41 protein-coding genes, 3 tRNA genes and 1 pseudogene (1 of these 45 running past the window's edge) are annotated in these 57,671 nt (G+C 71.9%); 26 read left to right on the top strand and 19 right to left on the bottom strand.

From position 1 onward, the window contains the following. A protein-coding gene (locus BCD49_RS21750; RefSeq protein WP_007517018.1) for an NtaA/DmoA family FMN-dependent monooxygenase crosses the window boundary here: on the bottom strand, positions 1-1,104 show its 5' portion. Its footprint begins 282 nt before the window's first position; the window shows 1,104 of its 1,386 coding nt (coding positions 1-1,104); its start codon is at positions 1,102-1,104; its stop codon lies beyond the left edge, outside the window. 14 nt (positions 1,105-1,118) lie between these two features. Between BCD49_RS21750 and BCD49_RS46460 the strand changes: the two genes are divergently transcribed. From BCD49_RS46460 to BCD49_RS21725, 6 genes are all read left to right on the top strand, one after another. Next, positions 1,119-1,187, top strand: a complete 69-nt coding sequence (locus BCD49_RS46460) for a hypothetical protein (RefSeq protein ID WP_425343334.1) — start codon at positions 1,119-1,121, stop codon at positions 1,185-1,187. A 706-nt stretch (positions 1,188-1,893) separates the two neighbouring features. After that, entirely contained in the window at positions 1,894-2,892 is a 999-nt protein-coding gene (locus tag BCD49_RS21745) for an ABC transporter permease (RefSeq protein ID WP_007517020.1), read from the top strand. After that, entirely contained in the window at positions 2,865-3,752 is an 888-nt protein-coding gene (locus BCD49_RS21740; RefSeq protein WP_007517021.1) for an ABC transporter ATP-binding protein, read from the top strand. Before BCD49_RS21745 ends, BCD49_RS21740 begins: the two co-directional genes overlap by 28 nt. A gap of 70 nt (positions 3,753-3,822) precedes the next feature. Continuing rightward, positions 3,823-4,863 carry an ABC transporter substrate-binding protein gene (locus BCD49_RS21735; RefSeq protein ID WP_071041836.1) on the top strand — a complete coding sequence of 347 codons (1,041 nt, stop codon included), beginning with the start codon at positions 3,823-3,825 and terminating at the stop codon, positions 4,861-4,863. Positions 4,864-4,951: 88 nt separating this feature from the next. Continuing rightward, positions 4,952-6,151: an LLM class flavin-dependent oxidoreductase gene (locus tag BCD49_RS21730; RefSeq protein WP_027140288.1), complete on the top strand. Its 1,200-nt coding sequence runs from the start codon at positions 4,952-4,954 to the stop codon at positions 6,149-6,151. A 101-nt stretch (positions 6,152-6,252) separates the two neighbouring features. Next, positions 6,253-7,209 carry a TauD/TfdA dioxygenase family protein gene (locus BCD49_RS21725; RefSeq protein ID WP_007515509.1) on the top strand — a complete coding sequence of 319 codons (957 nt, stop codon included), beginning with the start codon at positions 6,253-6,255 and terminating at the stop codon, positions 7,207-7,209. A 10-nt stretch (positions 7,210-7,219) separates the two neighbouring features. On the opposite strand, the gene BCD49_RS21720 is transcribed toward BCD49_RS21725, so the two are convergent. Then, on the bottom strand, positions 7,220-10,975 hold the full coding sequence (locus BCD49_RS21720; protein WP_071041835.1) for a sacsin N-terminal ATP-binding-like domain-containing protein: 3,756 nt from the start codon (positions 10,973-10,975) through the stop codon (positions 7,220-7,222). Positions 10,976-11,114: 139 nt separating this feature from the next. Between BCD49_RS21720 and BCD49_RS21715 the strand changes: the two genes are divergently transcribed. The 3 genes from BCD49_RS21715 to purM all read left to right on the top strand — a co-directional run bounded on the left by BCD49_RS21715 (position 11,115) and on the right by purM (position 15,364). Further along, positions 11,115-11,984 carry a sterol carrier family protein gene (locus BCD49_RS21715; RefSeq protein ID WP_007515511.1) on the top strand — a complete coding sequence of 290 codons (870 nt, stop codon included), beginning with the start codon at positions 11,115-11,117 and terminating at the stop codon, positions 11,982-11,984. 336 nt (positions 11,985-12,320) lie between these two features. Next, a complete protein-coding gene (gene purF / locus BCD49_RS21710) occupies positions 12,321-14,186 on the top strand; it encodes an amidophosphoribosyltransferase (protein ID WP_007515512.1) in 1,866 nt (621 codons plus the stop codon). Next, positions 14,183-15,364, top strand: coding sequence for a phosphoribosylformylglycinamidine cyclo-ligase (gene purM, locus BCD49_RS21705; RefSeq protein ID WP_007515513.1), 1,182 nt, complete (start codon positions 14,183-14,185; stop codon positions 15,362-15,364). Before purF ends, purM begins: the two co-directional genes overlap by 4 nt. A gap of 399 nt (positions 15,365-15,763) precedes the next feature. Here purM and BCD49_RS21700 read toward each other — a convergent pair whose 3' ends face one another. Both BCD49_RS21700 and BCD49_RS21695 read right to left on the bottom strand, forming a co-directional pair. Beyond that, a complete protein-coding gene (locus BCD49_RS21700; RefSeq protein WP_007515514.1) occupies positions 15,764-15,961 on the bottom strand; it encodes a DUF3073 domain-containing protein in 198 nt (65 codons plus the stop codon). Between the two features lie 226 nt (positions 15,962-16,187). Continuing rightward, a complete protein-coding gene (locus BCD49_RS21695; RefSeq protein WP_007515515.1) occupies positions 16,188-17,309 on the bottom strand; it encodes a Glu/Leu/Phe/Val family dehydrogenase in 1,122 nt (373 codons plus the stop codon). A 274-nt stretch (positions 17,310-17,583) separates the two neighbouring features. Here BCD49_RS21695 and BCD49_RS21690 point away from each other — a divergent pair, with 274 nt between their 5' ends. The 3 genes from BCD49_RS21690 to BCD49_RS21680 all read left to right on the top strand — a co-directional run bounded on the left by BCD49_RS21690 (position 17,584) and on the right by BCD49_RS21680 (position 21,000). Next, positions 17,584-18,414: a hypothetical protein gene (locus BCD49_RS21690; RefSeq protein ID WP_007515516.1), complete on the top strand. Its 831-nt coding sequence runs from the start codon at positions 17,584-17,586 to the stop codon at positions 18,412-18,414. A gap of 151 nt (positions 18,415-18,565) precedes the next feature. Continuing rightward, entirely contained in the window at positions 18,566-18,772 is a 207-nt protein-coding gene (bldC, locus tag BCD49_RS21685; protein ID WP_007515517.1) for a developmental transcriptional regulator BldC, read from the top strand. 686 nt (positions 18,773-19,458) lie between these two features. Then, a complete protein-coding gene (locus tag BCD49_RS21680) occupies positions 19,459-21,000 on the top strand; it encodes a sensor domain-containing phosphodiesterase (protein ID WP_007515518.1) in 1,542 nt (513 codons plus the stop codon). Here the strand turns inward: BCD49_RS21680 and BCD49_RS40875 are convergent. Both BCD49_RS40875 and BCD49_RS21670 read right to left on the bottom strand, forming a co-directional pair. After that, positions 20,891-21,289, bottom strand: coding sequence for a hypothetical protein (locus BCD49_RS40875; protein ID WP_027140286.1), 399 nt, complete (start codon positions 21,287-21,289; stop codon positions 20,891-20,893). The genes BCD49_RS21680 and BCD49_RS40875 overlap by 110 nt on opposite strands. Before the next feature lie 406 nt (positions 21,290-21,695). Then, the gene (locus BCD49_RS21670; RefSeq protein ID WP_131803543.1) at positions 21,696-25,688 is read right to left on the bottom strand and encodes a serine/threonine-protein kinase; all 3,993 of its coding nucleotides are present in this window, start codon (positions 25,686-25,688) and stop codon (positions 21,696-21,698) included. A 681-nt stretch (positions 25,689-26,369) separates the two neighbouring features. Here BCD49_RS21670 and BCD49_RS21665 point away from each other — a divergent pair. Next, positions 26,370-26,540 (top strand): CsbD family protein, encoded by a 171-nt coding sequence (locus tag BCD49_RS21665; RefSeq protein WP_007515522.1) that lies wholly within the window; start codon positions 26,370-26,372, stop codon positions 26,538-26,540. Between the two features lie 135 nt (positions 26,541-26,675). On the opposite strand, the gene BCD49_RS21660 is transcribed toward BCD49_RS21665, so the two are convergent. After that, entirely contained in the window at positions 26,676-27,224 is a 549-nt protein-coding gene (locus BCD49_RS21660; protein WP_007515523.1) for a hypothetical protein, read from the bottom strand. 1,182 nt (positions 27,225-28,406) lie between these two features. On the opposite strand from BCD49_RS21660, the gene BCD49_RS21655 reads away from it, so the two are divergent. Beyond that, positions 28,407-28,481, top strand: a tRNA-Asp gene (locus BCD49_RS21655). A gap of 51 nt (positions 28,482-28,532) precedes the next feature. Next, positions 28,533-28,606, top strand: a tRNA-Phe gene (locus tag BCD49_RS21650). 241 nt (positions 28,607-28,847) lie between these two features. Here the strand turns inward: BCD49_RS21650 and BCD49_RS21645 are convergent. Further along, the gene (locus BCD49_RS21645) at positions 28,848-29,483 is read right to left on the bottom strand and encodes a DinB family protein (protein ID WP_035926413.1); all 636 of its coding nucleotides are present in this window, start codon (positions 29,481-29,483) and stop codon (positions 28,848-28,850) included. A 541-nt stretch (positions 29,484-30,024) separates the two neighbouring features. Here BCD49_RS21645 and BCD49_RS21640 point away from each other — a divergent pair. After that, positions 30,025-30,849, top strand: coding sequence for an LLM class F420-dependent oxidoreductase (locus BCD49_RS21640; RefSeq protein ID WP_007515526.1), 825 nt, complete (start codon positions 30,025-30,027; stop codon positions 30,847-30,849). Positions 30,850-30,950: 101 nt separating this feature from the next. Here BCD49_RS21640 and xylA read toward each other — a convergent pair whose 3' ends face one another. Further along, a complete protein-coding gene (gene xylA / locus BCD49_RS21635) occupies positions 30,951-32,126 on the bottom strand; it encodes a xylose isomerase (protein ID WP_007515527.1) in 1,176 nt (391 codons plus the stop codon). 271 nt (positions 32,127-32,397) lie between these two features. On the opposite strand from xylA, the gene BCD49_RS21630 reads away from it, so the two are divergent. Further along, positions 32,398-33,867 carry a xylulokinase gene (locus tag BCD49_RS21630; RefSeq protein WP_007515528.1) on the top strand — a complete coding sequence of 490 codons (1,470 nt, stop codon included), beginning with the start codon at positions 32,398-32,400 and terminating at the stop codon, positions 33,865-33,867. A gap of 38 nt (positions 33,868-33,905) precedes the next feature. Here the strand turns inward: BCD49_RS21630 and BCD49_RS45910 are convergent, their stop codons facing one another. Further along, positions 33,906-35,162 carry an ROK family protein gene (locus BCD49_RS45910; protein ID WP_027140285.1) on the bottom strand — a complete coding sequence of 419 codons (1,257 nt, stop codon included), beginning with the start codon at positions 35,160-35,162 and terminating at the stop codon, positions 33,906-33,908. A 180-nt stretch (positions 35,163-35,342) separates the two neighbouring features. On the opposite strand from BCD49_RS45910, the gene BCD49_RS21620 reads away from it, so the two are divergent. The 3 genes from BCD49_RS21620 to BCD49_RS21610 all read left to right on the top strand — a co-directional run bounded on the left by BCD49_RS21620 (position 35,343) and on the right by BCD49_RS21610 (position 39,065). Beyond that, on the top strand, positions 35,343-36,455 hold the full coding sequence (locus tag BCD49_RS21620) for a sugar ABC transporter substrate-binding protein (protein ID WP_071041833.1): 1,113 nt from the start codon (positions 35,343-35,345) through the stop codon (positions 36,453-36,455). 454 nt (positions 36,456-36,909) lie between these two features. Beyond that, positions 36,910-37,764: an ATP-binding cassette domain-containing protein gene (locus BCD49_RS21615; protein WP_007515531.1), complete on the top strand. Its 855-nt coding sequence runs from the start codon at positions 36,910-36,912 to the stop codon at positions 37,762-37,764. After that, positions 37,761-39,065, top strand: coding sequence for a sugar ABC transporter permease (locus tag BCD49_RS21610; protein WP_007515533.1), 1,305 nt, complete (start codon positions 37,761-37,763; stop codon positions 39,063-39,065). The genes BCD49_RS21615 and BCD49_RS21610 overlap by 4 nt, the downstream gene beginning before the upstream one ends. Before the next feature lie 82 nt (positions 39,066-39,147). Here the strand turns inward: BCD49_RS21610 and BCD49_RS21605 are convergent, their stop codons facing one another. The 5 genes from BCD49_RS21605 to BCD49_RS21585 form a co-directional block, all read right to left on the bottom strand. Further along, on the bottom strand, positions 39,148-40,263 hold the full coding sequence (locus tag BCD49_RS21605) for an ABC transporter ATP-binding protein (protein WP_007515534.1): 1,116 nt from the start codon (positions 40,261-40,263) through the stop codon (positions 39,148-39,150). A 75-nt stretch (positions 40,264-40,338) separates the two neighbouring features. Then, entirely contained in the window at positions 40,339-42,249 is a 1,911-nt protein-coding gene (locus BCD49_RS21600; RefSeq protein WP_198939454.1) for a beta-L-arabinofuranosidase domain-containing protein, read from the bottom strand. After that, the gene (locus tag BCD49_RS21595) at positions 42,246-43,196 is read right to left on the bottom strand and encodes a carbohydrate ABC transporter permease (RefSeq protein ID WP_007515536.1); all 951 of its coding nucleotides are present in this window, start codon (positions 43,194-43,196) and stop codon (positions 42,246-42,248) included. Before BCD49_RS21595 ends, BCD49_RS21600 begins: the two co-directional genes overlap by 4 nt. Continuing rightward, a complete protein-coding gene (locus BCD49_RS21590; protein WP_007515537.1) occupies positions 43,196-44,116 on the bottom strand; it encodes a carbohydrate ABC transporter permease in 921 nt (306 codons plus the stop codon). The genes BCD49_RS21595 and BCD49_RS21590 overlap by 1 nt, the downstream gene beginning before the upstream one ends. 72 nt (positions 44,117-44,188) lie before the next feature. Further along, on the bottom strand, positions 44,189-45,481 hold the full coding sequence (locus tag BCD49_RS21585; RefSeq protein WP_071041831.1) for an ABC transporter substrate-binding protein: 1,293 nt from the start codon (positions 45,479-45,481) through the stop codon (positions 44,189-44,191). Positions 45,482-45,682: 201 nt separating this feature from the next. Here BCD49_RS21585 and BCD49_RS21580 point away from each other — a divergent pair, with 201 nt between their 5' ends. From BCD49_RS21580 to BCD49_RS21570, 3 genes are all read left to right on the top strand, one after another. Then, positions 45,683-46,708, top strand: a complete 1,026-nt coding sequence (locus BCD49_RS21580) for a LacI family DNA-binding transcriptional regulator (protein ID WP_071041830.1) — start codon at positions 45,683-45,685, stop codon at positions 46,706-46,708. 488 nt (positions 46,709-47,196) lie between these two features. Further along, positions 47,197-47,269 (top strand) — tRNA-Glu (locus tag BCD49_RS21575). A 531-nt stretch (positions 47,270-47,800) separates the two neighbouring features. After that, positions 47,801-49,126: a septum formation family protein gene (locus BCD49_RS21570; protein WP_071041829.1), complete on the top strand. Its 1,326-nt coding sequence runs from the start codon at positions 47,801-47,803 to the stop codon at positions 49,124-49,126. Positions 49,127-49,172: 46 nt separating this feature from the next. Here the strand turns inward: BCD49_RS21570 and BCD49_RS21565 are convergent, their stop codons facing one another. Both BCD49_RS21565 and BCD49_RS21560 read right to left on the bottom strand, forming a co-directional pair. Continuing rightward, a complete protein-coding gene (locus tag BCD49_RS21565) occupies positions 49,173-49,904 on the bottom strand; it encodes a hypothetical protein (RefSeq protein WP_007515541.1) in 732 nt (243 codons plus the stop codon). 147 nt (positions 49,905-50,051) lie between these two features. Next, on the bottom strand, positions 50,052-51,860 hold the full coding sequence (locus BCD49_RS21560; RefSeq protein WP_051466147.1) for a carboxylesterase/lipase family protein: 1,809 nt from the start codon (positions 51,858-51,860) through the stop codon (positions 50,052-50,054). Between the two features lie 592 nt (positions 51,861-52,452). Between BCD49_RS21560 and BCD49_RS21555 the strand changes: the two genes are divergently transcribed. Beyond that, entirely contained in the window at positions 52,453-52,638 is a 186-nt protein-coding gene (locus tag BCD49_RS21555; RefSeq protein ID WP_007515544.1) for a hypothetical protein, read from the top strand. 2 nt (positions 52,639-52,640) lie between these two features. Here BCD49_RS21555 and BCD49_RS21550 read toward each other — a convergent pair whose 3' ends face one another. Together BCD49_RS21550 and BCD49_RS21545 are read right to left on the bottom strand one after the other, a co-directional pair. Next, positions 52,641-53,963 carry a PP2C family protein-serine/threonine phosphatase gene (locus tag BCD49_RS21550; RefSeq protein ID WP_007515545.1) on the bottom strand — a complete coding sequence of 441 codons (1,323 nt, stop codon included), beginning with the start codon at positions 53,961-53,963 and terminating at the stop codon, positions 52,641-52,643. Positions 53,964-54,202: 239 nt separating this feature from the next. Further along, positions 54,203-55,009, bottom strand: a complete 807-nt coding sequence (locus tag BCD49_RS21545; RefSeq protein WP_007515546.1) for a hypothetical protein — start codon at positions 55,007-55,009, stop codon at positions 54,203-54,205. Positions 55,010-55,375: 366 nt separating this feature from the next. Here BCD49_RS21545 and BCD49_RS21540 point away from each other — a divergent pair, with 366 nt between their 5' ends. Both BCD49_RS21540 and BCD49_RS44595 read left to right on the top strand, forming a co-directional pair. After that, the gene (locus BCD49_RS21540) at positions 55,376-56,827 is read left to right on the top strand and encodes an amidase (RefSeq protein WP_035924355.1); all 1,452 of its coding nucleotides are present in this window, start codon (positions 55,376-55,378) and stop codon (positions 56,825-56,827) included. Between the two features lie 504 nt (positions 56,828-57,331). After that, positions 57,332-57,671: pseudogene (locus BCD49_RS44595) on the top strand (hypothetical protein); the annotation flags it as partial.

Here is a 57,671-nt window from a genome sequence, read left to right as displayed (position 1 = left end):
CAGCTCTCGGCTGGTGAGGTTCTTGGCCTCCGCGAGCGCCCGCCACTGGGCGGCGATGGCGATCGGGTCGCGGAACATCCGCACGCTCGCCCGGCCACGCGCGACGGTGTTCTCCCCGACGACGGGATCGAACGCGGGCAGGGGGCCGTCGGGGTCGTGGTCGGACAGGTCGCGGTTCCACAACTGCTCGAGGAACTTGATGGCCGTCTGGCCGCTGACCTGCCTGCGCCGGACCTCGTGGGCCAGCTCGGCCGCCTCGGCGTCGGTGTCGCCGAGCACGAACGTCGCCGCGGGCAGCACCAGCAGCGACTCGGGCGCACGCCCGTAGCGGGCCAGGCGTCCCTTCACGTCGGCGTAGAACGCCTGCCCGGCCTCGAGGGTCGCGTGGCCGGTGAAGATCGCGTCCGCGCTGGCCGCGGCGAACTCGCGGCCCTCCTCGGAGTCGCCGGCCTGGAAGATGACCGGGCGTCCCTGCGGGCCGCGCGGCACGTTGAAGTGGCCGGAGATGTCGAAGTACGGGTCGTGGTGGTCGAACGTGCCCGGCAGCGGTCGGCTCAGGAACTGGCCCGTGTCCCGGTCGGCGACGATCTCGTCACCCGTCCAGGAGTCGACCAGCTCGAGCGCCGTCGTCAGGAACGCCCTGGCCCGGGCGTAGCGCTCCTCCTGCGGGAGGTAGCCGCCCCGGCGGAAGTTCTCGCCGGTGAACGCGTCCCAGGAGGTGACGACGTTCCAGGCCGTGCGGCCGCCGGAGAGGTGATCCAGGCTGGCGAACTGCCGGGCGACCTCGTAGGGCTCGTTGAAGGTCGAGTTGATCGTGCCCGTCAGGCCGATGCGATCGGTGACGGCGGCGAGCGCGGCGAGCACGGTGAACGTGTCCGGGCGGCCGACGACGTCCAGGTCGTAGATCAGCCCGTTCTGCTCGCGCAGCCGCAGCCCCTCGGCCAGGAAGAAGAAGTCGAACTTGCCCCGCTCGGCGGTCTGCGCGAGGTGGCGGAACGAGGCGAACTCGATGTGGCTGCCAGCGTCCGGGTCACTCCATACAGTGGTGTTGTTCACGCCGGGAAAGTGCGCCGCCAGGTGGACCTGCTTGATCGGCTTGCTCATCTCGGGCCTCTCTCATGGCTTACTTTCTCGACTTCAACGATCGGAATGGGGTGTATTTAGTCCACGGATCGCCGCGCTCCTGACAACCAGGATCGCCCCAGCCGGCCCGGTCCGTCGCGGCTTCCGCCGGAACACCCCACGGCCCAGGCGATATGTGGCCAGTTCGGACCATCGGCCGCGGCCGTTCGATGACCGTCGGCGGCATCCATGCCACTCGCCGTGTCGACCGGGGCGCGCAATCGACGATCGATCGCCTGCCGCCCGTCGCGCTGGTCGGTAACTCAATATTCTCAACGGAAATTGTGGACATAGTGCCACCCGCGGCCTATGTTCGACCCATGTCTGCTGGAGGCCCGCGTCGGCGCGGCGCGCGCCCGGCCGCGCCCGTCGCGGCCCGGCGCCACCAGGCCCTGCTCGTCGGCCGCCCACACGTGGACTTCAAGCGGGTGGCGAGCTCGCTGTGTCGGAGCTGTCGCTAGGCCGGCGGCACCGCTGAGACGGGCATCTCCGATGCCCCATCGTGATCGTGCCCGACGCCCGTTCGTGCGCCGGCACGTGCTTTCCGCCCTCCGTCTTCGCCGGCCGATGGCGTCGGCCCGGCCGGCACTCTCCGCCTGCCCCGGCTGAGGCTCGCGGGATCGTCCCGGCCCGGGCGGCGTCGGCCGAGCACCCCTTCCTCCCGTAACCACGAATCCAATCCCCAGAGAGCTCCGCGCCGGGTAGCCGAGGCGGGCCGCGGTCCTGCGTGAACCGCGGCGACCTCGCGCGCCCCAGACTCGAAAGGTCGCCATGTCCGCGTCCGAGAGCACCGTGCTGGCGGTGACGGAGCCGCCCGGTCCGCCCGGAGTCCCCGTTGGCCTCGCCACGCGGGTACCGACCGTGGCCGAGGGCGTGTCCACCGACGCCGCGCTCGCCGACCCCCAGCTCGCCGACGCTCAGCTGGCCGACCCCCAGCTCGCCGGCTCGGCGGGGCGCCTGCCGGAGATCGAGACGTTGCGCGGCGTGGGTGGCGCGCGCCGCCGCCGGCCGGTGCCGCGCTGGCTGCGCCGGGCGAGCGGCCCCGCGCTGCTGCTCGCGCTGTGGCAGCTCGGCTGCAGCACGGGGGTCATCGGCCCGCACACGCTGACCTCGCCGAGCACCGTGGTGACCACCGCCTGGGACATGATCAAGGACGGGTCGCTCGTCGACGGGCTGCTGGTCTCGCTGCGGCGGGTCTCCTACGGGCTGCTGTTCGGCGGGATCGCGGGCCTCGTGCTCGCGATCGTCTCCGGTCTGCTCCGCGTGGGCGAGGACCTGATCGACGCGCCCATGCAGATGCTGCGCACGCTTCCGTTCCTCGGCCTGATCCCGCTTCTGATCATCTGGTTCGGCATCGGGGAGACCAGCAAGGTCGTCCTGGTGTCGCTCGGCGTCGCGTTCCCGATCTACCTGAACACCTACGCCGCGATCCGTGACGTGGACGGCCGGCTGGTCGAGGCCGCGGGCACCCTCGGGCTGCGCCGCCTGGAGCTGGTCTGGCACGTGATCCTGCCCGGCGCGCTGCCCGGGATGCTGGTCGGCCTGCGCTACTCCCTTGGCGTCGCCTGGCTCGCGCTGGTGATCGCCGAGCAGGTCAACGCCGACAAGGGCCTCGGCTACCTGATGATGAACGCCCGCGAGTTCCTGCAGACCGACGTGATCACGGTCTGTCTGATCGTCTACAGCCTGCTCGGGCTGACCACCGACCTGCTCGTCCGCATGCTCGAGAAGGGAGCTCTGTCATGGCGACGCGGCTTCAGCGGTCAGTGACCGAACCTTCCGCCGCCGGGCTCGGGCCGGCCGGTGCGACCGGTGGGACCAGCGGGGCGGATGAGGCCGGCGGTCTCGCGGTCGACGTCCTCGACAAGCCGGGTCCCCGGGCACGCGCGGCGGTCGAGGTGCGCGGCCTTCGCCGGGAGTTCGGCGGGCGCGCGGTGATCGACGGGCTCGACCTGACGGTGGCGCCGGGCGAGTTCGTGGCCCTGCTGGGCCGCAGCGGCTGTGGCAAGAGCACCCTGCTGCGCGTCCTCGCCGGCCTCGACCTCGACGTCGCCGGCACCGTCGCGGTGCCGCGCCGGCGCTCGGTGGCCTTCCAGGAGCCGCGGCTGCTGCCCTGGAAGCGGGTGTGGCGCAACGTCGCCCTCGGGCTTCGCTCGCCGCGGGGGTCGTCGGCAGGGGAGTCGTCGGCAGGGCACGGCGACAGCTCCCGCGCGCGGGCGCTCGCCGCGCTCGCCGAGGTCGGGCTCGATCATCGCGTCGACGCCTGGCCGCTGACGCTGTCCGGCGGCGAGGCGCAGCGGGCCTCCCTGGCCAGGGCCCTGGTCAGGGAGCCGGACCTGCTGCTGCTCGACGAGCCGTGTGCCTCGCTCGACGCGCTCACCCGGCTGCGGACCCAGGCGCTGATCGCCGACCTGTGGGCACGGCACGCGCCCGCCGTCGTGCTGGTCACCCACGACGTCGACGAGGCGCTCGCGCTCGCCGACCGCGCGCTGGTGATGAGCGACGGCGTGATCAGCGAGGACGTGGCGATCCGCGCCGCCCGCCCGCGCCGGCCGGGCGACCCCGAGATCGTCGCGCTGCGGGCCCACCTGCTCACCCTGCTCGGCGTGCCCACCCCCGCCGCGGCCTGACTCGGCCCTCGCCGTTCGCCCTGGCCGACCGACGGCACGGGCTCCGAAGATTCACAAGGAGAGAACCGACATGTCCCCCTTCGCCCGCCGCCTTCGGTGGGCCGCCGTTCCGCTGGCCGCGACGGTCGCGGTCCTGGGCCTCGGCGCTTGCTCGTCCGGCGACGACAAACCGGCCGGCGCCGCGCCGGCCGCCACCAGCGCCGCCGCGGTCGACCTGAGCAAGGTGACCCTGAAGGTCGGTGACCAGAAGGCGGGCATCCAGGCCGCGCTGGAGGCGGCCGGTGAGCTCAAGGACGTTCCGTACAAGATCGAGTGGAGCCAGTTCACCTCCGGCCCGCCGCTGCTCGAGGCGCTGACGGCGAAGGCGATCGACCTTGGCGGCGTCGGCGACACGCCGCCGATCTTCACCGCGGCCGCCGGCTTCAAGATCAGTCTGGTCGCCGCCTACCAGCAGGACGTGACCGGCGCGGCGATCGTCGTGCAGAAGGACTCGCCGATCAAGACCCTCGCGGACCTGAAGGGCAAGAAGGTCGCGGTGGCGAAGGGCTCGTCGGCGCACTACCACCTGCTCACGGCGCTGGCGAAGGCCGGACTGACGTTCGACGACATCCAGCCCGCCTACCTGCAGCCACCCGACGCCCTGGCCGCGTTCGGCAGCGGAAGCGTCGACGCCTGGGCGATCTGGGACCCGTACACCGCCGTCGCCCAGCAGCTCAACGGCGCCAAGATCCTGGTCGACGGTTCCGGCGGGCTGTCCACCGGGCTCGCCTTCGAGGTGTCGCGGCCGGACGTCATCGCCGACCCTGGCAAGGCCGCGGCGATCCGTGACCTGCTGATCCGGGTCGGCAAGGCCCGCCAGTGGGCGTTGGCCCACGCCGACACCTGGGCACAGGCCTGGGGCACCGCGGCCGGCGTCCCGATCGAGATCTCGAAGGTCTTCGTCGACCGCACCGCGACGAAGGCCGTCGTGATCGACGACGCGCTGGTCGGCCGCCTGCAGAAGGTCGCCGACACGTTCGCCGACGCCAAGATCATTCCTGTCAAGGTGAAGATCGCGGATCTCGCGACCGACCAGTTCAACGACACCGTGGCGCTGTCCACGGCCGGCTGATCCCGGGCCCTGCCCGCGCCGCCGGCGCGGGCAGGGCCATCGGCCGCGCCGCCGGCCGCCCGGCCCACCTGTAGGAGCTCGATCCTCGATGTCGATCCATCCGCACTGGTTCCTGCCCACCGCCGGCGACAGCCGCAACCTCGACGCCGCCACCCTGACGCACGAGGCGAACCGGTCGTCACGGACGGCGGGCATCCGCCCGCCGGACATCGACTACCTCGCCGAGATCGCCAAGGCGGCCGACCGGCTCGGCTATGAGGCAGTGCTCACCCCGACCGGTACCTGGTGCGAGGACGCCTGGCTGACCACCGCCGCCCTGCTGGGTGAGACCCGGCGGCTGAAGTTCCTGGTCGCGTTCCGGCCCGGGCTCGTCACCCCGACGCTGGCCGCCCAGATGGCGGCCACCTACCAGCGGCTGTCCGGCGGCCGGCTGCTGCTCAACGTCGTCACCGGCGGGGAGACCGACGAGCAGCGCCGCTTCGGCGACTGGCACGACAAGGACACCCGCTACGCCCGCACCGCGGAGTTCCTGCAGATCGTCCGCGGTGCCTGGGGCGACACGCCTTTCGACTTCGAAGGCGAGCACTACCGGATCGTCGGCGCCACCACCCGCAAGCCGTTCGACCCGCCGCCGATCTTCTTCGGTGGCGCGTCGCCCGCCGCCGAGCGGGTCGCGGCCCGGCACGCCGACGTCTACCTGCTCTGGGGCGAGACGCCGGCGCAGGTCACCGAACGTCTCGACCGGATGCGGGCGCTCGCCGCCGAGGCCGGCCGGGAGCTCCGGTTCGGCTACCGGGTGCACGTCATCACCCGGGACACGTCCGCGGCCGCCTGGGCGGTGGCCGACGACCTGCTCGGCGGCCTCGACCCCGCCACGATCACGTTCGCGCACTCGCTGCTCTCCCAGGCCGAGTCGGTCGGTCAGCAGCGGATGACCGCCCTGCACGCCGGCAGCACGGACGACCTCGTGATCGCGCCGAACCTGTGGGCCGGCTTCGGCCTCGTGCGCCCCGGCGCGGGCACCGCACTGGTCGGCAGCCACAGCGAGGTCGCCGACCGGATCGAGGAGCTGCACGCGCTCGGTGTCGAGCACTTCATCCTCTCCGGCCACCCGCACCTGGAGGAGGCCTACTGGTTCGCCGAAGGCGTCCTGCCACTGCTGCGCCGCCGCGGGCTGCTGGCGACGCCGGACGGCGCCCCGGCCGCCGCGCAGCCGCCCGCCGCACCCGCCGCGCCCGCCCGGCAGGCGGCTGGGGGCCAGCGCCCGGTGCCGACCGGCGCCTCCTGAGCTCCCAGCAACCGCGTCGCCCGCGCCACCCACCGCGACCTTCGTAACCGCCCTACCCGGCCGGCCCACGTGTCGGCCGGGCCTTCCACAAGGAGCGAGAAATGACCGTCGACACCTCGCCGGCGCCGGCCTCGACCGCCGTCGCCCTGGACATCGAGCCGCTGACGATCCGGATCGGAGCCGAGATCCGCGGGGTCCGCCTCGACGGTGACCTGGACTCCGCCACCATCGCGGCGATCCGCGCGGCCCTGCTGCGCCACCGGGTGGTGTTCTTCCGCGGCCAGGATCAGCTCACCCCGGACCGCCAGATCGCGTTCGCCCGGCTGTTCGGCGACCTGACCCTGGCCCACCCGACGCAGTCGTCCCTCGACGGCTACCCGCTGATCCACGAGCTGGACGCGTCGAAGGGCGGCCGGGCCGGGGCGTGGCACACCGACGTCACCTTCACCGACCGCCCGCCGGCGTTCTCGATCCTGCGCGCCGTCGAGATCCCGCCGGTCGGCGGCGACACCATCTGGTCGAACACCGTCTCGTCCTACTGGGACCTGCCCGACCAGCTGCGCGACGCCGCCGACAAGCTGCGCGTCTTCCACACCAACCAGCACGACTACGGGCTGCGCGCGCAGGACCTCGAGGGCCTGCCCGAGGTGTTCAAGGAGCGGTTCTTCGAGTTCCGGTCCAAGGAGTTCGAGGTCGAGCACCCGGTGGTGCGCGTCCACCCGGAGACCGGCGAGCCGTCGCTGCTGCTCGGCGGGTTCGTCAAGCAGCTGACCGGGGTGAACCAGGCGCAGTCGTTCGACCTGCTGCGCGCGTTCGCCGAGGTGGTCGCGAAGCCGGAGAACACGGTCCGCTGGAAGTGGCGGACGGGCGACGTCGCGATCTGGGACAACCGCGCGACCCAGCACTACGCGATCAACGACTACGCCGACAGCCCGCGGATCGTGCACCGGGTGACCGTCGCCGGCACGATCCCGGTCGGCAAGGACGGCCGGCCCAGCGTCGCCCGGGCCGGCGACGCCAGCGAGTACTCCCCGATCGGCACCGTCCCGACCGACTGATCCGGGGCGGTCACCGGGGTGTGGCGCTCCAGAGGGGGGCGATCGCCTCGTCGTCCAGGTCGTCCTCGGCGTCGCGGAAGGCGGTGCCGTCGGGGTCGCGCAGGGCGGCGGCCAGGGCATGCCGGCGGTGCCAGATGCCGGCCCGCCAGGCCAGCCCGCGGGCGAGCGCGTCGGGGCCACCCGCGGCATCGACGTGGATCTCGCCGCCGATGCCGCCGACCACCCGCCACGGCGTCTGCGTCGGCCGGCCGGCGAGGTCGGCGACCACCAGCCGGGCGTGCTCGACGTACGGCGTGCCGTCCGGCGCCTGGCGCTCGGCCGTGTTGTAGGGGCCATCCAGCACCGGGCAGTCCGCGGCCGCCGACGCGAGCGGCACCCCGAGCACGTAGCCGACCTCGGCCGCCCGGTCGAGCGGCACCCGCAGCGGCGCCGCGTCGCCGAGCAGGGTGAGCAGGTCCGGGGCGTCCAGGACGACGGCGTCGCGGGTGGGTACGACCCCCAGTGGGGTGCGTACCGCCAGCGGCGGGTCCAGCCGGCCGTCGGCGAGCACGCCACCCGGCCGGCCGTCCGGCCCGGCGGCGAGCCGGGTCGCGGCGGTCACCGCGGCGACGTAGAGCGCCCTGGCGGACAGCCACGGAACGTCCCGATCGGCGTCGCCCAGCCGGTCGAGCAGGTCGAGCACACCGGCGAGGTCGCCGAGGACGTCGTCGAGGGTGTGGCGGCAGCCGAGCGCGCGCAGCAGTTCGGCGTCCACCCCGGGCAGCGGCCTCGCCGGGGCGAACAGCCCCGCGAGCAGCGGGTCGGCGCCCGGCAGGCGCAGCTCCGCCGGCGGCAGCCGAACCACCCCGCCGCGGCCGTCGTCGAAGCCGAAAGCCTCTCGGTCGTCGCGGTCCCGGTCGTAGTCGTCCTCGAGGTCCTCGCCGTACTCGTCGGCGCCATCGTCCGCGGCCGCGCCGCCGCCGGCGTCCCGCCCGCTCGCGACGGGCAGCAGGGCGTGCCGGGCGAGCCACCAGCGGGTGTACGAGGGCTCCTCGCCGAGCACGACGTCGCGCAGCGGCGGCTGGGCGAGCTCGGCGAGCGCCTCCGGCCAGGCCGCCGGGTCCACCAGCTCCAGGTCACGCACGGCGGCGAAGCTGGACAGCACCATCGGAGCGCCAAGGCCGCCGGCGCGGGCCGCCGTGGCCCTGGCCGGCGCGAGCGCGGGCGACTCGGCCGCCTCGTCGACCCAGGTGTCGCTGTCGTCGAGGTCGAGCAGCACGGGCTCGTCCGGGTCGAGCGTCACGTCGCTCGCGTAGAGAACCCCGAACGTGCGCAGCACGCCGACGGCCTCCAGCACGCTCGCCGGCCAGGCGTCGGTGACCTCCGGCGCCAGGATGCCGAACGGCGTGTCACCGGCGACGAGGCGGTCCAGCGGGCCGTCCGCGATCAGCAGCTCGGCCGACGCGGCGAACTCGCCCTCGATGTCCGGCAGGAGCAGCTCGCCGAGCCAGTCGAGCCCGGCGGCCGTCTCCGCTGGGGACAGATCCGCGTCGCGGACCAGCGCGAGCACGGCCGTGGCCAGCGCCAGCAGCTCCTCGGGGTCGTCGTCCGGGTCGGAGTCGACGACCGCCTCGTGCACGGCCGGGTCGCGCAGCACGCCGGCCGGGGTGCCCTCGACCGCGCCCAGGGTGCGCAGCGCGTCCCTGGCGACGCCGACACAGGCGTCCGGGTGCACGACCCGCAACGGCAGCCCGGACGCGGCGAGCGCCAGCACGTCCAGACCCTCGGTCGGCAGCAGCACCCCGCGCGGCCCGGTGACCATCCGCACCCGCAGCGCCGGCCCCGCGCCCGCCGCGTCGTCGCCGGCCGCCGTCGCGACCGGCACCGGCAGGGCGCCGAGGGCGTCGCGGTCCGGCGCGGTGATCAGGGCGGCGTACAGGGACGACCACCAGGCCGGCGGCCGGCGCACGCCCGCCAGCACCTCCACGAGGCCGGCGCTGTCGAGCCGGCGCACGCCCAGCGCGTCCAGGGCGCGCCGCCAGTGCCGGGCGCCGTAGCGCGCCGGCAGCAGCCCCGGGACCGGGCCCTCGTGGGAGTCCCCGGCCTCCGCCCCGGGACCTTCGGTCTCGAGGACGGCGCCGGCGTCGAACTCCGCGTCGACGAGGTCCGGGTCGGAGGCGGCGCCGTGGTCGGTCACGGCGCCGCTGCCCGCGGCGGAGAGCAGGGCGGTGACGGCGTCCGTGGCCGGGCCCAGGTCGCAGACGACACACTCGCGGCCGAGCCGGCCGCCCGGCATGATCCCCACCTCGGGCAGCATCCGCGCGACGGCGTCGCGCAGCCGGCCGTCCACCGGGCCGGCGGGCAGCCCGGACGGCACCAGCTCCAGTGCCGCCAGCGGGTCCGGCGGGACCAGCGGATCCGCGTCGGCCGGCGCGAGCCGGCGCTCGGTGACGGGCACCGGGCCCGCCGACGCGAACGCCGCGAACAGGTCCTCGTCCCGGCCGTCGCCGTCGCCGTCCGGAGTGGGCGCGGCGGGGTCGCCCGCGCCGGCCGGACCGGCGGTACCCAGGTGGACGGCCAGGGCGACGACCGCCTCGGCCAGACGGTCGGTCAGCCAGTCGCGCAGCGGCCCGGCGACCGTGTGCCGGCGGGAGGGCTCCAACGGCAGTTCGACGCTGGCCAGCACCGGCAGCGACAGGGGCTCGTCGGTCGGCTGCGGCGCGCGGACCACCTTGGGGATCCCCGCCGGCCAGGCCCCGTCGCGAACCATCGCGCGGGCCGCGTAGCCGGTCCTCGCCCGCTCCTCGACGGGTCTGTCCGCGAGCAGCGCCGCCGGGATCGTGCCCCGGCGCACGCAGCCGCGCCAGCGCTCCCCATCGAGCAGCGCGATCTCCAGCGCGGCGTCCAGCGGGACGTCCGCGGGGTCGGCCGGGTCGCCGTGGCGGGCGTCGGCCATCGCCGCTGGCGGCTCGTCGGCCGACTCGTCACCCGCGGTGTACTCCCAGTGGCAGGTGTGTGTCTGGACGTCACCGTCCAGGTCGAGGATGACCTCGGCGAGGCCAGGCAGGACCAGCAGCAGGGTGGGGTCGAAGCCGGCCAGCAGCTCCCGGGCGGTCGCGGCGGCCTCGGCGTCGCGCAGCGGGAGACGGATGATCGTGTCATAGCCGTCCGGCGGTGGCTGCTCCCGCGCCGCGGCGAACGGCAGCCGCAGGATGGGCGCCGCGCCGTCGCGACGGCCGAGCTCGGCGCGCAGCCCCGCGGCGCCGATCTCGTGGACGGCGGCGACCGTCGACTCCTTGGACCAGCGCACGCCGGCCGCGGCCGAGGCCAGGGCCGGGTCGCGCGAGACGATCGACGGCTCGTCGCTGACGGCGAGCACCGCGGCGAACCCGGCGCCGAACCGGCCGACGGCGCCGACGTCCCGCTTGGCCGAGGCGCGCAACGTGCTGAGTGCCTCCACGCCGGCGGCGGTCAGCGGCGCGCCGGTGTTCGCGACCTCCACCCGGTCGCCCGCGAGCCGGACCAGCACCCGGCCGGCGACCCCGGCCGCCGCGGCGGCGTCCACCGCGTTCTGCAGCAGCTCGACGACGAGGCGGTCACGGTAGGCGCCGAGCGCCGCGTCCTCCTCGGCGTTGGCGTCCTCTCGGAACCGGGCAGGCGAGGCCGCCCAGGCATCGAGCACCCGCCCACGGATTGCCGCCGTCCCGAACGGATCGCCGGTCGGCTCCGCCGGTGTGGCGGAACCAACCGCCGGCTCATCGGCCGCGTCCAGATGCGTCGCTTCCACTGCTCTATCTTCGCCACCGCCTGAAACGGCTGGCCGGCTGGGCGGTGGGTGGCCGTCCGTCGCTGTGCGGCCTCGGTCCAGGTCTGGCGCGAATTAGGCTGGACATCTGTGCCGGTCGGGTGCGGCGGAGGTGACAGTAGTGGTTGGACGAGCGGGCGCACGGCGGCCGGACGACTCTCGACTGGTGGAGGCCTTCATCCAGCAGTGGGACCTGGTCGTGTCCGGCGTCGATGCGTTGGGTGACGAGGATTTCGCCGCCGCCAGCGCGTTGTCCGGCTGGACGACGGCCGACCTGGTGGCGCACTGCGCCCGGTCTGGTGGGGCGCTGGCGCATGCGCTCATCGACGCGTCGCCCACCCAGACGGCCGACACCGACGCCGCTGGCGCGGCCGGCGCCGGCCGGGGCGAGGCCCGCGCGGGCGACGTCGGCGCGGCGAACGCCGTCGAGTACCTGGGCGGGGTCGGTGGCCGTGCCGAGACGATCGCGGACACCGCCCGCTCGGACGCCGCGGGCCTGTCCCCGAGCGAGCTGCGCTCGCTGCTGCGGACGGCGGTGGCCGCGTCGCGCGGCGCCCTCGCGGCGGCGACCACCGGGCAGCCCGGCGGGCCGGCGGCCTGGGACCAGGTGGTGACCTCGCCCGGCGGGCCGGTGCGGCTGGGTGACTTCGTCGCGACCCGGTGCGTCGAGGGAGTCGTGCACGGCCTGGACCTGGGGCTCGCGCCGGACCGGGACGCGCTGCGCATCGTGACGCGCACGCTCGTCGATCTGCTCGCCGCGCGGGCGCCCGGCCGGTCGGTCGAGGTCCGGGTGCCGCCGTTCGCCGCGGCGCAGGTGGTCGAGGGACCCAGACACACCCGTGGCACCCCGCCGAACGTCGTCGAGGCCGACCCGGTCGCCTTCGTCGCGGTGGCCGCAGGTCGGTTGGACTGGTCGGCGGCCCTGGCCGACGGCCGCCTCACGGCCAGCGGCGAGCGTTCGGACCTGCGTCCCTACTTCCCGCTCCTGTAGCCCATCCAGCCGCCCGGCGACCAGCCACCCGTCTCCTCTCGCCCCGTTCGGCTCTCGGGCGACCGTCCGTCCGCTCGGTGGACCGAACGGGCGTGGGCGCGTGGTGGTACTGCTCACGGGTAGGTCCGAAGCGAAATGCCCACTAACCCGCCTCCTGTTAGCGTGGAAGACAGTGGCTGCCGACGGCGCGTTCATGGTGGGACGGTCCGTCCATATCTCGATTACGGCGGGTTGGCGTACTGGCTCCCGCGCGGGCGGCCTGGCGGGCCCGCCCGTTCTGTCAGCCCGGGGACGAGCCCGGATCCCGGACGGTGACACGCAAGGAGACCTGGTGCCATGACCAAGGGGACAGTCGCCGCTTCCGGTTCCGGTGATCACTGTTCGGCCGGTCCCTGTCAGTCCGCCGGCCGCCTGCCCGGCCCGGCCGCCCGGGCCGGTGTCGACCGGGACCGTGTCGACAGGGATTGGGAGCTCGAGCTGCGCGACGCCGCCGGCCCCCAGGACGCCTGCGGGGTGTTCGGGGTCTGGGCGCCCGGCGAGGACGTCGCGAACCTCACCTACTACGGCCTGTATGCCCTGCAGCACCGCGGCCAGGAGGCGGCCGGCATGGCCGTCGCGGACGGCCGCGCGATCGTGGTGTTCAAGGAGCTGGGGCTGGTCGCCCAGGTGTTCGACGAGCGGACGCTGTCGAGCCTGTCCGGGCACATGGCCGTCGGGCACACCCGGTACTCGACCACCGGCTCGTCCACCTGGGAGAACGCCCAGCCGTCCTACCGCACCGCCCGCCTCGGCGAGGGCGTCGCGCTCGCGCACAACGGCAACCTGACCAACATCATGGAACTGGCCGAGGAACTCGGTGACGACCGGGACGCCGGCATGCACGCCACCACCGACTCCGACCTGATCACCGCGCTGCTGGCCAGCCATGCCGGCCCGACGCTCGTGGACGCGGCGCTGGACATCCTGCCCCGCCTGCGCGGCGCCTTCTCGCTGGTCTTCTCGGACGCCTCGACGCTGTACGCCGCCCGTGACACCCACGGCATCCATCCGCTCGTGCTGGGCCGCCTCGACAGCCGCGCCGACGAACGGGCCGAGCGATCGGCCGCCGCCGACCCGGCGGCGGGAGCCGGGGCCTGGGTGGTGGCCAGCGAGACCTGCGCGCTCGACATCGTGGGCGCGACGTTCGTGCGCGAGGTGGAGCCGGGCGAGCTGGTCATCATCGACGCGACCGGGCCGCGCTCGGCGCGCTTCGCCCCGGCCGACCGGCACGGCTGCCTGTTCGAGTTCGTCTACCTTGCCCGCCCGGACACGACGATCGCCGGCCGCTCGGTGCACGCCACCCGGGTCGAGACCGGACGGGCCCTCGCCCGCGAGGCGCCGGTCGACGCCGACCTGGTCATCCCGGTGCCGCAGTCCGGTGTGCCGGCCGCCGTCGGCTACGCGGAGGCCTCCGGCATTCCGTTCGGCGAGGGCCTGGTCAAGAACTCCTACGTCGGGCGAACGTTCATCCAGCCGTCCCAGACGATCCGCCAGCGGGGCATCCGGCTGAAGCTGAACCCGCTGCGCGAGGTGATCGAGGGCCGCCGGCTCGTCGTCGTCGACGACTCGATCGTGCGCGGCAACACCCAGCGGGCGCTGGTGCGGATGCTGCGCGAGGCCGGCGCCGCCGAGGTCCACATCCGCATCTCCTCGCCGCCGGTGCGCTGGCCCTGCTTCTACGGCATCGACTTCGCCACCAGGGCCGAGCTGATCGCCAGCGGGGCGGGGGTGGAGCAGGTGCGGGAGTCGCTCGGCGCGGACTCGCTCGCCTACGTCTCGCTCGACGGCCTGATCGCCGCGTCCCGCCAGCCGGCTGACGAGCTGTGCCGGGCATGCTTCGACGGCATCTACCCGGTGCCGCTGTCCGACTCCGACCGGCTGGCCGGCAAGCACCAGCTGGAGGCGATGGGTAGCGGCGAGGCCACCAGCGCCGCGCTCGCCGAGGCGTTCCGCCGCGGGGTCGTGGCCGGCATGAACGGCGCGGACCCGTCGCCCGACGACCTCGACGAGCTGGCCGGCATAGACACGTTCGAGGGCATCGAGGACCTGTCCGCCCTGGACGCCTCCTCGCCCGCGCCGGCGTCGAAGGCGCCGGCGGTGTCGGCGGGGCGTGCCGGTGGCGCGGGTGCCGGTGTCGCGCCGGCTGGGAGCGTCCGGCCATGACCGCGCCCGTGAGCCCTGGCGACGGCCGCGTCGCTCCGTCCCACGGGGCCGAGGCCAGTGGTGCCCCGCGGGGCGCGTCGTACCAGGCCGCCGGCGTGGACGTCGCGGCCGGCGAGCGGGCCGTCCAGGCGATGCGCGGCCATGTGGCGCGGGCCAGCCGACCCGAGGTGGTCGGCTCGCTGGGCGGATTCGCCGGGCTGTTCGCTCTCGACACCAGCCGTTACCGCAAGCCCCTGCTCGCCTCGTCGACCGACGGGGTAGGCACCAAGATCGCCATTGCGCGGGCGCTGGACGTCCACGACACGGTCGGCGTCGACCTCGTCGCGATGGTGGTCGACGACCTGGTGGTCTGCGGCGCCGAGCCGCTGTTCCTGCTCGACTACATCGCCTGCGGTTCGCTCGACCCTCACCGGGTGGCGCTGTTGGTCTCCGGGGTGGCGACCGGCTGCGAGCAGGCCGGCTGCGCGCTCGTCGGCGGGGAGACCGCGGAGCATCCCGGCCTGATGGGCGCGGACGACTACGACCTGGCCGCGACCGGGATCGGCGTCGTCGAGGCGGACGACGTCCTGGGGCCCGAGCGGGTCCGGCCCGGGGACGCGCTGATCGCGATGGCGTCGTCGGGGGTGCACTCGAACGGGTTCTCGCTGGTGCGCCACGTGCTGTTCGGCCGCGTGGAGCCGGAGTTCCCAGGGGGGATCGGCCCGGACGGCCAGGCGGTGCTGCGGCGCGAGGAGCCGGCGCTCGGCACCACCCTCGGTGCCGCGCTTCTCACACCGACCCGGATCTACGCGAAGGACTGCCTGGCGCTCGCCGCGGCGACCGACGTCCACGCGTTCGCGCACATCACCGGCGGCGGGCTCGCCGCGAACCTCGCCCGGGTGATCCCGGCGGGCCTGCTGGCCACGCTCGACCGGTCCACCTGGACGCCCCCGCCGATCTTCGCGCTGCTCGCGGAACGCGGCCCGGTGGCCCGGGAGGAGATGGAGAGCACCTTCAACCAGGGCATCGGCATGGTCGCGGTCGTGGCGCCGGCGGCCGTGGACGACGCCCTGGCTGTCCTCGCGACCCGCGGTGTCCCCGCCTGGCTAGCCGGCCACGTCACCGAAGCGGACAACAGCAAGGGCACCGAGCCCGCTGTGGATGGGCTTACCGCCCGCCTCACCGGCGACCACCCATAGGTAGGCCTACCTCACACCGTCAGGTACGCCAACCTCGCATCGTCCGAGCGTGTCGTGCCCGAGCTGGCGCGAAGGCCCAGCCACGAGCGATGCGAAGTGGCGCCGCAAGGCCCCAGATCGGGTTGGTCTTGGTTTGGTGACGTTCAGCGGCGGGCGACCGTGCGGCGCGGAGGCGCGCCTCGCGGAGGCCCGGCCCCGGAGCGAAGCGAACGGGGCTGGGCCTCCGCGAGGTCGCCGCAGCGCCCGTGAGCGGAGGAGGACGGCGCGCGGAGGTCCCGTGGGAGCGACGGGGTCCCTGCGGAATCGGCGAAGCCGATTTCGGAGGTCGTGAGTACGGGGCCGGAGCGCGCCGCCCGGACGGAGCGAACCAGCAACACAGCCCGCACGGAGCGAACCAGACTAATCGTCCTCGTCGAGGTACGAGCTGTAGTCGTCCTCGTCATCCGTGTACGGATCGTCTTCCTCGGTGGTGTCCCGAGTGGTCGATCCAGAGACGCCCAGATCCGCCTTGAGCCGGTCCAGATCCATCGACGGCGAGTTGTACTTGAGCTCGCGGGCGACTTTCGTCTGCTTGGCCTTCGCTCGGCCGCGCCCCATGGCTCGACCCCCTCGAACATGACGACGGGGACCCGCCCCGGTGCTCTAACTGTCTCGTGCCTACCGAGACTACAGGGATCGTGGGCCGGTCGGCACGCCAACCCGACAGTTGTCAGCGGCGGTCACTCGAAGGCGTGCTGAGCGCACCGTTCGCGCCTCGCGGGTCGGACTCTCCGCGCCCGACCTGCCTGTTTCGCCCGATGTGCTCCCGGCTGGGTCCGGGTGGCTAGGGAAGCAGGATGCGCCGTAGACGGCCAATCCGCGCGATCCGGCGCTCGGCGAGCGTCACGGCCGCGGCGCCCGGGGTCTGTCCCTCAGCGTCGGCCAGCTCAAAGACGTCCTGAGTCGTCGTGAAGATCCGGGCCACGGCGGCCTTGGTTCGCTCCGGCCGGTAACCCTCGATCTCGTCGGCGACCTGGATCAGGCCGCCGGCGTTCACGACGAAGTCCGGGGCGTAGAGGATCCCGGCCTCGGCGAGCAGCTTGTCGATGCCGGGGTGGGCCAGCTGGTTGTTGGCCCCGCCACAGACCACCCGGGCGCGTAGCCGGCCCACGGTCGCCTCGGTGAGCGCGCCGCCGAGCGCGCACGGGGAGTAGACGTCGGCGGGCACGCCGATCAACGCGTCCGGATGATCCACGATCTCGACCTGAGGATGCACGTCGTGCAGACGGGCCAACGCCGCCGGGTTGACGTCGGAAGCGATCACCTTCGCCCCGTCCTCCAGCAGATGCCCGACGAGTCGGGCGCCTACCTTCCCGACGCCGCTGACCGCCACCGTCCGGCCGCCGAGGCTCGGGCTGCCCCACAGACGCGCGGCGCAGGCCCGCATGCCCTCGAAGACGCCGTAGGCCGTCATCACTCCCGAGTCCCCGGACCCGCCGTGCGCCGGCGAGCGGCCGACGACCCACCGGGCCTCGCGGGCGACGATGTCCATGTCCGTCGGGTAGGTRCCGACGTCGCAGGCGGTGATGTAGCGGCCGCCGAGAGAGGCGACGAACCGTCCGTAGGAGCGCAGCAGCGCCTCGGAGGAGTCCCTGGCCGGGTCACCGATGATGACCGCCTTGCCGCCGCCGAGGTCGAGGCCGGCGCAGGCTGCCTTGTAGGCCATCGCCCTGGACAGCGCCAGGGCGTCGGCTAGCGCCGCGGACTCGTCCGGGTAGGGGTGGAACCTGGTGCCGCCGAGCGCTGGGCCGAGCGCGGTCGAGTAGATGGCGATGATCGCGCGCAGCCCGGAGGTCGGGTCGGAGCAGAAGACCACCTGTTCGTGCTCGGCGCCGGCGTCGAAGACCGAGGAGCTGACCCCCGTCCCCTCGACCAGGTTCGACGCGGACGCAGACACCTTTGTCATGGCCGAACCCTACGGCGCGGTGCCGGCCGTCGGCGCCGTGCGACCGCCGCCACCAGCCGGGCCGCGTCGACCCCTGAACGCATGGGCTCGGGCCGCTGGGCCCGGGCCGCCGGCCGGATCGCCGGCCGGATCCCTGGGTGGATCGTGTCCGGTGCCCCGTCGAGCTGAGGACCATGGCCGTCGGGCGCGGAGAGTCTGGCGATGGGGCGCTTCGCGCCCTCGTTCTACGGGATAGCCTCGCGTCGGCGGATCGGCCCGGAGGGGGGTTAGAACGGTGCCTGTCGTCTCTCCAGCGGCGTACCTGCGCGTCTATGAGCCGCTTGCCGCGTTCTCGCCGGCCGAGCGGCTGCGCTGGCAGCGCTTCGCGGCCACGGCGCCGCCGTCGCGCCGCGCGGGTGCTCGCAGGGAACGGATGGTCTCGCTGGTCGCGACGCTGCGCCCGACGCTGGACGTCGCTGGCGAGTCCGCGTTCGTGCAGATGGTCGACGGTCTGATGTTCGTCTGCCCGTGGTCGACGCAGCTGCGGGTGTGGCAGGCGGCGCTGGAGTTCCGCGGTGGGATGCCCGAGCGGATCGCCGAGGTCTTCCTGCCACGTCGGATCGTCGACCCGGCTGAGAGCGAGCTGGACCGCTGGCGCGCCCGCCGCCCGGAGCTGAAGGTCCACATCCAGACGTCGACCTGGTCGGTGCCCACCTCCTGGTTCCTGCTCTTCGACCCGGCCGAGCGGTTGCTGGTCACCGGCGACACGGCCGAACGCTCCATGATCTACCGGACTGAGATCGGGCTCGCCCGGCGGCGGGTCGCCGAGGCGGTCGAGACGCTCGCCGCCATGCGTGCCGCCATGCCGGACGCCTCCGCCGTCGAGGGCGTGACGGAGCTGGCTCGTTGGCTGGACTCCTTCCACCCGCGGAGCAGGGTCGAGCTGGACTACGACGGTCTGGTCGAGTTGCTCGACGACGAGGTGCTGCGCGGCGACAGCTCCGTCGAAGACCTCACCGAGGCGGTCAGAGCGTTACGCCAAGGGCGAACGGACCGGGCGACCGAGGCGTATGAGCGCGTGCTGGTCAGATGGCGCCCCTTGCAGACAAGGGAATCCGCCAGCTGATCGGCGGGCTTGCTAACGCTGAGTCGCCGCCCGCTTCGGACGAGCTGTGACTAGTCAGCAGATGGTCCCGACGTGCCATGTCCGAAATGCCCCCGAAGGATGCACGATCTGTATGGGACGGAGCGACGCTCTGTGACGGGAGGCCAACGCAATGACGACGAGAACGCCGGACGCCGAGCCCCTGCTGACTCCGGCCGAGGTGGCGACGATGTTTCGGGTTGATCCGAAGACTGTCACCCGGTGGGCCAAGGCTGGGAAGCTGACGTCTATCCGCACCCTTGGTGGCCACAGGCGCTACCGGGAGGCGGAGGTTCGGGCCCTGCTGAAGGGGGTCCCCAACATGGGCGGTGACCTCTAGGCGCATCGACCAGCTCGGTACACGGTGTCCTGTTCGCCACCTTTCGGGTGGCTTCCCGCTAGCCCGCGTGACAACGGGCGCGCTGTGTACCGAAGGGGTGGGTCTCCGGTACGGCACGTCGATCTGCCAGCGCCGACGATCCCGGCCGAATGGCCGGGCCGTCGGGCTATTCGGCGTGCTGTACCGGCGGTGTGCTCGCCCGTCCCACCGATTCATCAGACCTCGCCAGGGTTGTCCGGCCAGGTCGAGGCTGCCGCTACTGGCAGCCGGATCGGCGGGACCCTGAGGCGCCGGCAGGCGTCTCAGTGGCCTGCGAATCTTCAGGCGTTCGAGGGGTGCCCGGCCCGGCCGTGACCGGCCGCCGGGCACCCAGCTCACGTTCCTGTCCCGCTTCTGATCGACGCGGCTTGACCCACGCGACCCGTCGGGCTGTCTTTGGCCCGCAGCGGCGGGGCGCGTGCCGGTCAGATGTTCAGCACGGCACCACCTGGACGACGGGCGGCGCGCCTCAGGCGCGCCGCCCGATCTCGTCCGCGCCCGTTTCCGTCGGTTTCGCAGTGTTCGCCGTGTTCGCCGCGGAGCGGGCTGCTCGGCGCCGCTCGACGCGGCGCGACCAGCCAGGCGGGGCGTGCTCGCCGGGAGGTGACCAACCCGGGCAGCGGGGAATGCTGCTTCGGGGGTGAGCCGTGCCCAGGGAGCGGAGCTGGACGTTTGGGCCGATTCTCGATGTCCCGACGCCCGATCGCACCATCGCCGACCTGTTGGAGACGGTGCGGCTCCGGCTGCGGATGGATGTCGCCTGGCTGGCCCGCGCCGAGGAGGATCTCGTCGTCATCGAGGCGCTCGACGGCGACGGCGAGTCGTTCGGCGTCGTCCCCGGCGCGACCCTTCGCGGCGTAGCCAGCCACCACACGCTGGTGCTCGCGGGCGAATGCCCCGACATCATCCGTGACGTCCGCGCGCAGATGCCCGCCGGAACGCTGCCGTCAACCGGCGAACCGTGGGCCGGCGCGTACGCGGCGGTGCCCGTGTTCGAGCGCGACGGGTCGCCCTACGGCGTGCTCGCGGCGCTGTCCCACGCCCCGCGCCCCGACCTGCAGGAACGTGACGGGCGGTTCCTTCGCCTGGTCGCCGAGGTGATCACCGACTCCGTGTCGGACCTGCACCGGGTCTGGGAGCGGCGTACCGCGTTCTGGGATCGGGTCAGCGAGGTCATCGACGGCGGCGGCCCCACCATGGTCTTCCAGCCGATCGCGGATCTCGGCGCCGGTGGCCGGATCGTGGGCGTGGAGGCGCTGGCGCGCTTCCCGTCCAACGTGACCGAAGCCACCGAAGCCACTACCGCCGAGGAGGACGGCGCACGGGTCGACGCGGCGGGCGGCGAGGGCATCCAGTCAGCCCGGGCAGCGGCCGGCGAGGGCACCCAGGCAGGCGGTGAGGGCACCCGGACAGCTGGTGATCTGCCGGCGGCGGACGTGCCAGTGGCGGCCCGGGCGACCGTCACCGCGGTCCGGGACCGCGCGGGCGGCTGGCGCCAACCCGTCGAGGTCGGCGCCAGTGAGCCGGAGCGGTGGTTTGCCTGCGCGGCGGCGGTCGGGCTCGGTACCGAGCTGGAGCTCGCCGCCGTGCGTGCCGCGCTCGCCTACCTGCCGCACCTGCCGCCGGACGTGTTCATGTCGGTCAACGTCTCTCCGGGCACCATTGGACCGGAGCTGCTCGAGCTGATCCAGGACGTCGAGCCGAGCCGGCTGTTGCTGGAGATCACCGAGCACACCCGGATCGAGGACGATTCGGAGGTGTTCCGCACGCTCGCGGAGCTGCGCGCGCGTGGGGTACGGATCGGTGCGGACGACATCGGCTCTGGGTACGCGGGTCTTTCCCGGTTCCTGGCATTGCGGCCCGACCTGGTGAAGATGGACCACTACCTGACCCATGGGATCGACGCCGATCCGGCGCGCCGAGCCGTCGCCAACGCGCTCATCCAGATCGCGGACGAGATCGGCGCCAGCGTGCTCGCCGAGGGCATCGAGACCGAGGCCGAGCTGACCACCCTGCGCGCGACCCGGGTCCGGCTCGGCCAGGGAAACCACATCGCCCGGCCGGCGGCGTCGCCGTCGTTCAGACCGTTATCGGCTGGTAGTCGGCAACCCGGACCGTGCTCAGCGCGAGACCCTGCAATCCGAGGTGAATGCCGTCCAAGGCGATCCAGCCACCGTCCGTCTCGGTGAAGGCCGCCCAGGCGGGGCCGTGCTGGCGGACCCAGAACGGCAGCTCCACCCCGTCGACGGGGACCGAGACCGCCGTCCAGTCCTCCGCGTCCAGGTTGCCCGACAGCCAGCCGGCCAGCTCCAGCTGGTACCGCCACCATTCCTGCCGGTCCGGCGAGTCCGCCGGGAAGTCCGGGGCCACCGCGTGCAGCATGCTCTGCTGCGCCCAGCCGATCGCGTCGTCGGCCACCGTCGGGGTGTAGTGGACCTCTCCGACCTGGATCGCGGGCAGCCGGGGCACCGTCGTCACGATGACTCTCGGCCCCAGGTGCGTCGCGTCGCCGTGGCCAAGGCAAACCCGCCACACCTGCTCCGAGCGAGGCCGTCGGGTATCCCAGAGCTCCAGCCAGCGTGGCTCGAGAAGACCAGGGTGCAGACCGAAGACGGGGAAACCGGCGGATAGGGGCAGCAACAGTCCCGGCATCGCCACAGTGTGCAGCCTGGCGGCCCCTCGCCGGGCCTCTCCCCCGGTCACGTTCAGGCCAATCCGTCCATGGATGTCCGGCCCGTCCCCGGTGTATGCGTGCGCGAGGCACCGGCCACCGCCGACCGATGGCGCCCGCGCCGACGTCTCGGCCGGCCGCCCCCCCCGCTGGAGACGTCGGCCGGGGCGGCCGACGTCCCCAGCGCGTGATGAGCGGGGCGCGATGCGTGCCCTACTGGCCCCAGGCGAGGACGGCGGGGCCGACGCCGGCCGTGTTGCGGGCGGCGAGGGTGACGCGGAAGTACGGGTCGGCGGGGCCGGGCGCGGTCCGGGTGTAGCTGTGGCCGGTCACGCTGACCGTCTCCGAGGTGACACCGGCCGGGCCGGTCCGGTAGATCGTCAGCTCATAGGTCAGCGAGATCTGGTTCCCACCCACGCTGGCCGGCGTATCCCAGTTGATGATGAGGTGGCCGTGGCCGTCCGGGATGGCCAGCAGCCCGCGCGGCTCGCCGGGCGGCACGCAGCCACGGGCCTTCACCGGCGACGACGCCGACGAGGAGCCTCCCGGGCCGATCGCCTGCACGGTCACGCTGACCTCGGCGCATCCGTTGACCGAGACCTGGAAGATGCCCGGCTTGGTGAGCTCGCGTACCCCACCGGGGTTCGCCGTCACCCGGTACGACGTCACCGCGCCACCGTCGAACGGCGCGATGACCTTGACGGTCACTCCGGCGGGCACCGACTGCAGCCACAGCCCCGGGACCCCCGGCCGCGCCTTCGCGTCCACCGGCGCGCCCCCGGCCGCGGCCGGGCTGCTGGCCGCCGCCGGCGGCGGCTGTGCGGCGGTGGCCGCGGTGGACGGGGAGGGAGCACCGGCGGCGGGCGCGCCGCTCGCGCCCGGAGCGCCGGCGCCGGCGCCGGGCGCTACCGAGGACGCGGGTGACGCGTTCGCCGCGTCGGTCGTATCCACCGTCGCGGCACCATCGGTCGAACGCAGGGCGAGTGGCACCAACGTGGCCAGCAGCGCGACGACCGCGGCGACGATGATCGTGGTGACCCGCCGCCGGCGGGCACCGCGACGAGCGGCCCGCGCGCGGGCCCGCGCGCCGGGAGCCCGAGCCGGGGTGTCGGCTGTCTCCGCGGTGGCGACCGTCGCGTCGTCCATCTCCTCGGCGGCCGTCTCGGACGACGACGTCCCGTTGGACGTACCGGCGGCCAGGGCCCGCGGAGCCGGCCCGAACGTCCCGCGATCGGAAGCGGCCGTCGCGGGGGAGCGGGGAGTGGGGGACCAGGTCGCCAGCGCCGTCGAGGACTCCGGCACGGCCGGCAACGCCCGCGACGACGCCGCGAGCTCGCCGGCCGGGCTCGTTGATCCGGCGGCGATCCCGGGATCGGCCAGGGAGGCGTCCGGCCTGAGGGCCAGGGCGGTTTCGGCGGCCTCGTCCGCCGCGCTCGTCGTCGGGTCGAGATCGACCTCGCCGTCCCAGAGCGCGTGCAGCTCGGCGATCCTGATGGGCTGGAGCGTCGCTTCGGGCCTCCCGCCCGTCTCCTGTATCCAGCCCGGCCCCACGTCGATCACGCCGTCGACGTCGATCTCCGTCGCGGCGGCGCGGGCGGCGAGGACGTCGGGGGGCAGCAGCTCGGTGATGGCCGCCACCGGGTCGAACCGCGGCGCGAGCACCAGCTCGGTCCCCATGGCCGCGGGGGTCTCGAGGCCCGGGGCGGCCTGCGCCGACGGGGCCTCGGCCTCCTCGTCGTCCGGCGTCCCCGCATCGTCCCGGGACGAGTCGTACGAGAGCGAGTAGTCCAGCGGTGCGTCGTCCTTCGGCGCCTCGTTCTCGGCCTCGACCGCCGCCGGCGCGGCGACGGGGTCGGCGACCTGCGCGACGGTGATCTGTGCCGCGGCGACCTCGGCGACGGTGATCTCGGTGATTCCCGGGACGTCGTCGATGTCCTCGATGACGATGTCGACGTCCGCGAGCGGCTCGGTGCTGACGAAGGCGTCCGGCCTTGGCGGGACCGCCGGCACCACATCCACCAGCTCGTCCGCGGCCGGCTCGTCCGTCACCGGCTCGTCCGCGGCCGCTGGCGCCGCCGGGGTCGGCTCCACCGCGTCGCTGGAGGCGGAAAGAACCCTCGCGAGGTGAGTGGACCTCGGCGCGGGGATGTCGAGGACCGCCGAGGCGACCAGGTCGTCCATGTCCGGTTCGTCGGCGGCCGGTGACGGGTCAGGGAAGGCCCCGACGAGGTCGCCGATTCCCAGCGGGTCCGTCGGCGAGATGTCCAGCGGGTCGCCGATGTCCAGGCCGGTGGCGGTGGGCCGCGGGTCGAGGACGGGGTACTGGGCCGCCGCCGGCGTGGGAATGCCGAGGTCGAGGACTGGTTCCGCGGCGATGCCGAGAACCGGCCCGTCCGCGGGCGCATCGTCGGAGATACCGTCGACGACCACCTCCGAGACCACCTCCGAAGGAGGCGCGTCCACGGCGGGCACGGCGTGGAATGGGACGTCGAGTGGTTCGCGGGGATYGACGTCCGCGAGCTCCACGACGAACCCGCCCGAGGCGTCTTCGCCGGCCCGGGGGCGAGCATCGCCGTCCGCGACGTCAGCCAGCTCGTGACCGGCGCGCGCACCGGCCGGAGCGTCGAGATCGTCCGAGGCCGGGGCAGAATCGATCATGCCGGCCTCGGCCTCGGCCTCGGACGCGGCGGCGGCGAGGCCGGTGGCCGGCGCGGACACGAGATCCGTTGGCTGGTCCGTTGGCTGGCCCACCTGCTGGCCTGCTGGCTGGTTCGCGGCCGTGCCCTCGCCGAGCGCGGTGGCATCACCATCGTCGACGTCGCTGTCGTCGACGCCGGAGATGGCTCCGACCCGCTCATCCCGTTCGGCCCGCTCATCCCGTTCGGCCGGCGGGAGCGGCGACGCGTCCCAGGCCGACTCCACGGAGATCGGTTCGGTCTCGGTCGGCGTGCCGGGACCCGATGCCGCGGTGGCCGTCTCGACCGCCCCGGCGATCGGCCCTCGGGTGGCCAGGTCCTGGTCCAGATCCTGGTTCTGGTCGGTTGGCGGGGCGGTCGCCACCGGCAACGCGAGCGGTGTCGGAACCAGCGGTGGCAAGGGGAGCGGCGGCAGGGGGAGCGGCGGCAGCGGTGAGGCGAGAGGCGGCGGCACCGGCCGGGCAAGCGCTGGCGGCGGCGTCATCGCCGCGGGCAGCGCTCGCCCAGGCCGCGCCGCGGGCGCCGGCGAGGACGCGGGCGGCCTGGCCGGGCCGATGGCCGTGCGCCGCGGGACGGTCTGGGGGGCGGGCGAGCGGTGCTCCGCCGACTTCTCACCCATCAACGTGAGGAGGAGGTCGGCGGCGGAGGGACGGTCCTGAGGGTCCTTGCTGAACGCCTTGCGCACCAGCGGGACGAGGTCGCGAGGCAGCGAGCTCAGGTCCGGGCTGTCCCGCCCCACCCGCCGCAGCAGCTCCTCCGGTGGGGCCTCGCCGAACGGTGGTGTCCCGCTCGCGGCGAAGGTCATCACCGCCGCCCAGGCGAACACGTCCGCCGCGGGCCCGACCTCCTCGCCCTGGGCCTGCTCCGGCGCCATGTAGCCGGGGGTACCGATCTGAGCCGCGTCGTGGGCATGCCCGCGCCCCCGGCCCCGGCCGCGCCCCCGCCCGCCACCACGTCCGTTGTGGTTGACCGCCGGGCCGGCGAAGCCGTTGGCGATACCGAAGTCGATGACCCGCGGCCCGGACGGTCCGAGCAGGACGTTGCCCGGCTTGAGGTCGTGGTGGGCGATCCCGGCGGCGTGGATGGCGGTCAGCGCGGCGGCCATGCCGACAGCCAGGCGGGCGAGGTCGTCGGCGCCCAGCGGACCGCCGGCCGTCACGGCGGCGCGCAGCGTCGGCCCGGGGACGAACTCGGTGACCAGGTAGGGCAACGCGGCGTCCGGGTCGGCGTCGAGTACCTCGGCGGTGTAGAACTCCGAGACCTGGCGGGCATGCGCGGTCTCGGCGCGGAACCGCTCGCGGAACTCGGGGTCCCGGGCGTACTCCGACTGGATGACCTTTACCGCTACTCGCCGGCCGTCAAGGGCCTCGCCCAGATAGACGGTTCCCATGCCGCCCTCACCGAGTAGGCGAAGGATTCGGTAGGAGCCGACGAAGACGGGGTCGCGGGGGCGTAGCGGCGCTCCCGGCTCCGGTTCGACGACCGTGACGGTTCCGCCCTCGTCCGGCATGGTGCCTCGAGCGGCGGGCCGCGAGGAGGCAAACCGGGTCAGCAGCCCCACGAGGCCATCCGACGATCAGCCAGCGACACCCGGCCGCGGGCGGGGTCGACGCGGTCGGCAAGGTCGCCGATGTCTCGATCCCGGCGTCGCATAGGTTCCTCCCCAACAAGGCGCGGAACCGGCGGTCGCACTCGACCGCGCCGCCGGTCCACCCCGCAGGTCGGAGTGGACGTGGCACGCCTCGAATGACCCGATTTTGCAGCAGAGCGGCGCGGACCCGGACAGCCCGCCCCGCTATCGTGGCAGCACCATCCGGCAATGCCGGCAATGTTGTGGCGGTGGAGTTCCGTTCTCCTGGTCTGGGTGTGTCGGCGATGTGCGTCGAGTGAGATATCGGTGGCAGGTGGGAACCCAGGTATCCGAATCCCCCACGCGCAGGGAAGAACATCGACCGCCGTGGTGCTCCCCGCTGATCTCTCCGGTTTGTCGGGATCAATCGGGATCAAAGTGGCTGCGGCGGCATCGTTCCGCCGGTGCCCTGTCCTGTCCGCCCTGCCGCCCTGCCGCTGTGCCCTGCCTTGGCGCGAGCGTGCGGGCAGTGCGTCGTGCCGCGCGGGTTGCCGGTCCAAGACCGGGTATAGCCGCAAAGCGATCGCCAGGGCGCGGTCACCGGACTGAAGGAGTGTTTCGATGACCATGGTCGACAAGATGAAGAACACGCTGCAGCGCTTCACGGGACGCAGCAAGCGGACCGCAGGCCGCGTCAGCGGCGACCCCGGGCTGGAGGCTCGCGGCGCCGCGGAGAAGGCCGGCGGGGACGTCAGGCAGGCCGGCGAGCACCTCAAGGACGCCACGCGCTGACCCTGGCGGCACCCTTCGCGAAGGTCCACCTACCCCGGTTTCTCAGCAGCCCGCTGGCCACCGCGACGGCCAGCGGGCTGCTCCCGTGGGATGGCGGCCAGGAGTCGTGAGATGGCGGCCCGGAGGAACAGGTGGTCACCGCTCCATGAGGGCCGCACGCCCGGTGCGCAGGCGCATGGCGTCCAGCCGCGCTGCCTGCCCGATCGCCCGCTGTTCCAGCTGGTCGAACCGCGGCGGGTCCAGCCCCAGGCCCGGGTCCTCCTCGGCCAAGGCGCGCAACGTCGCCCAGACGAGCCGCTTGCCCTCCACCCCCAGTTGCAACGTCTCCAACTCGATCATGGTGCTCAGCGGGGAGCGGGTCAACAGGCGGCCGTTCAACTTCAGCCGACCCACCAGCTCGGCGAGCAGACCAGCGGTGATCTTGTAGCGTCGGCGCGGCGCCCCAAACTGCTCCATCAGTGCGATGAGCACCGACCGGTCCTCGTCGATCTCCTCGGCGATGGACCACAGCTCGGCGCCGATCGGTAGCTGCTGGTGGGGTGTGCCGGCCAGCCGGCGCGCGAGACGCAGCCCCGCGGTAGAGCCCGCCAGGTGGTCGTTCAGGTAGATCCCCAGCAGGTGTTCGCCAGCCAGCTTGTGAGAGCTCGTCGTGGTCTTGCCATCGGCGGTGGTGGACTGCGCCATTGCGCTCCCCTTGTCACTGCTAGACGCCCTCTTGTCACCGCTGGACGCCTTCGCCGCATTTCAGATGGTCTTGTGGTCTCGCGCTGTCGGCGTCGCGCCGGCGTGGGGAGGTCCTACCCGCCGAGCTCGCTGGATACCGCGTATGGCGTGACGGCTGATCTCCGGCAGCCGTTCCAGCGTCCTGCCGACCACATCATCAGCGACGATCTACCCGCATGCCGTGCCGGAGGAAAAGCGGACCACGCTGCGGAATCTCGACGACGAACTCCGCTGAGGGCGTTGTCGTCAAATGATGAAAACCCCCTCGGTCGAGCGAGGCTCGACACCGGGGGTTCCAGGAGTCGTCCCGCGGGGCAGACGTCGCGGCCTGCGGGAAGCCGGCCCGGAGGGCCAGCGAACAGGGGATCCAGCTCGTGGGCAGGGGCGGGGTCGAACTGCCGACCTTCAGCTTTTCAGTGCCACGGTGGTGCGTCCGCGGGCATCCGGGCGCGCCTGGCCTCCAGGCCAGGTGGGACCGCGTCGTGGTCTCGACCACTTTGAACGACCATGAACACGACCCGGCGCTTCGGTAAGGCGGCGAAGCCTTCTGGCCGGTCTTCCGTGGACGACCTCGACGGTGGTCTTCAGGATGGTCGCGGCGAAGTCGACGAGGCGGCCGGTGAGGCTGCCGTCGGTGGACAAGGTGCCGGCAGGCTCGCCCGGACGAGCCGCTGACTCCGGGCCTGGCCGCCTCGCGGGCCTGAGAGGGCCAGGCGAACAGCCTGTGGGACCGCGCTTTCTCGCTCGGGACGTGCTGGCCGGGTCGCTCGGCGCGGGATCGGCCGGTGGCCKGGGCGCGCCGGTCCGGCGGCGTTCCCGGACGCCCGCACCTTCTCCTCCTCCGGCACGCGGCGCACCCCGAAACTGGCCCAGCACTCGTCACCGTCCAGGCGCGCCGCGACGGCGACCGGAGCCGACGATCCGCGAGTGATCGACGCCCCGCGGGCGGCGGGTGTCGGTGCTCTCTCCATCCCCGCCACCGCCAGGCATCGGCCTGGCGTGGTTCAACGGATGGGCGAGCACACCCTCATCGACCCGCCCGCCGTCCTGTATGCTTCTGCTCGAAGCGGTGAACGGCGCTCCTCGGGCAGGCCGCGACACAAGATCCAAGGATCGAAGATCCAAAATTGAAGATCGCAGCTTGGTCCCGTGGTGAAGTCTGGAGTTCACGCCGCCCTGTCAAGGCGGAGGTCGCGGGTTCGAATCCCGTCGGGACCGCGCACAACGTCCGTAGTGGTCGAGCAATCGACCGCTAGGGCGTTTCGTCTGGGGCAGGTAGCTCAGTCGGTACGAGCGTCCGCCTGAAAAGCGGAAGGTCGGCGGTTCGACCCCGCCCCTGCCCACCGTCATATGCAGGCAAGACAGAAGCCACCGGCGGCGCCGGTGGCTTCCTTGGTCTCAGCCCTAGTCTCAGTTGGCCTCCCTGCTACCCCGTTGGGGCCAAGGCATTGGCCGCGCCGCCGGCCAGATCGGCGGCGGCGGTGCTAGTGCCGTGACCGGCAACGGTTGGCCTCGTTGGGTAGATCCTGCCGAAGGCGGAACGCACTGCTGCGGGTCATCCCGTGATCCTCTCAAGTGGCCGTGTCAGCGGCGGTCGGTCTGTCGCCACGCGTAAAGATCGCGCAGAGCACCGATTTGAGCACCGTGATGACCTACCTCGTTGAACACGCCCGCGATGAAATGCGTGGCCGGGTGGGTGGGACCCGGCGGGCCGGCAACGCACACGCCGCCTCTTGGCGGCTCCGTGGCATACGTGTACCCAGCGGTCGTCACTTCGAGCTGGTCGTCATCGGCCCGCTCGATCGCCTCGCGGAGTCTCTGCCAGCCGTCATGCAACGCAGTGACGGCCTCGGCAGCACTAATGAAGATCGGATGATGGGACAGGTACGAGGACGTCCACCCGCTGGCCATGGTGCGGGTCCCGCCCAAGAAATCGATGCCGCACAGACGGCCAGGCACGGATCCCATGTGCCAGTAAAGCCAGGCGATAGTGGTCATCGGGACCGGGGCTGGCTCCGGGATCTCGAAGTCGGCCACCCATTCGCCGGCTCCGAACGGGGTCGATGTCGAGCACTCGCCTTGCCGGCGAATACTCCAGGTCGTCGTGAATGGCTCCCAGAAGAACTCATCATCGGTCAGGTCTTCCCAGGCGCGGGCAAGGGTGAAGTGCTCGATTGGGTACATCACCTCTAGCAGCGCGCCAGCTCGTTTCCCGATCATGAACCGCATCGTACGCAGTCGCTCTGCCCATGCCTGAGTGCCGCGGCACGACGACGGATCAGGCTTCGGCCGAGAGCCGTATCGGTCGCGGTGGCATAGGGCAAACGTTGCCGGTCTCGGTACTGGCTACCGCACAAGCAGCTATCGCTAGCGGAAGGTCGGCCGTTCAACTCCGCCCCTCCCCACCCATCTGAAGAGGCAGGACAGAGGCCACCGGCGGCGCCGGTGGCCTCACCCCTTGCTACCCCGTCGGGCCAGGACTTCGGCCGCGCCGTCGTCGCCCTCATCGTCCGTGCTCGACGTCTGCCAGAGCAGGCCGCCCACGAGATCGGCGATGCCGGTCAGAACCAATCCTCGGACTACCGGTCATTGCCCGGCTCCGGCTGCGCCGCGGCCTGTCCTGGAACGCCGCGAGGATAGGTCCATTGAAAACGGCGGCACCGGCTCGAAACGTACACGTTCAACGGCACACCGTCGTTCTGATCAGAGGCCAGCGCATACGCCGGGATCGGCGCGCGACGTTTGCTGGTTAGATACGCACATGCGAGTCGGCATCCACCTCCCGCAGTACGGCAGCGTCGCGGGGCCCGCGGCGATCACCCGAGCGGCTCGACATGCCGAGGATCTCGGCTTCGCCGATGTCTGGGTGAGCGACCACACCGTTCATCCGGCGACGCAGAGCTACCCGTCGCCCTACCTCTACGACCCGCTGCTGACGCTGACGTGGGCGGCGGCGTGCACCGAGCGGGTGAGGCTGGGTACCAGCGTCCTGATCGTCCCGACCCACAATCCACTCGCCCTGGCCAACTCCCTGGCCAGCCTCGACGCCCTGGCCGCCGGCCGCCTGGTCATCGGCGCCGGGGTCGGCTGGTCGCAGGCTGAGTACGCCGCCCTYGGCTACGACTTCGCGAACCGGGGGCGACGGTTGGACGAGGCTCTCGACCTGTTCCGGGCCGCCTGGCGCGATGATCCGGTGTCGTTCCACGGCGAGTTCACATCCTTCGACGACATGCGGCTGCTGCCCAAACCGGTGGGCCCCATGCCCATCTGGGTCGGCGGAGGCAGCGAGGCCGCCTTTCGGCGGGCGGTCAAGCGGGGCGATGGCTATCAGGCTGTCGGCATCAAGCCACCGCGGGCCGCCGAGGTCGTCGCTCGCATCCGGGCCGACCGGCCCGAGGACACGTTCACCATCTCGACCCGCACCGGCTGGGATCCTCAGGGCATGGATCCCGGCCTGATCAGGGAGGAGCGGGCGGCGTTCTCCGAGGCCGGCGTCCAACACGTGGTGGCGGCGCCGTGGCGGCGGGAGCTCGATGCCTGGCTGCGCTCGATGGACCTGCTCGCCGACCTGGTGCTGGTCGACTGACGCCAGGTTCCGGAGTTCCGCACTCCGGGCGCCTGGTGCGGCGCCCGGAGGCGGTTCGGTGCTGGCCGGCCGGGAGGCAGAGGGCCAGGGAGATCGGCGGGTCAGGCGACGCCGAAGAGGTGCTCCAGGGCCAGTTGGTCTAGGTGCTCGATGTTGACGGCGCGGGCACCGGCCGCCTCGGCGTCGAAGTCCTCGTAGGCGGCGCGGTCGGCGAGGAAGTCCGTGAGGGTCTCGCCGGCGGCGAGGGTCGGGTCGGAGAGGGCGCCGACGCCGGCCGCCTCCATGGCCTCGATCACCCGCGGGTCCTGGCGGAACGCCGTCGCCTTCTCCTTGAGGATCAGGTAGGTCCGCATGCAGGCCGCGGCCGAGACCCAGACCCCGTCGACGTTCTCGGCGCGCGGCGGCTTGAAGTCGAAGTGCCGCGGGCCGTCGTAGTCCGACCGTTCCAGCAGGTCGACGAGGAAGAACGCGCTCTTCACGTCGGCGGCGCCGAAGCGCAGGTCCTGGTCGTACTTGAGGCCGTGCTGACCGTTGAGGTCGATGTGGAACAGCTTGCCGGCCCACAGCGCCTGCGCGTAGCCGTGCACCACGTTGAGCCCGGCCATGGTCTCGTGGCCGACCTCCGGGTTCAGGCCGACCATGTCCGGATACTCGAGCTGGTTGATGAACGCCAGCGCGTGTCCGATCGTCGGCAGGATGATGTCGCCGCGTGGCTCGTTCGGCTTCGGCTCCAGCGCGAACCGGATGTCGTAGCCGCGCTCCCGGACGTACGCGCACAGCGTGTCGACGGCCTCCTTGAGACGGTCGAGCGCCGCGCGCGGGTCCTTGGCCGCGTCGCTTTCGGCGCCCTCCCGGCCACCCCAGGCGACATATGTCTTCGCGCCGAACTCGGCGGCGAGATCGATGTTGCGCATTGTCTTGCGCAGTGCGAATCGACGCACGCTCCGGTCGTTGGCGGTGAACGCGCCTTCCTTGAACACCGGGTGAAAGAACAGGTTCGTGGTCATCATCGGGACGACCAGGCCGGTCTCGTCCAGCGCGGCGCGGAACCGCTTGATGTGCCGGTCCCGATCGGCCTCGTCCGCCCCGAACGGGATCAGGTCGTCGTCGTGGAAGGTCACGCCGTAGGCGCCCAGCTCGGCGAGGCGGTGGACGGTGTCCACCGGGTCCAGCGGCGGCCGGGTCGCCTCGCCGAAGGGGTCGCGGCCCTGCCAGCCGACGGTCCACAGGCCGAAGCTGAACCGGTCGGCCCGGGTCGGAGTCAGATCGCTGGCCATGGCGTCACCTCGAAGCTAGTTTGGTGGTGGCTACAACAAATAGGCCAGGTGGAGCCGCCATGCAACCCCTTGTCTCTGTTGGTGAACATCCAGTAGCAATGAGAAACAATCGCGAAACGGGTATAATCGCGGCACTTTGGGGGTCTTCTGTCTCACGGTCCGGGTCCGCTTGCACGCGATTCCCATCGGTAGCCCAACCCGGGTCGCGCACCGCTCGGCCGACGACGGTCGGTGACCGGGACGCCGGTGGCTGGGACGCCGGTGGCTGCCCATGACGCTGGTCGCCGGCGTCGATTCCTCGACCCAGTCGACGAAGATCGTCGTGTGCGACGCGGCCGACGGCACGATCGTCCGATCGGCCGCGGCTTCCCATCCGGAGGGCACGGAGGTCGACCCCGAGGCCTGGTGGTCCGCGCTGCGCGCAGCCGCCGGAGGCGGACTGCTCGACGGGGTGGCGGCGCTGTCGGTCGCCGGCCAGCAGCACGGCATGGTCGCGCTCGACGACGCGGGCCGCACGGTGCGCCCGGCGCTGCTGTGGAACGACGTGCGCTCCGCCGACGACGCCGACGACCTGGTCGCCGAGCTTGGTGCCGAGAAGTGGGCGACGACCACCGGCAGCGTGCCGACGGCGAGTTTCACCGTCACCAAGCTGCGCTGGCTGGCCCGTCATGAGCCGGCGAACGCGGCCAGGACCAGCTCGGTCCTGCTCCCGCACGACTGGCTGACCTGGCGTCTCGCCGGCGGCGGGAGCGGGGGGCCGGGCGGCGGGAGTGACGGCCCGGAGCCCGCCGTGGCGGACGCGCCCAGAACCACCGACCGCGGCGACGTCTCCGGCACCGGCTACTGGTCGCCGTCGACCGGCGGCTACCTCCCGGAGCTGGTCGACCGTGCCCTCGGGCACTCGTTGGAGCTCCCCAGGGTCGCCGGCCCCCGCGAGGTCGTCGCCGAGGCCGTTCGGGTCGCCACCCCCGGGACGCTGCTCGCCCCGGGCACCGGCGACAACATGGCCGCCGCCCTCGGCATCTGCCCACTGCCCGGCGATGTGATCGTCTCCGTCGGCACCAGCGGCACGATCTTCGCGACCTCCGAGACGTCCACGCACGACCGGGGCGGGCTGGTCGCCGGCTTCGCCGACGCGACCGGGCACTTCCTGCCGCTGGTCTGCACGCTCAACGCCGCGCGGGTGCTCACCACCGTCGCCGACCTTCTCGGCGTGAGCCCCGAGGGGTTCGACGCGCTGGCGCTGGCCGCCCGGCCCGGGGCCGGCGGGCTCGCCCTGCTGCCGTTCCTCGACGGCGAGCGCACGCCGAACCTCCCCCGCTCCCGCGGGCTGCTCGCCGGGATCTCCCGGGGAAACCTCTCCCGGGAGAACCTCGCCAGGTCGGCCGTGGAAGGGGTGCTGTGCGGCCTGGCCGTCGGTGTCGACGCGCTGCGTCAGCACGGTGTGCTGGTGCGCCGGGCGGTGCTGGTCGGCGGCGGGTCCCGGTCGCGTGCCGTGCGGCAGATCGCGCCGGCGGTGCTGGGGCTCCCCGTCGCGCTGCCCGATCCCGGCACCGAGTGGGTCGCCAGGGGCGCGGCCAGGCAGGCGGCCTGGGCGCTGTCGGGTTCCGCGCAGCCGCCCGACTGGGCGGTCGCCGCGGACCTGGTCGCCGCCGAGCCGGACCCGCTGACCAGGTCCACCTTCGCCGACGTCCTGGACGGAGTCCTGCCCCTGCTGCGCCGGGAGCACCCCGTGAACTGACGCCGACGGGCGACGTCGGCCGGCGGCGGCGGCCGTCGTCAGCCGCCCGTGATGGCCAGGCTCGTGGCGACGCCGAGGGGGTCGTCGAGGAGGCGGGCGAAGGCGAGCTCGGCCGCGCCGAACAGCGCGGAGTCGCCACCGAGCGCGGACGGGACCAGCGCGACGTGCTCGCGGGACACGGCCAGGCCGCCGGCGCCCATCCGGCTGACGATGTCGTGCTCCATGACCGCGAGCAGGTCGCGCAGCTCGCCGCCGAAGATCACCAGCTCGGGGTTGAACAGGTTGACGAGGTTGCCGACGCCGACGGCGAGCCAGCGGCTGACCTCGTCGAGCGCCCAGCGAGCGCGTGGGCTGCCGGCCTGCGCGCTGGCGACGATGTCCTGGACGGTGGTGCCGTCGCCCGGTTCGTGCCCAGCGGCGCGCAGGAGGGCGTCCGTGCCGACCTCGGTCTCCCAGCAGCCACGCGCGCCGCAGCGGCAGCGTTGGCCGGCCGGGTTGACGACCATGTGCCCGGCCTCGCCGGCGTAGCCACCGTGGCCGCGCAGCGGCCGGCCGCCACAGATGATCCCCGCGCCCACGCCGACGTTGCCGGACAGGTAGACGATGTCGTCGTGGCCACGGGCGACGCCCCTGGCCTGCTCGGCCAGAGCACCGAGATCGGCGTCGTTGGCGACGAGGACACCCGCCTCGTCGAGCATGCCGTCGGGCAGCACCTCGGCGAGCGCGACGCCGAGCGCCTCACCGAACGGTTGCTCCTCCCAGCCGAGGTTGGGCGCGAACCGGACGAATCCGTCCGAATCGCGCACCACCGCCGGGGTGGCGATCCCGACCCCCACACAGCGGGCCTGTGGGCCGAGCGCGTCCGCCAGCCGGCGCGCGGTGGCCGCCGTCAGCTTCACGACCTCGTCGAAGTCCCGGCAGTCCGGCAGCAGCGGAACGACGTCCCTGGAGAGCACGGTGCCCCCGAGGCCGACCCTGGCACCGACGATCCGGTCCACCCTCAGGTCGAACGCGAGCACCTGGTAGCGCTCGGTTTCCGGCACGACGACGAACGAGGGGCGGCCCGCGCCCGAACGCACCTCGGGTGACTCCTCACGGACGAGCCCGGCGGTGCTCGCGAGATCCGCGGCCAGCGCGCCGATCGTGCTGCGGTTGAGCCCGGTGTGCGCGGTCAGGGTGGCGCGCTGGGTCGGTCCGGCCAGATGGACGTAGCGCAGCAGCAGGCTGAGGTTGTGGCGGCGTAGCTCCTCCTGCTTGATCCCCGAGATGTTTGGGTGTGGCCGCGGAAAGCGCATCACAGACCCAGTCTGGCGGAGCGGATGGATGCCCTTAAGTGGCTGCATGTGTGCACAGGGTCACCATTTCCGGTTGATGGCGACTTTCGCTTGCGTGAGGCTGATCACACGAATATGTTCCGCCGCACAACTTAGCATCCGCATCCTGGGCAGTTTCGCCCAAGGAAGGGGCCTACGCAGATGCGCACGAAGCTCTTAAGAGTCGCGACAGCGGGAGCCYGTCTCGCGCTCGGCATCGCTGCCTGTGGCAGTAGCGGCGATGACAACGGCGGCGGCTCGTCCGCCGGCGCCTCGGGCGGCGCGGTCAAGGGCAAGATCGGAGTGATCCTGCCCGACACGAAGTCGTCCGATCGCTGGGCGACGGCCGACGAGCCGCTGCTGAAGGCCGCGTTCCAGAAGGCCGGCATCGAGTACGACATCCAGAACGCTCAGGGTGACGCGACGCAGATGCAGACCATCGCCGACCAGATGATCACCAACGGTGTCACCGTGCTGATGATCACCAACCTCGACTCCGGCTCCGGCAAGGCGATCGAGGACAAGGCGAAGGGGCAGGGCGTCGCGACGATCGACTACGACCGGCTGACGCTGGGTGGCTCCGCTCAGTACTACGTCAGCTTCGACAACGTCGCGGTCGGCAAGCTGCAGGGCGAGGGCCTGGTCAAGTGCCTGACCGACGCCAAAGCGCAGAAGCCGATCATCGCTGAGCTGAACGGCTCGCCGACCGACAACAACGCCACGCTGTTCAAGCAGGGCTACGACTCGGTCCTCAAGCCGAAGTACGACGACGGCTCGTTCGTCAAGGGCCCGGACCAGTCCGTGCCCAAGTGGGACAACCAGCAGGCCGGCACGATCTTCGAGCAGATGCTGACCCAGCAGCCGAACATCGGTGGCGTGCTCGCCGCCAACGACGGCCTGGGCCAGGCGGCGCTCGCGATCCTCGCCAAGAACGGCCTCAACGGGAAGGTCCCGGTCACCGGCCAGGACGCCACCACTCCCGCGCTGCAGAACATCCTCGCCGGCGACCAGTGCATGTCCGTGTACAAGGCCGTCAAGAAGGAGGCGGACGCGGCCGCCGCGCTCGCCATCAGCCTGGCGAAGGGCGAGAAGGGCGACGCCCCGCAGACGATCCACGACCCTGAGGGGAACCGGGACGTCCCGTCCGTGCTGCTGCAGCCGGTGGCGATCTACAAGGACAACGTCAAGGACGTCCTCGCCGACGGTTACGTGACCAAGGCCCAGCTCTGCACCGGCAAGTTCGCGGCGCTCTGCACCACCGCCGGCATCTCCTAGCTGGCCAAAGGGCGCGCGATAATGATCTTTCGTCGCGGGCCCGGCGGCCGTTGTTAGGGGATTAGAGGCCAAAGGAGGCGCGAAAATGTTCTTCTTCGCGCCTCCGGCGGTCCCTCGCTCGGGGTACTGATCGCGATGGCCTGAGTCAGTTCTCGCCGGTCCGCCCGTAGGGGCTGGCCTACCCGGACCCGGAGATCCGGTGCCCGGGCGGGCCGCGGGTGGGCCGGTGAGAACGCTTCCGGTGCGGGGCGACGTCCGTGGGCGGCAACAGGCAACAGGGGTTGCGGCCCACGGACGTCGACCGTCTCCGGCCTGGCCGCGGCGCTGTCCAGCGAGGGCAGAGCCGCCCATACTGCTATCGATTTGTAATTCAGGACACATCCACCCACCCGCCACCATCCGCTTCGTTCGGGCGCCACCTCGGCCGCCGATCCGCGCATGGCGAGGAGTGATCATGATCGACCATCCACCGCCGGGGACGCCCGTCCTCGAACTGCGCGGCGTCCACAAGAGCTTCGGCCCGGTAGAGGTACTGAACGGCATCGACTTCGCGGCCAACGCCGGAGAGGTCACCGCGCTGGTCGGTGACAACGGCGCGGGCAAGTCGACGCTGGTCAAGTGCATCGGCGGGATCTACTCGATGGACTCCGGCGCCTACCTGTTCAAGGGCCAGCCGGTCTCGGTCCATCTGCCGAAGGACGCGGCCGCGCTCGGTATCGAGATCGTCTACCAGGACCTGGCGCTCGCGGACAACCTGGACATCGTCCAGAACATGTTCCTCGGACGGGAGAAGCGCGGCCGCTTTGGCGCTCTTGACGAGGCGTCGATGGAGAAGGATGCGGCGAAGACGCTGGCCGGGCTCTCGGTCCGGACGGTGAAGTCGCTGCGGCAGCGGGTGGCGAGCTTGTCCGGTGGCCAGCGCCAGACGGTCGCCATCGCCAAGGCGGTGCTGTGGAACAGCACGGTCGTGATCCTGGACGAGCCGACCGCCGCCCTCGGCGTCGCGCAGACCGAGCAGGTGCTTCAGCTGGTCCGCACACTCGCCGACCAGGGCCTCGCCGTCGTCCTGATCTCGCACAACATGCGTGACGTCATTCAGGTGTCGGACCGGATCTGCGCTCTCTACCTTGGCCGGGTCGCCGCCGACGTCCGCACGGCCGACGTCACCGTCTCGGATGTCATCCAAATGATCACGACCGGCGCGCCGCCGGACAAGAAGACGCCCGCGAACGGCGCCGAGGGCGGAGCGCAGGGCGATGCCGTCGCGGCGTCCGGCGTGGTGGCGGCGTCCAGCGGAGGTTCGGCATGAGTGCCACGGACGTCGCTCCCAACCTGAGCAAGGAGCCCGCGGCGTCGGGCACGCCGGCGCCTGCCGGCACCGAGAGCACCGTGCAGGTGGAGAGCCCGGGGCTGGTCGACTACGGCCGCGAGTACATCGGCAAGGTGCGCGGCGGTGACATGGGGGCGCTGCCCGCCATCCTGGGCCTGCTCGTGCTGTGCGTCGCGTTCGCGATCCTGCGCTCGCGGTTCGTGTCAGCCATCAACTTCGCCAACCTGTTCACGCAGGGCGCGGCCGTCACCGTGATCGCGATAGGCCTGGTCTTCGTCCTGCTACTGGGCGAGATCGACCTGTCCGCAGGCTTCGCCTCCGGCGTGTGCGCCGCCGTCATGGCCACGCTGACCGCCGAGCACGGCCAGCCGTGGTGGGTCTCGATCCTCGCGGGACTCGCGACCGGCGTCGCGATCGGACTGGTGCTCGGGTTCCTGGTCGCGAGAGTCGGTATCCCGTCGTTCGTGGTCACCCTGGCGGCGTTCCTCGCCTTCCAGGGCACCGTCCTGCTGATCATCGGCAACGGCGGGAACATCTCGATCAGAGACAAGACGATCGTCGCGATCTCCAACAAGAACCTGCCGACCTATGGCGGCTGGATCCTGTTCGCGGTGGTGGTCCTCGGGTTTGGCGCGAGCCAGCTGATGCGCAGCGCCACCCGCCGCCGCGGGGGCCTGCAGGCCGACCCGCTCTTGGTCATCGCCGTCCGCACCGGCGCGTTGGCGGTGCTCACGGGCCTGGCGGTCTACGCGCTCAACCTGGAGCGCTCGCGCACCGCGATCGTCTCGCTGAAGGGCGTGCCGATCGTCATCCCGATCATCCTGGTGCTGGTCGTCGTCGGGACATACGTCCTGAACAGGACGTCCTACGGGCGGCACATCTACGCCGTCGGCGGCAACGCGGAGGCCGCCCGGCGCGCCGGCATCAACGTCGTGCGCATCAGGATCTCCTGCTTCGTCATCTGTTCGGCGATGGCGGCAGTCGGCGGCATCATCGCCGCGTCCCGGGCGACCTCGGTCGACCCGAACGCGGGTGGCAGCAACACGCTGCTCTACGCGGTCGGCGCCGCGGTCATCGGTGGTACCAGCCTCTTCGGTGGCAAGGGCCGGATCATCGACGCCGTCCTCGGCGGCGCCGTGGTCGCGGTCATCGACAACGGCATGGGTCTCATGGGCTACAGCGCCGGCACCAAGTTCATCGTCACCGGCTGCGTGCTCGCCCTCGCCGCCAGCGTCGACGCCCTGAGCCGCAAACGCGCCGCCTCCACCGGCCGCATCTAGCGCCATCACCTGACCCATCGCCGTGGACCCCGGCCGCGCGAGGCTTCGTCCCACTCGCGGTCGGGGTCCACGGCGTCTGGACTCAGTCAGGCAGGCGTCGGCCGGTCTTCGTGGAGAAGACATGGAAGGCGTCGTGACGAATGCGGAGCCGGACCTGCGCGCCTCGTCGCGGGACCCCCTTCGGGGCGAGCCGGGCGACGACGGTGACGGTGGATGGCGCATCGATCCGCCCGCCCGCGCCGGGGGCGACGGCGGTGCCGTAGAGATAGGCGTCGGCGCCGAGCTCCTCGACCAGGTCGACGGTGACGGCGAAGCCCTCGCCATCGCCGCGGAGCTCGAGGGCTTCGGGGCGGAATCCGACGGTGACAGCGGTGGCGCCCTCGTCGGCCGCGGCCCGCGCGGTGGCGCGGGGGAGCGGAATCACGGTCTCGCCGAGCCGTGCGCGGCCGTCTTCGAGTCGCGCCTCGATGAGGTTCATCGCGGGTGACCCGATGAACCCTGCGACGAAGACGGTCTCAGGGCGTTCGTAGAGCGCGAGTGGGGTGCCGACCTGGCAGAGCTGGCCTTCGCGGAGTACGGCGACGCGGTCGCCCATGGTCATGGCCTCGACCTGGTCATGGGTGACATATGCGGTGGTGACGCCGAGCCGGCGTTGCAGGGAGGCGATCTGGCCGCGGGTGGAGACCCGCAGCTTGGCGTCGAGGTTGGACAGTGGCTCGTCCATGAGGAAGACCTGGGGCTCCCGCACGATGGCCCGGCCCATCGCGACCCGTTGGCGCTGGCCGCCGGAGAGCATTCTCGGTTTGCGGTCGAGGTAGGGCTCAAGGTCGAGCAGCGCCGCGGTCGCGCGGATCCGCCGGGTGCGTTCCTCCTTCGCGACCCCGGCGGCCTTCAGCGCGAATCCCAAGTTGCCGGCCACGCTCAGGTGCGGGTAGAGCGCGTAGTTCTGGAACACCATGGCGATGTCCCTGCTCCCCGGCGGCAGGTCGGTGACGTCGCGCTCCCCGATCCGGATCCTGCCCGCGTCCACCGGCTCCAGCCCGGCGATCATCCGCAACGCCGTGGACTTGCCGCAACCGGACGGGCCAACCAGGACGAGGAACTCGCCGTCGGCGATCTGAAGCTCGAACGCGTCTACCGCGGGGCGGTCCGCGCCGGGATAGACCCTGGTGGCCTCGGCGAATTCAACGGTTGCCATGACAGGACACCTCCACGTGCTCCGGACGTGCCGGACGATCCAGACGAAATGACGAGGCCGCGCCGATCGGACGCGTCACGCGCCGAGCACGGGGATCCACACCCGCATCGTCGAAGGCCCGCGCTCGGCCCACGCGTGGTACCGCACGAGGGGTATGTCGGCCCGCAGGCCGGTGCGCTCGTCGACGATGCTGGCGATCACCGCTCCCGGGGTCTCCCGCGGTGGCACAGCCGGGTCGATACGCAGGTCGGCGAAGTCGGACGCCTCGATCGCGGTACCAGCGAGGTCGACCGATTCGAGGGCGAGCACCTCGGGCCCGCGCTCGACGGCGAGACAGCCACGCACGGCGTCGACGCGGGGGTCGGCGCGGGTGAGACGCGGCGCGACGGGCAGGGCGAGCTCGACCTCGTCGCCGATCGCGAAGTCGCGGGAAACGGTCGCCACCCCGGGGCCGACCACGGTCTCCTGGCGTGAGCCGTCGACGCCCCGCACGGCAAGCCGGRCATCCGGTGCCCACGCCGGCACCCGGAGCGAGAGCGTCCACGGTTTCCCGGCGTCAGTCAGCACGCGTACGCGCACGGTGCCGTCGGCCGGGTAGGCGGTCGCCACCTCGAGCGCRACCTCGCACCCATCATCGAGCGTGGTCCTGATCGTGGCGGGCGCGTACTGGTGCAGCTGGATGCCTGAGCCGTCCGTCGTGGCCAGGTAGGCGGCGAGGCTGGCGAACGTGCGCGCGGTGTTCGGCAGGCAGCAGGAGACCTCGAACCACGGCGCGCGCAGCGAGGAACGTGCCCGCGGTGAGACGGCGTCGGTGTAGGCGCCGGCGGCGGGTGCGCGCTGGTGCAGCGTGTTCGCGTAGTAGAACGTCGTGCCCTCGGTCGAGGGGGAGGTCTCGATCACGTTGTAGAGGGTGCGCTCGATCTGGTCGGCATAGCGGGCGTCCCCGCGCGCGAGCAGCATCCGCCAGCTGAACATGACCGACGCCACGGCGGCGCACGTCTCGGAGTAGGCGCGGTCGGGGGGCAGCTCCCAGTCCTCGCCGAACGCCTCGTCCTGATGGTGCGAGCCCTGGCCGCCGGTGATGTACGTGCGGCGCTCGACCGTCCGCGTCCACTGACGGTCCAGCGCCGCGAGCAGTTCGTCGTCGCCGGTCTCGACCGCGACGTCGGTCGCCGCGGCGGCGAGGTAGTTCGCCCGGACGGAGTGACCGCGAAGCACCTCGGCGGCGCGTAGGGGATCGTCGTCCTGAAAGTAGGACCGGCCCCATTCGATATCGCGCAGCGTGCCGTCCCCGTGCCGGTCGACGAACAGGCGGGCCTGCTCGAGATAGCGCGGTTCTCCCGTCGCCCGGCCGAGTTCGGCGAGGCCGACCTCGACCTCGGCGTGTCCGCAGATCCGCTCGATTCCGCCCTTGCCGAAGACCTCGCAGACCAGGTCGGCGGCGCGGCACGCGATCTCGAGGAGGCCGTCGCCCGCGTCGGGGCAGGTGCGGGCCCGGGCGACGGCTGCCTGGAAGAGATGTCCGAGACAGTAGAGCTCGTGTCCCCATTCCAGATCCGACCAGCGGGGCGGCTGGCCGGGCCGGCCGAATCGGGTGTTCAGGTATCCGTCTGGCTCCTGCGCGGCCGCGACCCGGCCGACCACGCGGCGGAAGCGCCGATCGAGCTCGTCGTCGCCGCCACGCCGACCGATCTCCCAGGCGACGGCCTCGAGGAACTTGTAGACCTCGGAGTCGGAGAACTCACGGCCCCGGCGCCCATCGGGTAGCCGTCCCGCCGCGGCGAGGTCGAAGTTCGAGAGCCATMCCTCGCGTTCGAGCCACGCCTCGATGTGCGGAAGCGTGTTGCGACCGTTCACGTCCTGCCTGCGGGCCCAGAAGYCCCCGACGACGGCGACCTCGGTGAGGCCGAGCGGACACAGGGCGCCCCTGGTCGGCGCGACGGGCACGGATCGGACGTCAGCGGTAATGGAATGGGTCATCGTCATCCCTTGAAAGCGCCCGACATGAAGCCGCGGACGTAGTGGCGTTGGAAGATGAGGAAAAGGACGACACAGGGCAGCGCGAGCACGACGACACCTGCTTCCGTCGCCCCGTAGTCGACCACGCCCTGCACCTGGCCGCGCAGGTTCGACACCGCGAGCGGGAGCGTCATCCGGTTGGTGTCGTTGATGAGGATGAGCGGAGCCATGAAGTCGTTCCAGGCGGTGAGGAACGCGAACAGGCCGACCGTGATGAGGCCGGGCTTCACGGCGGGCAGGAGCACCTGCCAGAGCACCTTCCAGCTGGAACAGCCGTCGACCATCGCGGCTTCGTCGAGCTCTCGCGGTACTGCCTCGAACGAGATGCGCATCATGAAGGTCGCGAACGGCAGCTGGAACATCGTGAGCACGAGCGCGACACCGACGAGCGAGTTCGCCAGGCCGACGCGGGTGAGCAAAACGTAGAGCGGGATCAGCAGCGTGGCATACGGGACCATGAGGATCGCGAGCGTCGCGAGGAAAAGCACGTTCTTACCCGGGAAATCGAACCGTGCGAACGAATACCCGCCGAGGAAGGAGATGGTGATGGTGAGGGCCACGGTGAGCAGCGACACGAAGGCCGAGTTGCCCAGGTACACCCAGACGCCGGCCTGGTAGTGCCTGAGCGTGGAATAGTTGCCGAAGCCCCAGCCGTCGACCTGGCCCGTGCCTGCCCGCGGCGAAACGGATGAGACAGTGGTCCAGACGAGTGGATACAGGAAGATCAGCGCGAGCGCGGTGGTGAACACCCAGTACGGGGTGCGCAGGACGACGCCGCCGACAGTGGCTCCGCGTGAACGCGGGTTTCCCCGGCGGCGGCTGCCCCTGACAGCGCGGCTGGGCACCGCGGCGGCGGGCGTTCCAGCGGAGTCGGCGGCGCGGGTCGGTCGCCCGCGGGTGGAGGTCGGGCTCATCAGTCGTCGGCCCTCCGGCTGAACGCGCGGATCTGCGCGATGTTGATGACGATGAGGGCGAGCAGCGCGATCACCGACAGTGCCGCGGCGACGCCGAGGTCGTTCTGGCCCTGGAACGCCACGCTGTAGATGAGTTGGACGATCGTGATCGTCGAGTTGTCCGGGCCGCCCTTGGTGAGGATGTAGAACTGGTCGAAGGCCAGGAGCGAGCCGGTCACGCACAGGACGGTCGTGAGGGTCAGCGTCGGGCGCAGCAGCGGAAGGGTTATCCCGACGAAGGTCTGCCACCGCGACGCGCCGTCGATGCGCGCGGCCTCGTAGACCTCGTCGGGAATGCCCTGCAGCCCGACGAGCATGAGCAGCATGTAGAAGCCGGCGTAACGCCAGACGATGAGGAAGATCGTCGACCAGAGCGCGCCTTCGGGTGTACCGAGGAAGGTGAAGCCCCACGACCTCATGAGGTCGGCGAACGGCCCGGCGAGCGGCGAGTAGAGCACGTAGAAAAGCAGTGACGCGGAGGCGAGCCCGAGGGCGCTCGGCACGAGGAACGAGGTGCGCAGCAGCCCTTTCCAGCGCGTCGACTCCTGCACGAGGACCGCGAGCCCGAGGCTGAGAGCCAACAGGATGACCGTGGTCAGGACCGTGTACTTCACGGTGAACACGACCGAGTCCCGGAAGAACCGGTGCGACACGGCCTCATGGAAGTTGTCGGGGACGTTGATGCCCTGGTTGCCCGCGAGCAGCGGCCAGTCCGACCCGGACATCCGCAGCACCAGGAGCAGCGGCAGCACGAAGAGAAACAGCACGAACAGGGCAGTGGGTGCCGCGTAGAGCCAGCCGGTGGCGGCATGCCCCCGGCGACGGGAACGCCGGCCAGATACCGGGAGGGATGCGCCGCGCGTGGGGGGAGTCGCGGTCATGGAGGATCCTTCGGGGACGGAACGAGCCGGCCGGTGCTCGGATGCGCTCCGGGCGCCGGCCGGTCCAGCGGACTAGTGCGACAGCACCGTCGTGATCTCGTCGTTGTCAGCGTCGACCGAGTCGTCMTTGCCGAGCACCGCGCCCCGCACGAGCGTGAGCCAGGGGCTGTTCGGCGCGTTGAACGCCTGCTGGAAGTTGAGCGCGACCGGGGTGTCGCCGTTGCCGGCCACCCTGTTGATGGTCACGAGCCGGTCGTCCTTCTCGGAGTACTCGTTGACCGCCAGGTCGGACCGGGCCACGACATCGTGGTTCTTCGCGAGCACGCCGACCTGTGCGTCCTCGGACACCAGCCATTGGAGGAAGTTCCACGCCTGCGCGGCCTTCTTCGAGTCCTTCGAGATGCCGATGCCGTCACCGCCGACGAAGGTCGACGAGCCGCCGTCCGGCCCGGGAATCCCGGCGACGCCGGCGTCGAACGGCGTCGAGGACAGCAGCGTGGCCGGGTAGAGCATCAGGCCGACCTTGCCCTCGGTGAAGCCGGCGGTCCACGTCGGACCGGTCTCGTCCCGTGACGACGGGAGCACGGCCCCGGAGTCCACCAGGTCCTTCCAGGTCGCGTAGACCCTCTTGGCGGTGTCGTCCGCGAGCAGCGACTTCGTGCCGTCCGCGGACAGCACCTCGTCGCCGTCAGCCCAGACGCTCGGGAACCAGGTGAAGACGAGACAGCCTCCGCAGCTGAGGCCGGTCGCCGTCCCGTAGACGCCGGGTTTGTTCAGACCCTGGATCGCCTTCGCGGCGGCCGCGTACTCCTGCAGGTTCGCCGGGGCCTTGTCGGGGTCCAGCCCGGCCTCTTTGAAGAGCTCCTTGTTCCAGAACATCATCGACAGGTCCATCACGAACGGCAGGACGTGCGCCTTGCCGTCGAGCGTGCCGGCCGCGATGTGTCCCTGGTTGAGCTTGTCCTTGAACGGCAGGCCGTCGACGTTGCCCGAGATGTCCTGGAACAGTCCCTGCTTGACCCAGTTGGGGACGTAGACGATGTCGGCCGCGAACAGGTCGGGGAGTCCGTGCGAGCCGGCCGCCGCCCCGACCTTCGCCACGTAGTCGTCGTTCGGGACGACCGTAAGCTCGACCTTGTTCTTGTGCGACGAGTTGTAGGCCTCGACAAGCAGCTTGGCCTGCTTCTCCAGGGGTGCGCGCGTCCAGAGCGTGAGGGTGGAGCCGTCGTCGATGCCCGACGCTCCCGCGTCGGCGAGGCTGCTCCCCGAGTCCGAGCCGCCACCGCACCCGGCCAGGCCGAGCGCGAGCACTCCGGTGGCGAGCGACGCGGCTAATCGGGTCGCGAGTCGTTTCCTACCTGTCATCTTGACCTCCTAGCTCATCCGTGAACGAGCCCCCGGGGAGCCCGAATAGAGCCGTGAACTGGGTGGAGGAGGGAGATCCGAAACTTCCGAAATGGTTTTCGGATCATGTGATAGCTTAGCAAGCTAGCGGCGGGTGTTGTTGGTGTCAAGAGTGCGGAGATGGGTCCAGGTGCAGGACGTGTCAAGGTGAAGGGAGCCGGGATGGCGCGAGTGGAACCGCCCGGGAAGGCGGYCACGCTCGGCGACGTGGCGCGGCTCGCGGGCGTCTCGCTCGCCACCGCGTCCAAGGCCATCAACGGCCGGGACGAGGTCGCCCCGGCCACCCGCAGCCGGGTCATCCAGGCGGCCGAGCAGCTGTCGTTCACGCCGAACCAGCTCGCCCGCAGCCTCCTCGCCGGGCGCAGCGGAACCGTGGGCCTGCTCACGGGCGATCTCGAGGGCCGTTTCGTGATCCCGATCCTGATGGGTGCCGAGGACGCCTTCGGCGCCGGCCAGGTCAACGTCTTCCTATGTGACGCGCGCGGCGACGCGATCCGTGAGCAGCACCATCTCAAGGCACTGCTCAACCGGCGGGTCGACGGCATCATCGTCGTCGGCGACCGGACCAACCCGCGGCCGTCACTCGGCGACGGCATCCCGGTCCCGGTGGTCTATGCCTATGCGCCGTCGGACGACCCGGCCGACGTCTCCGTCGTGCCCGACAACATCAGCGGCGGGCGCATCGCCACCGAGCATCTGCTGTCGACGGGCCGGCGGCACATCTGCCATGTCAGCGGCGACCCGACCTACGCGGCGGCCCAGGACCGAGCCGTCGGCCTACGGGCCGCCCTGGCGGCCGCGGGGCTTGAGCTCGTCGGCGACGTCATGTTCTCGGACTGGTCCGAGCACTGGGGCCGCTCCGCCGCGGCGCTGCTGCTCAGCCAGCATCCCGACATCGACGGGATCGTCTGCGGCTCGGACCTGATCGCGCGCGGCGTCCTCGACATCCTCCGTGACCTGGGCAAGAGGGTTCCGGAGGACGTCGCCGTCGTCGGGTACGACAACTGGGAGGTGCTCGCGACCAACTCCAGGCCCGAGCTGACCAGCATCGACGCGAACCTGCAGGCGCTCGGCCGCACCGCCGCCATGCGAATCTTCGAGGCGCTGGATGGCGCGGCACCCGCCAGCGGCGTGCACGCGATKCCGGTCCGGCTCGTGATCCGTGGGTCGACGATTCCCCGGCGCTGACCATGGCGTCCGCGTTYGGATTGAAGGGTCCGAAAGGGCTTGCGAAAACTTGCGGCACGAACCTCGGGAATCAATGAACAATGATCTCCGTCGAAGGCGGCTGTAATGGGCCGCCGGAATGTTGACGGCGCCGTCTTCGGCCATCGGTGGCATCCGTGGCCGGATGGCGGCTGTCGGCAACGACAGGGCTTCATGGGTCCACAACGTCCGGCCGGGGCACCRCCAACCGGGTCCCCGCCACGCTCATCGCCACCGGCCGTCTGATCGACGAGGTCCGCGGACATCGACGAGGTCCGCGGACGAGGTCTACGCCGGGGTCGTCATGGCGGCGGCCCTGCTCCCAGCGAAGACCGACCTCGTTCGGGGTGGAGTGCGGTTGGTCGGGCCGGCCGACGGGAACCTGTTTGGCGGTTGACTAGCCGGTCCCCTATGCTGGCCAGGAGATCCTGAGGGTCCGGGCCACTCGCGGCGGCCGCTCAGGGCCTTCCGCCCCCATCGTCTAGTGGCCCAGGACGTCGCCCTTTCAAGGCGGTAGCACGGGTTCGAATCCCGTTGGGGGCACACGATCGGCTTTGCCTGTTCGTAGATCCTTTGGATCTACTCCCAGGCTCCCGCGCCATGTTGCTCCGGGGCCGAGCCCCGGACGCCACGAGGAACTACATCTCGTCACCGGCTGACGGGTTCGCTTCGCGGTGCCGCGGGTAGCGGTCAAGATCAGGGTTCAACTTCCATCGCTGAAGCTGCACACGTTGGGCTGGCTTGCTCGCCGGCCCTTTGGGCGGCTTCGCCGGCGGGCGTGATGTTGCCGTGGGGCCGAGCCCCGGACCCCATGCCAGGGGGCTCCACCCCTTAACCTCCCCGCAAATGGCGGGTTCCGCCTTGGTGCGGGGGCATCGGTTGGCCTGGTCCGTTTTCCTGGCGGACGCCGGACGCCGGACGCCGGACGCCGCGCGGCCGACGCGCCGCGCGGCAATGGATCCAATCACCCTGAACGTAGGGTCGATGGCCGATATCTTCCCTTAACGAGGATGCGGCCCGCCGTCTGCGGGAACGCCATGCACACCCTGAGGCGACAGGTGGGGGCCGAGCACCGTGGCGGACGAGGAATCCCCCGCGCCGGAGCCTGCCGCTCCGTCGAGCGATGGCCACCCGAGCGATCCCGCCGCGGCTGATCCCGCCGCGGCTGATCCCACGACTCGTGACGCCCGCGCGATCCGGGAGGCGTACGAGTCCTTCGGCCGGCGGGTGGAACCGCCGGCGCCCGACGCGCTGGACCAGCGCGACGCGCAGGACCAGTCAGACGAGCCGGCTCCGTCCCCGAACGGACGCTGGACCAGCTACCTGGACTCGACGGCGTCCCGCCCCGCGCACCCGGCCGCGCCCTCTTCTCCGGTCTCGCCCGCACCTGCGCCCGCATCTCCACCACCGCCAGCCACTGGCGGGCCGGGCCGCCGCCGCGGCGCGCCCAGAAGGAGGGCGCTCGTCGTCGTCCTGCTCCTCGCGGCGGTCGTCGTCGCCTACGCCGTGTCCCGCGTCACCAGCGGGAACGAGACAGACGCGRGCGAGCCGGCCGCGGGCCGGTCGGCGGCGCCGTCGGCCGGGGCCACACCGGCCGGGGCCACGCCATCCGCGGCCGCCACACCCGCGGTCGCCCCCCAGCTCACGGGCCGTGACTTCCAGCGCGGTCACTGCTACACCTGGGACGGCGTCACGCCCGACGTGTCGGACGTTCCCTGCGACCGGCCGCACCGCTTCGAGGCGATCAGCGACGAGCCGGTCTTGCTCGCGGGCGACTACCCGCCGGGCGCGCCCTACCCCTCCCAGGAGGAGTGGGCGGCCCTCATCCAGCGTTCCTGCGCGGGGGCGGCCCAGACCTACCTCGGCTACGCGATCGACCCCAACGGGAGGTTCTCGGCCGCGGCGACCGGTCCGACGGAGGCGACCTGGCAGTCGGGTGACCGCGACCTCTGGTGCATTCTGCGGGCGGACGTTCCCCTCGTCGGCGAGACCGGGCGGTGGACGGCGTTCGACCTGTTCTCCGGCGCGGTGAAGGGCGCCGACCAGTCCTGGGTCTACCCCGTCGGCGCCTGCCTCGCGGTGGCGACCGGAGGCGTGGTCGACTGCGCCGGCCCGCACGAGCTGGCCGCGATCGGCGACACCCGGATGGCCGACACGGCCGACGGCGCGGTGCCCACCGAGGACGCGTTCAACAAGGAGGCCGGCGAGCGCTGCCTGGCCGTCGCCCACGCCCGCTTCGGGCCGAACTTCCAGGAGACGGCGACGGTGCGGCTCACCTGGAGCGCCCTGGTACCGGACAGCTGGAGCGCCGGYAGCCGGACGATCACCTGCCTGCTCGTCTACACGACCGCGGCTGGCGAGCCCAGCCCCGTCACGGGCGACCAGCTCCCGCCGGGATGAACCCGGCCCGGACCGAGATCCCGCTGGCGCGGGAGACCGCGGTGGGTCAGGTGGTGATGGCGGCGGGGTCGGACCAGCGGTAGGTGGTGTGGAAGAAGCCGCGGACGGGGCGGCCGGAGATGGCCAGGTTGTGGGTGATGGGAACCGGGCCGGCGGGGTTGGCGGTGTCGAAGGAGAGGGTGATGTCGTCGGCACGGTCCAGGGGGGTGTTCGGGTCGTAGACGCGCAGGGTCACCGCCGTGCCGGACTGCTCGTAGGCGTAGGCGAGGACCTGGTGGTTGAAGCCCAGTTTCGCCGGGTCGACGGAATGTACGGTGATGATTCCGAGGGCGGAAAGGCGGCCGGAGTCCAGGTCGAGGCGGACCTTCGGCCATTCATCGACGACCGTGACGCGGCCGATGCCGGCGCGTCGGCCGAGCGCCCAGACGACGTCCGCATCGGCCGTTCGCTGCAGGCGGTAGTAGCGCAGCGCGCCGCGGGGGAGATCCCAGCTCGCGAACAGGCGGCGGACGATGTATTTGTACAGCGGTGATTCAGGAGGTGGCGGCGCGACATCCGCCGGCGGCTCCCGGTCCGCCTCGAACAGGTCGCGCACCGCGAAGATCATGCCGCCGCACAGGCCGCGGCTCGCGTCGCCGATCGGGATGCCCTTGCCCAGACCTGGTACCCGTGCGGTGAGGACCCGCTGACGCGGGAAGCGATTGGTGAAACGAAACGCGGACTCGCTGGGCAGGAAGCCCTTCGCCGCGCCGGTCGCCGTCGCGATCGCCCCGACCATGCCACCCCTCGCTCCGGCGGGGTGCCGGACCCCGCTCGTCGCCCCACACGGTGAACCGATCGCCCGCATCCGCGCAAGGGGGTTCGGCCGAGGGCAGAGCGTGGCGGGGCAGAGTGTGGCGGAGGGCAGAGCGTGGCGAGGGTGGCGTCAGCTCCAGACATCGCAGTGATGGGCCGACCAGGTGTCGGTGGCCGGGACGGTCCTGCCGGGGGTGAGCAGCAGGCGGTCGTCGCCGGAACGGACCGCCTGGACGTCGAAGAGCGGCCAGGGGACCGTCGAGCTGGTGGCCTCGCCGGAGCCGTTCGGGTTCCCGGTCGCCGCGAAGCGGGTCCAGTAGCCGACCACCGACGTCGAGAGTGCGTGCTGCGCCGACGTGGTGAGCCTGCCGTCGAGGCCGGGGAACAGGAAGTCGAGCTCCGCGCCGTGGGTGGCGCCAGTACCGAACTCGGAACTCGCGGCCGGCCGCTCCGGGACGTCGAACTCGTACAGGTACGTCGGCATGCGCGCGATCGCGGTGGTGAGCTGCGCGAAGGTGGTCGCCTGGCAGGTGAACATCGAGTCGGTGATGATTCGCGACAGACGTTCGCGGGCGGGTACCTGTCCGGGCGGGTAGGCGGCGAGCACACGTTCGGCGCGGTCGGGGAACTGGGTACGGATGATGCCGTCCACGCCGAAGTCGGTGATCGGCCCCTGGTTGGCCCAGTAGGTCGTGAACGGCCGCCCCTCGTCGTGGACCGTGCCCATCAGTATTGGTACGTCCGCCAGCTTCCCATTCCATAGCGCCTGGTACGGGGTGAACGGCAGAGTCTTGCCACCGACGGCGGGTGAGAACGGGAACGGATTGAAAATCGAGCCGTCGGCGGCGGCCGCGGTCATGATCTCGGCCGCCGGGTGGAAGCGTAGACAGAGCGCGGCCGTTGCCGCGTCGACACAGCCGAGCCGGCTTGCCAGCGCGGAACCGGTCTGCGCGGCGGCCGCCATGGTCGGGAGCTTCCAGCCGCACGGTCCGCTTTCCATGACCGCGCGCTGGAACAGCCCACTCGCGGCCGGCGCGGCCAGCAGCGCGCAGACATTGATCGACCCGGCCGACTCTCCCATGATCGTCACGTTCTTCGGGTCGCCACCGAACGCCGCGGCATTGTTCCGGACCCAGCCGAGCGCGGCGGTCAGATCCTGGGTGGCGTAGTTGCCGGCGTCCCCGCCACTCTCCTGGGTCAGCGAGGGCAGGACGAGATATCCGAGCGCTCCGAGGCGGTAGTTCGTGGTGACGACGATCGCCGGACCGCCGGTGGTCAGCGCGGTCGGATCCGCCTGCTCGCCRGTGCCGCCGACGAATGCGCCGCCGTGGATCCAGAAGATCACGGGYAGGTGACCGCTCGTCGGCGCTCCCGCTGGCCGGGAGACCGCCAGGTACAGACAGTCCTCGCTGGACAGCGCACTCAGCGTGCCCGTCTGCGTGCAGGCCGGCGCGCCGCGGCTGCCGTCGCGAATGCCCTGCCACGGCTTCGACGGCGTCGGAGCGGCCCAACGCAGCATCCCGACCGGCGGCGCGGCGAACGGAATCGCGTGGTAGCGATCCACCTGACCCGCGCGAATGCCACTGACCAGGCCGCCGGCGGTGGCGATGACGGGTGGCTGTCCTTTCGGGTCCGCGCTGAACGTCGCCCCGGCTCCGCTCAGGGAGTCCGACGGCGCCGACCGGTCAACCGCGGTGGGGCCGCCGCCATCGGGCGAACAGGCGGTCGCCCCGGCGGCGACGACGGCCGTCGCCGCCGCGGTGGCGACGGCGCGGGCAAGCCAACCGGTCCGGCGCCTGCCGGGCGGAAACCGGCGTGTGCGCGGGCTGGCCTGGTCCGCGGGCGCGACACTCGCGCGCGAGGAGACGCCCGCTCGCCGCCAGCCGATGATGGGGGTCAACGTCAGCCGACGCTGGCCGGCGACCACACCAGCGACCATGCCAGCGACCTGGATGCGCGCATCATCGATCCCTCCCCGGCCAGGGTTGTTCATCGGGCGCACTCGCGGCTCTTCCCGCCGTCCGATGGCTTCCGGTGGCGTCCGGGATCTGTAGGCGCCGCGCTGCGCGAAGGCAGATCTGTGCCGTCGACAGTAGTAGGAGCCGGTCGGTGTCCGGCAGAGACGTCCGCGTCCCGCCACGAGGACCGGTAGTGGGCGGCCCGGCCGTGTCCTTCCGGAGTTCACCAGGTGTCCATGTCCAACGGGCGCCAGCCGGCCGGCGGAACGATCGCGGGCGCGTCCACGGACCTGGACGGAAGGTCACGCCAGTGGCGCGGCCCGGTAAACCCAGGGCGAGGTGGCAGGCACCCATGACACCTTGGAGCGTTGTCGACACCGCACACGGAGCATCCGGATCACGGATTCGGTATGGTTGCCCGCGCCAGTCGCGTACCGGTCATTCTCGCCGGTTGGCCGTCGCGTCGAACTAACCTCGCACCAACTCGCCGACGTGCATACTCGCCGTCCGGCCGGATTCACGACCACAACCGCTTGGGCCCGATCATCGGGCCCCGTTTCCAGGAGCACAGAAATGGGCCTGTTCTACCGGGGCTGGAGCTCGTTCGGCCCCCTTAAGTTCAGCGGCGACGGCACGGGCGTCAAGCAGGTCAGGTTCACGCTCGGCCGGATCGACTGGCGACTCTGGTCGAAGGACGGCTGGGGCCACGACTCCAGGGTCGACCTGCCCGGCCCGATCGACTACCGCAACGGCAACTGACCTCAGCCGGAGCGGTGCGAGCGGCCAACCCGCAGCCGGCGCCACCCGGACGGACCCGGTCCGTTCCCGCGGATGTGCCCGGGGTTGCCCGCGGCCGCGCCAGCAGTCTCGGCTGCCGGTCCGGCGTCTGGATCGAGGGCGTCCGGATCGGGGGCGTCCGGATCGGGGGCGCCGGGCGCGGTGCGCGGCTCGCCGCTGTCCGCGGCGGACGGTTGCCGCGGCACCGTGGGCTCGGACGCGAGCGGGCGCCGTTCGATGAGCAGCATCGCGAGGTCGTCGCGCAGGTGCCCGCCCGCGTGCCGGGTGACGCGTTCGGTCAGCCGGTCCAGCGCCTCCTCGATCGTGCCGTCGAGCAGCGCGTCGAGATGGTCCTCGAGCGGGAAGAACTCGCCGCTCGGTGAACGGGCCTCGATCAGCCCGTCGGTGAACAGCAGCAACCGGTCACCAACGGCCCAGCGCGCGGCGGACGGCGTGAACCGTTCGGCGAGCCCTAGCGGCGGGCTGGGCGACTTCAACCGAATCTCCCCGCCGGCCTGGGCGTCCTGCCCGGCCGCCGCCGTGGCTCCAGTCGAGGACCGCATGGGCAGGTGCATCGGCGGATGGTGACCGGCGGAGCAGAGACTGAGTCGTCCATCGGGATGAATGTCGAGCAGCAGAGCGGTGACGAAGTCCTCCGCGTCCGCCTCCCGGTTGACGGCCTTGGCGCAGGCCGCTGCCACCTGCTCCGGCTCGAGCCAGGTCACCGCCGCCTCGCGGAACGCCCCGAGCACGACTGAGGCGAGACGCACGGCCGGCAGGCCCTTGCCACGGACATCGCCGATGATCACGCGGATGGTGTGCTTGGTGGCGACGACCTCGTACAGGTCGCCACCGACGGAGGCCTCCTCGGCCGCCGACAGGTAGCGGGCCGCCAGCCGGGCTCCGTCGAGCATGGTGGGCACCTCGGGCAGCAGCGCGCGCTGGGCGACGTCAGCCACCGCCCGGACCCGGCGCAGCTCGGACTCGCGATGGCGCAGCTCCGACTCCCGCAGGGTCCTGTGTACCGCGATCCAGACGGCCACGGCGGACTGCGCGGCGACCAGCACGATCGCGGCGAGGTGCTGGGACTGTCCGAACCGGTGATCCCAGATTCCGGACAGGACGGCCACCACCACCGCCAGGGCGCCGATCGCGGCGGTACGCCGTGGTCCGCGGGCGCCGGCGACCAGCAACGCGGACAGTCCGAAGAACCCAGCGAGGGCGACGTTTGCGAGCAGACCGACGCCTACGGCACAGGCGAGCACGGTGAGCCCGAGCATCAGCGCACGGTCCGGCTTCCAGGGCATGAGGCATTCTCGCCGCCCGGTCAGTCGCCCGTTACCGGTACCACCGGATTCGCCCTGTCGATCTACTTCGCGGCGCGATCGGGTTGTTCGTGGAACACCCGGTCGTTGCGGGTCGGCACCGGGAGCAGAGCCAGTGGCTGACCGCTTCCCCGCTGATCCGCGAACCTCGCGGCCAAGGCCAGGACCAAGTCAGGGCCAGGGCCAGGGCCAGGATTCAGGGATCAGCGGGGAATCCGGCTCTAGCCGCGAGCGGCGCGGCGACGGCGCAGCCAGGCGACGGCGGCGACGGCGGCCAGGGCGGCGCCGGCACGTCGGGTGGCCACCGGGTGCTGGCGCGCCTGCTGGCTGACCGTGCGGGCGGTCTTGCCGCTGGTCGCGACCGTGCGCTCAGCGGTCGCGGCGATCCACGGATGCTCACCGGCCTGCTGGCGCGCGTTCGCGACGGCGCGGTCGCGCGCGGCGACGGTCCGCTGGGCCGCGTCGGCCAGTCGCGGGTTCTGCGCCGCCTTCTCCCTCGCGGTCGCGACCGCCGGGCCGACCTTCTCCTTGGCGGTCGCGACGGCGGGGCCGACCTTCTCCTTCGCGGTCGCGACGGCCGGGGCGACCTTCTCCTTGGCGGTCGCGACGGCCGGGGCGACCTTCTCCTTGGCGGTGGTGACGGCGGGCGCGACCTTGTCGTGCACGCTGGTCACAGCGGGTGTGACCTTCTCCTTGGCAGTCGTGACGGCCGGGGTGACCTTGTCAAGCACGGTCGTCACGGCGGGCGTGACGGCGGGAACGACCTTGTCGCGCACCGTAGTCACCGCCGGGGCGACCCGCTGCCTGGCGCTGGCGAGCACGCTAGCCGCGTCGTGATGCCCGTTGGAATGCTCGTCGGGGTAGTCGGTCGGGCTCGGCTCGGCGCTGGCGGTCGTGGTCTCGGTCCCCTGGGGTTGTGGGTCTGTGGGCTCGGTGACGCCGCCGACCTCCTGGATCGGTTCTGCCGATCCAGAAGGGACCCCGAACTGGGGCCCGGCGAGGTCCGGCGAACTGTTCTGCTCGGTCACCTAGATCCTCCCTGGTGCTGACGCCAACGCGACCGCCGCAACCTCGCGGACGGGGCGAGACGGATCGTGGCTGGCAAAGTACGCATTCAGTGGGTTACCCATGGTGCTACGGAGATAGTCCGCTGTTGTTTGTGAGATGGACACCTATATGGCGGTGAGACGACAGGAAGACCGCCTCGGTGCGACCCGGCTCGGTCTCCGTGGGTAACGGGCGGCCGCCGCCGCGGTGCCAGATCCCTGACCAGCGCGTTTCGGGCGATGGCAGTGGCGGGAGCCGCACGTTCGGTTACGGTTTTCTGGTCGGCTCAGCTGGCCTTCGGCGGGTCTGAGGCTGGCGAGGCCGGCCGGCGGGCACGCCCAGGCGTGATGCCCCGTCGTGCCGGAGGGGAGGTCGGGGTGCCGGACGACCTGCTGGGCCTGCGGGGCCAAGCCGCGGCGCTGGCCGCTGGGAGCGTCTCGTCAAGAGAGCTCGTCGGCGCAGCGCTCGATCGGATTCAGGCCACCCAGTCGACCCTCAACGCCTTCCGGCGGCTGCGTCCCGGGGCCGCGCTCGCGGAGGCGGACGAGGCCGACCGGCGGCTGGTGGCGGGCGAACGGCTGCCGTTGCTGGGTGTTCCCATCGCGATCAAGGATGACACCGACCTGGCGGGCGAACCGACGGCATTCGGCGCCCCGGGCGAGTTCCCGCCCCGACCCACCGACAGCGAGATGGTGCGCAAGCTCAAGGCCGCCGGCGCCGTGATCGTCGGGAAGACGAACACGCCGGAGTTCGGCCAGTGGCCGTTCACCGAAGGACCGGCCTTCGGCGTCACCCGCAACCCGTGGAACCTTGATCACAGTCCCGGTGGGTCGTCGGGTGGCGCCGCGGCGGCCGTGGCGGCGGGGCTGGTGGCCGCGGCCGTCGGCTCGGACGGCGCCGGTTCGGTGCGGATCCCGGCGGCCTGGACCAACCTCGTCGGCATCAAGCCGCAGCGCGGGCGGATCTCCAGCGCTCCCGTCGCCGAGCAGTTCAACGGGCTGACGACGTTCGGCCCGTTGGCGCTGACCGTCGCCGACGCGGCCCTGCTGCTCGACGCCCTGTCGGGCAGCGCGCCGGTCGACCGCGACCGGCCGCCACCCCCGGACGAGCCGTTCCTGGTGTCCGCCTCCCGGGAACCGCGCCGGTTGCGGATCGGGCTGTCGCTGAAGGTGCCGTACAGCGGCATGCCGGCGCGGCTCGATCCGGCGGTGCGCGACGCCGTGGAACGGACCGGTGTCGCGCTCGAGGCACTCGGCCACGAGATCGTGCTGGCCGAACCCGCCTACGGCCTGCTTGGTGTGATCTTCCTGCCACGCTCGCTCGAGGCGATCGACGACTGGACCCATCGCGTCCCCGACCCCGAGCTGCTCGACGTCCGCACCCTGGCCAACGCGCGCACCGGCCGGATGCTGCGGCCGCTGCTGCTCGCCTCGCGGGCGGCCGAGCCGATGTCGCGGTGGCGGATCGGGCGGGTCTTCCGGTCGGTGGACGTGCTGCTCGCGCCGACGACGGCGGTGCCTCCGCCTCGGGTGGGCGAGCTCAACCGGGCGACGAGCTGGGAGACCGACCAGGCGATCGTCGCCGCCGTCCCGTTCACCTGGCCGTGGAACGTGCTCGGCTGGCCGGCGATCAATGTGCCGGCCGGCTTCACGGCGGCTGGCCTGCCGGTGGGAGCGCAGCTGATGGGCCCGGCGAACAGCGAGAGTCTGCTGATCTCGCTCGCGGGCCAGCTGGAGCGGGCGCAGCGCTGGCACGAATGCCGCCCCGGCCACCGCGCGGGCGCCGCCTCCGCGGCCTGATCCCCACCCGCGGCCATCCGGCACGCCCGCTGCCCGTGTCGGCCAGCGGCGTCGGATTGGTCGGTTACCCGGCAGCCGGGGCGATACGGCAACCCGGCGACGTCGTTCCGCGATGCCAACCTGGCGGCGGAAAAATAACGAAGTGGACTCGGCGTCGAGCGACGGCATTGTTCGGAAACAAAGAGCTCCCCGCGACTGTCGGTCGGTAGTATTTCACCGAGAGCATCCGCGAATTTGGGCGGATGACCGCATTCGGTCGACAAAAATTCGATTACTCCATTCCCCTTGCGCCGTGCCGGCCTCGTGCGCTGTCGCGCCGAGACTGGCCATTCGAAATCTTTCCGACGGTGGGCCGTCGTCCCGTACGTACCTCGGCACGCTGAGCGGCGATTGATTGATCGGAGGTCCGGCCATAGGGTCGACCGGGCGCCGCGCTTTCGCGGGGCGCCCGGTCGGATATCGCCTTCCTCCTCTCCTTCTTCAACCTACCTAACGGGAGCATTGATGTCCGTTTCTGCCATTATTCCGGACGTGACCTCGTCGTCGCCGTACCGGATTCCGGCCGGGGTTGGTGTCCACCCCGGGCTCGCCGGTCTAATCGGAAGCACAGGCCTTCAGGCGATGGATCCCTTCGGAAGCGCCATATTTCCGTTCGCGGCTCCTGCGGTGCCGGCGGGTGCGTACCAGCTGGCTCCCTATGGGAATTTTGGTAGTGCTCTTCTTGGCGGTGCCGGAAATGTGGTCAGTGGTGTGACTGGTATTCCGGGTCTGGGGCAGCTGGGGTCGTGGCTGGGTGGTCTGAGCCCGTTCTCGGCGGCGCCGGCCGGGATGATGCCGGCGGGTG

Source organism: Pseudofrankia sp. EUN1h (assembly GCF_001854645.1).
Taxonomy (GTDB): Bacteria; Actinomycetota; Actinomycetes; order Frankiales; family Frankiaceae; genus Pseudofrankia; species Pseudofrankia saprophytica.
Note: the sequence above shows the minus strand (reverse complement) of the source record. Positions and strands in the feature narration are given on the sequence as shown.

Bases quoted from the DNA above. Each gene is read 5' to 3' on its own strand.
- BCD49_RS21555 (WP_007515544.1), top strand. From the start codon at position 52,453: ATGGGCCTGTTCTACCGGGGCTGGAGCTCGTTCGGCCCCCTTAAGTTC.
- BCD49_RS21595 (WP_007515536.1), bottom strand. From the start codon at position 43,196: ATGAGCCCGACCTCCACCCGCGGGCGACCGACCCGCGCCGCCGACTCC.
- BCD49_RS21700 (WP_007515514.1), bottom strand. From the start codon at position 15,961: ATGGGGCGCGGCCGAGCGAAGGCCAAGCAGACGAAAGTCGCCCGCGAG.
- BCD49_RS21550 (WP_007515545.1), bottom strand. From the start codon at position 53,963: ATGCCCTGGAAGCCGGACCGTGCGCTGATGCTCGGGCTCACCGTGCTC.
- BCD49_RS45910 (WP_027140285.1), bottom strand. From the start codon at position 35,162: ATGCGCTTTCCGCGGCCACACCCAAACATCTCGGGGATCAAGCAGGAG.
- BCD49_RS21615 (WP_007515531.1), top strand. From the start codon at position 36,910: ATGATCGACCATCCACCGCCGGGGACGCCCGTCCTCGAACTGCGCGGC.
- purF (WP_007515512.1), top strand. From the start codon at position 12,321: ATGACCAAGGGGACAGTCGCCGCTTCCGGTTCCGGTGATCACTGTTCG.
- BCD49_RS21725 (WP_007515509.1), top strand. From the start codon at position 6,253: ATGACCGTCGACACCTCGCCGGCGCCGGCCTCGACCGCCGTCGCCCTG.
- BCD49_RS21735 (WP_071041836.1), top strand. From the start codon at position 3,823: ATGTCCCCCTTCGCCCGCCGCCTTCGGTGGGCCGCCGTTCCGCTGGCC.
- BCD49_RS21740 (WP_007517021.1), top strand. From the start codon at position 2,865: ATGGCGACGCGGCTTCAGCGGTCAGTGACCGAACCTTCCGCCGCCGGG.
- BCD49_RS21565 (WP_007515541.1), bottom strand. From the start codon at position 49,904: ATGGTCGGGGCGATCGCGACGGCGACCGGCGCGGCGAAGGGCTTCCTG.
- BCD49_RS21665 (WP_007515522.1), top strand. From the start codon at position 26,370: ATGACCATGGTCGACAAGATGAAGAACACGCTGCAGCGCTTCACGGGA.
- BCD49_RS21630 (WP_007515528.1), top strand. From the start codon at position 32,398: ATGACGCTGGTCGCCGGCGTCGATTCCTCGACCCAGTCGACGAAGATC.
- BCD49_RS21605 (WP_007515534.1), bottom strand. From the start codon at position 40,263: ATGGCAACCGTTGAATTCGCCGAGGCCACCAGGGTCTATCCCGGCGCG.
- bldC (WP_007515517.1), top strand. From the start codon at position 18,566: ATGACGACGAGAACGCCGGACGCCGAGCCCCTGCTGACTCCGGCCGAG.
- BCD49_RS21660 (WP_007515523.1), bottom strand. From the start codon at position 27,224: ATGGCGCAGTCCACCACCGCCGATGGCAAGACCACGACGAGCTCTCAC.
- BCD49_RS21645 (WP_035926413.1), bottom strand. From the start codon at position 29,483: ATGATCGGGAAACGAGCTGGCGCGCTGCTAGAGGTGATGTACCCAATC.
- BCD49_RS21745 (WP_007517020.1), top strand. From the start codon at position 1,894: ATGTCCGCGTCCGAGAGCACCGTGCTGGCGGTGACGGAGCCGCCCGGT.
- BCD49_RS21610 (WP_007515533.1), top strand. From the start codon at position 37,761: ATGAGTGCCACGGACGTCGCTCCCAACCTGAGCAAGGAGCCCGCGGCG.
- BCD49_RS21540 (WP_035924355.1), top strand. From the start codon at position 55,376: ATGCCCCGTCGTGCCGGAGGGGAGGTCGGGGTGCCGGACGACCTGCTG.
- BCD49_RS21590 (WP_007515537.1), bottom strand. From the start codon at position 44,116: ATGACCGCGACTCCCCCCACGCGCGGCGCATCCCTCCCGGTATCTGGC.
- xylA (WP_007515527.1), bottom strand. From the start codon at position 32,126: ATGGCCAGCGATCTGACTCCGACCCGGGCCGACCGGTTCAGCTTCGGC.
- BCD49_RS21730 (WP_027140288.1), top strand. From the start codon at position 4,952: ATGTCGATCCATCCGCACTGGTTCCTGCCCACCGCCGGCGACAGCCGC.
- purM (WP_007515513.1), top strand. From the start codon at position 14,183: ATGACCGCGCCCGTGAGCCCTGGCGACGGCCGCGTCGCTCCGTCCCAC.